Origin of the sequence: Hyalangium sp. (genome assembly GCF_035629615.1) — a bacterium.
Lineage (GTDB): Bacteria > Myxococcota > Myxococcia > Myxococcales > Myxococcaceae > Hyalangium.
On record NZ_DASPHO010000139.1, the window covers coordinates 1 to 44,405 of the forward strand.

36 protein-coding genes and 2 pseudogenes are annotated in these 44,405 nt (G+C 69.0%); 21 read left to right on the forward strand and 17 right to left on the reverse strand.

Annotated elements, in window-relative coordinates; translation table 11 throughout:
- Window positions 1-74 precede the first annotated feature (74 nt).
- From atpG to VD972_RS06965, 8 genes are all read left to right on the forward strand, one after another.
- Window positions 75-992, forward strand: coding sequence for an ATP synthase F1 subunit gamma (gene atpG / locus VD972_RS06930; RefSeq protein ID WP_324982583.1), 918 nt, complete (start codon window positions 75-77; stop codon window positions 990-992).
- 133 nt (window positions 993-1,125) lie between these two features.
- Entirely contained in the window at window positions 1,126-2,571 is a 1,446-nt protein-coding gene (gene atpD, locus VD972_RS06935) for a F0F1 ATP synthase subunit beta (RefSeq protein WP_324982586.1), read from the forward strand.
- Between the two features lie 29 nt (window positions 2,572-2,600).
- Window positions 2,601-3,155: a hypothetical protein gene (locus tag VD972_RS06940; protein ID WP_324982589.1), complete on the forward strand. Its 555-nt coding sequence runs from the start codon at window positions 2,601-2,603 to the stop codon at window positions 3,153-3,155.
- A gap of 22 nt (window positions 3,156-3,177) precedes the next feature.
- Complete coding sequence (locus tag VD972_RS06945) at window positions 3,178-3,588, forward strand: F0F1 ATP synthase subunit epsilon (RefSeq protein WP_324982592.1); 411 nt, start codon at window positions 3,178-3,180, stop codon at window positions 3,586-3,588.
- Window positions 3,589-3,740: 152 nt separating this feature from the next.
- Window positions 3,741-4,106: a group 1 truncated hemoglobin gene (locus VD972_RS06950; protein WP_324982594.1), complete on the forward strand. Its 366-nt coding sequence runs from the start codon at window positions 3,741-3,743 to the stop codon at window positions 4,104-4,106.
- 13 nt (window positions 4,107-4,119) lie between these two features.
- Window positions 4,120-5,139 (forward strand): FAD-binding oxidoreductase, encoded by a 1,020-nt coding sequence (locus VD972_RS06955; protein WP_324982597.1) that lies wholly within the window; start codon window positions 4,120-4,122, stop codon window positions 5,137-5,139.
- Complete coding sequence (locus tag VD972_RS06960) at window positions 5,117-5,572, forward strand: Rrf2 family transcriptional regulator (protein WP_324982599.1); 456 nt, start codon at window positions 5,117-5,119, stop codon at window positions 5,570-5,572. Before VD972_RS06955 ends, VD972_RS06960 begins: the two co-directional genes overlap by 23 nt.
- Before the next feature lie 152 nt (window positions 5,573-5,724).
- On the forward strand, window positions 5,725-6,753 hold the full coding sequence (locus tag VD972_RS06965; RefSeq protein WP_324982601.1) for an ADP-ribosylglycohydrolase family protein: 1,029 nt from the start codon (window positions 5,725-5,727) through the stop codon (window positions 6,751-6,753).
- A 23-nt stretch (window positions 6,754-6,776) separates the two neighbouring features.
- On the opposite strand, the gene VD972_RS06970 is transcribed toward VD972_RS06965, so the two are convergent.
- Together VD972_RS06970 and VD972_RS06975 are read right to left on the reverse strand one after the other, a co-directional pair.
- Window positions 6,777-9,344 (reverse strand): RCC1 repeat-containing protein, encoded by a 2,568-nt coding sequence (locus tag VD972_RS06970; RefSeq protein WP_324982603.1) that lies wholly within the window; start codon window positions 9,342-9,344, stop codon window positions 6,777-6,779.
- On the reverse strand, window positions 9,341-10,129 hold the full coding sequence (locus VD972_RS06975) for a hypothetical protein (RefSeq protein ID WP_324982606.1): 789 nt from the start codon (window positions 10,127-10,129) through the stop codon (window positions 9,341-9,343). Before VD972_RS06975 ends, VD972_RS06970 begins: the two co-directional genes overlap by 4 nt.
- Before the next feature lie 291 nt (window positions 10,130-10,420).
- Between VD972_RS06975 and VD972_RS06980 the strand changes: the two genes are divergently transcribed.
- From VD972_RS06980 to VD972_RS07000, 5 genes are all read left to right on the forward strand, one after another.
- Window positions 10,421-10,825 carry a phage holin family protein gene (locus VD972_RS06980; protein WP_324982608.1) on the forward strand — a complete coding sequence of 135 codons (405 nt, stop codon included), beginning with the start codon at window positions 10,421-10,423 and terminating at the stop codon, window positions 10,823-10,825.
- Entirely contained in the window at window positions 10,822-11,346 is a 525-nt protein-coding gene (locus tag VD972_RS06985; RefSeq protein WP_324982611.1) for a hypothetical protein, read from the forward strand. The genes VD972_RS06980 and VD972_RS06985 overlap by 4 nt, the downstream gene beginning before the upstream one ends.
- Window positions 11,347-11,395: 49 nt before the next feature.
- Window positions 11,396-12,679 carry a cytochrome ubiquinol oxidase subunit I gene (locus VD972_RS06990; RefSeq protein ID WP_324982615.1) on the forward strand — a complete coding sequence of 428 codons (1,284 nt, stop codon included), beginning with the start codon at window positions 11,396-11,398 and terminating at the stop codon, window positions 12,677-12,679.
- Window positions 12,669-13,673: a cytochrome d ubiquinol oxidase subunit II gene (locus tag VD972_RS06995; RefSeq protein ID WP_324982618.1), complete on the forward strand. Its 1,005-nt coding sequence runs from the start codon at window positions 12,669-12,671 to the stop codon at window positions 13,671-13,673. Before VD972_RS06990 ends, VD972_RS06995 begins: the two co-directional genes overlap by 11 nt.
- Before the next feature lie 137 nt (window positions 13,674-13,810).
- Window positions 13,811-17,818, forward strand: a complete 4,008-nt coding sequence (locus VD972_RS07000; RefSeq protein ID WP_324982621.1) for a TOMM system kinase/cyclase fusion protein — start codon at window positions 13,811-13,813, stop codon at window positions 17,816-17,818.
- Between the two features lie 12 nt (window positions 17,819-17,830).
- On the opposite strand, the gene VD972_RS07005 is transcribed toward VD972_RS07000, so the two are convergent.
- From VD972_RS07005 to VD972_RS07020, 4 genes are all read right to left on the reverse strand, one after another.
- Window positions 17,831-19,420, reverse strand: a complete 1,590-nt coding sequence (locus VD972_RS07005; RefSeq protein WP_324982623.1) for a glucose-6-phosphate isomerase — start codon at window positions 19,418-19,420, stop codon at window positions 17,831-17,833.
- A 136-nt stretch (window positions 19,421-19,556) separates the two neighbouring features.
- Entirely contained in the window at window positions 19,557-20,978 is a 1,422-nt protein-coding gene (locus tag VD972_RS07010; RefSeq protein ID WP_324982625.1) for an amidohydrolase family protein, read from the reverse strand.
- An 87-nt stretch (window positions 20,979-21,065) separates the two neighbouring features.
- Window positions 21,066-21,965, reverse strand: a complete 900-nt coding sequence (locus VD972_RS07015; RefSeq protein WP_324982628.1) for a sterol desaturase family protein — start codon at window positions 21,963-21,965, stop codon at window positions 21,066-21,068.
- An 11-nt stretch (window positions 21,966-21,976) separates the two neighbouring features.
- Window positions 21,977-22,633: a TetR/AcrR family transcriptional regulator gene (locus VD972_RS07020; RefSeq protein ID WP_324982632.1), complete on the reverse strand. Its 657-nt coding sequence runs from the start codon at window positions 22,631-22,633 to the stop codon at window positions 21,977-21,979.
- 338 nt (window positions 22,634-22,971) lie between these two features.
- Here VD972_RS07020 and VD972_RS45420 point away from each other — a divergent pair.
- Window positions 22,972-23,184: pseudogene (locus VD972_RS45420) on the forward strand (M23 family metallopeptidase); the annotation flags it as partial.
- Between the two features lie 222 nt (window positions 23,185-23,406).
- Here VD972_RS45420 and VD972_RS07030 read toward each other — a convergent pair.
- A complete protein-coding gene (locus tag VD972_RS07030) occupies window positions 23,407-25,113 on the reverse strand; it encodes a GTPase (RefSeq protein ID WP_324982635.1) in 1,707 nt (568 codons plus the stop codon).
- Between the two features lie 381 nt (window positions 25,114-25,494).
- On the opposite strand from VD972_RS07030, the gene VD972_RS07035 reads away from it, so the two are divergent.
- Together VD972_RS07035 and VD972_RS07040 are read left to right on the forward strand one after the other, a co-directional pair.
- Window positions 25,495-26,394 (forward strand): amidinotransferase, encoded by a 900-nt coding sequence (locus VD972_RS07035; protein ID WP_324982638.1) that lies wholly within the window; start codon window positions 25,495-25,497, stop codon window positions 26,392-26,394.
- A 1-nt stretch (window position 26,395) separates the two neighbouring features.
- On the forward strand, window positions 26,396-27,199 hold the full coding sequence (locus tag VD972_RS07040; protein ID WP_324982639.1) for a hypothetical protein: 804 nt from the start codon (window positions 26,396-26,398) through the stop codon (window positions 27,197-27,199).
- Window positions 27,200-27,206: 7 nt separating this feature from the next.
- Here VD972_RS07040 and VD972_RS07045 read toward each other — a convergent pair whose 3' ends face one another.
- Together VD972_RS07045 and VD972_RS07050 are read right to left on the reverse strand one after the other, a co-directional pair.
- Complete coding sequence (locus tag VD972_RS07045) at window positions 27,207-27,863, reverse strand: hypothetical protein (protein ID WP_324982642.1); 657 nt, start codon at window positions 27,861-27,863, stop codon at window positions 27,207-27,209.
- A gap of 35 nt (window positions 27,864-27,898) precedes the next feature.
- Window positions 27,899-28,552 (reverse strand): MBL fold metallo-hydrolase, encoded by a 654-nt coding sequence (locus tag VD972_RS07050; protein ID WP_324982646.1) that lies wholly within the window; start codon window positions 28,550-28,552, stop codon window positions 27,899-27,901.
- Between the two features lie 142 nt (window positions 28,553-28,694).
- Between VD972_RS07050 and VD972_RS07055 the strand changes: the two genes are divergently transcribed.
- On the forward strand, window positions 28,695-30,581 hold the full coding sequence (locus VD972_RS07055) for a lipase maturation factor family protein (protein ID WP_324982649.1): 1,887 nt from the start codon (window positions 28,695-28,697) through the stop codon (window positions 30,579-30,581).
- 309 nt (window positions 30,582-30,890) lie between these two features.
- On the forward strand, window positions 30,891-32,027 hold the full coding sequence (locus tag VD972_RS07060) for a hypothetical protein (RefSeq protein ID WP_324982652.1): 1,137 nt from the start codon (window positions 30,891-30,893) through the stop codon (window positions 32,025-32,027).
- A gap of 8 nt (window positions 32,028-32,035) precedes the next feature.
- Here the strand turns inward: VD972_RS07060 and traB are convergent, their stop codons facing one another.
- The 6 genes from traB to VD972_RS07090 all read right to left on the reverse strand — a co-directional run bounded on the left by traB (window position 32,036) and on the right by VD972_RS07090 (window position 39,660).
- The gene (traB, locus tag VD972_RS07065; RefSeq protein ID WP_324982654.1) at window positions 32,036-33,670 is read right to left on the reverse strand and encodes an outer membrane exchange protein TraB; all 1,635 of its coding nucleotides are present in this window, start codon (window positions 33,668-33,670) and stop codon (window positions 32,036-32,038) included.
- Window positions 33,667-35,790 (reverse strand): outer membrane exchange protein TraA, encoded by a 2,124-nt coding sequence (gene traA, locus VD972_RS07070; RefSeq protein WP_414653997.1) that lies wholly within the window; start codon window positions 35,788-35,790, stop codon window positions 33,667-33,669. Before traA ends, traB begins: the two co-directional genes overlap by 4 nt.
- Window positions 35,791-36,043: 253 nt before the next feature.
- The gene (locus tag VD972_RS07075; RefSeq protein WP_324982657.1) at window positions 36,044-36,544 is read right to left on the reverse strand and encodes a helix-turn-helix transcriptional regulator; all 501 of its coding nucleotides are present in this window, start codon (window positions 36,542-36,544) and stop codon (window positions 36,044-36,046) included.
- Window positions 36,545-36,654: 110 nt separating this feature from the next.
- Window positions 36,655-37,092, reverse strand: a complete 438-nt coding sequence (locus VD972_RS07080) for a helix-turn-helix transcriptional regulator (protein ID WP_324982660.1) — start codon at window positions 37,090-37,092, stop codon at window positions 36,655-36,657.
- Window positions 37,093-37,244: 152 nt separating this feature from the next.
- Window positions 37,245-37,703 (reverse strand): helix-turn-helix transcriptional regulator, encoded by a 459-nt coding sequence (locus VD972_RS07085; protein WP_324982662.1) that lies wholly within the window; start codon window positions 37,701-37,703, stop codon window positions 37,245-37,247.
- Between the two features lie 217 nt (window positions 37,704-37,920).
- Complete coding sequence (locus tag VD972_RS07090; RefSeq protein ID WP_324982680.1) at window positions 37,921-39,660, reverse strand: GTPase; 1,740 nt, start codon at window positions 39,658-39,660, stop codon at window positions 37,921-37,923.
- A 106-nt stretch (window positions 39,661-39,766) separates the two neighbouring features.
- On the opposite strand from VD972_RS07090, the gene VD972_RS07095 reads away from it, so the two are divergent.
- Window positions 39,767-39,967, forward strand: coding sequence for a hypothetical protein (locus VD972_RS07095; protein ID WP_324982665.1), 201 nt, complete (start codon window positions 39,767-39,769; stop codon window positions 39,965-39,967).
- A gap of 15 nt (window positions 39,968-39,982) precedes the next feature.
- Window positions 39,983-41,122, forward strand: coding sequence for a thiol reductase thioredoxin (locus VD972_RS07100; RefSeq protein ID WP_324982668.1), 1,140 nt, complete (start codon window positions 39,983-39,985; stop codon window positions 41,120-41,122).
- Between the two features lie 48 nt (window positions 41,123-41,170).
- Here the strand turns inward: VD972_RS07100 and VD972_RS07105 are convergent, their stop codons facing one another.
- A complete protein-coding gene (locus VD972_RS07105; RefSeq protein WP_324982671.1) occupies window positions 41,171-42,325 on the reverse strand; it encodes a metallophosphoesterase in 1,155 nt (384 codons plus the stop codon).
- 59 nt (window positions 42,326-42,384) lie between these two features.
- Entirely contained in the window at window positions 42,385-43,506 is a 1,122-nt protein-coding gene (locus VD972_RS07110) for a helix-turn-helix transcriptional regulator (RefSeq protein WP_324982674.1), read from the reverse strand.
- A 311-nt stretch (window positions 43,507-43,817) separates the two neighbouring features.
- On the opposite strand from VD972_RS07110, the pseudogene VD972_RS07115 reads away from it, so the two are divergent.
- Window positions 43,818-44,405: pseudogene (locus VD972_RS07115) on the forward strand (hypothetical protein); the annotation flags it as partial.

A 44,405-nucleotide genomic window follows, 5' to 3' on the forward strand; every position in this document is an offset into this window, starting at 1 on the left:
GGGGGCGCCGCTCGGTGCCTGCTTGCCTGGAAAGGCTGGCTCAGGCCCGCGACCCGACAGGAGCAACAGGCCCCATGGCGTCTCTTCGCGACATCCGCAAGCGCATCCGCTCGGTGAAGAACACGCGGCAGATCACCAAGGCGATGAAGATGATGTCCGCCGCCAAGCTGCGCAAGGCCCAGGACGCCATCATCGCGGCCCGCCCCTACGCGCAGATGCTGGACCAGATCATCTCCGATCTGGCGGCCCGCTCCGCGGAGCAGGAGGTGGCGCACCCGCTGCTGACGGCCCGCCCCATCAAGCGCGCGGAGCTGGTGCTGCTCACCTCGGATCGCGGCCTGGCCGGTGGCTTCAACTCGAACGTCATCCGCCGCGCCAGCCGCTTCCTCTACGAGAACGGCGCCCTGGAGCGCATCCAGTTCTCCACGGTGGGCCGCAAGGGCCACGACTTCTTCCGCAACCGCCGCCAGAACATCCGCAAGGACTTCGGCTACCTCTACCAGAAGCTGAACTACCTCTCCGCCAAGGGCGTCGCCGAGGAGCTCACCGCCAGCTTCCTCAATGGCGAAGTGGACGTCGTCTACATCATCTACAACGAGTTCGTCTCCGCGATGACCCAGAAGGTCGTCGTCTCGCAGATGCTGCCGCTGCAGACCTTCGGGCCCACCGCGGCCGAGCCCGCCGCGGCCACCCCGGGCACGCTGGCCGCCCGCCCGGCCTCGAGCCTGGCGATGGTGGACTTCAAGTACGAGCCGGGCCGCCAGGAGGTGCTGGATCGGCTGGTGCCGCAGGCCGTCTCCATCAAGCTGTACCGCGCCCTGCTGGAGAGCGTGGCCAGCGAGCACAGCGCCCGCATGGCCGCCATGGAGAACGCCACCAGCAACGCCACGGACATGATCTCCAGCCTGTCGCTCACCTACAACCGCACGCGCCAGGCCGTCATCACCAAGGAGCTCATGGAGATCGTCTCCGGCGCCGAGGCCCTCAAGTAGCGAAGCGACCCGGCCGCCACGAGGCTTGACCCGGGCGGGGCCCCCCGGTAAAGGGGGCGCGCCCTCCCACCCTCGGGCCGATTTCGACGCGAGGCGGCTCCCCAGCCGGCCTCCGCAAGAGGCAGACGAACTCATGAGCGCTCAAGCTGCGACGGTAGGCAAGATCACCCAGGTTCTGGGACCCGTGGTCGACGTGGAGTTCCCGCCCGGCGGGCTCCCCGAGGTGTACACCGCCCTCAAGGTCACCAACGCCACGATCAGCTCGCTGGCGGACAACCTCACCGTCGAGGTTGCGCAGCACCTGGGCGAGAACATGGTGCGCTGCATCGCCATGGACTCCACCGAGGGCCTGGCGCGCGGCACCTCGGTGAGGAACACGGGCGCCCCCATCCAGGTGCCGGTGGGCAAGGCCACCCTGGGCCGCATCCTCAACGTCACCGGCGATCCGGTGGACGAGATCGGCCCCGTGAAGGCCACGGAATCCTGGCCCATCCACCGGCCGGCCCCGCTCTTCGTGGACCAGGACGTGCGCGTCCAGGCCTTCGAGACGGGCATCAAGGTCATTGACCTGCTGGCGCCCTACACCCGTGGTGGGAAGATCGGCCTGTTCGGCGGCGCCGGCGTGGGCAAGACGGTGCTCCTGCAGGAGCTCATCCGCAACGTCGCCAAGGAGCGCGGCGGCTTCTCGGTGTTCGCCGGCGTGGGCGAGCGCACGCGCGAGGGCAACGACCTGTATCACGAGATGAGGGACTCCAAGGTCATCAACATGGACAAGCTGGAGGACAGCCAGTGCGTGCTGGTGTACGGGCAGATGAACGAGCCGCCCGGCGCCCGCGCTCGCGTGGCCCTCACGGCGCTCACCATCGCGGAGTACTTCCGGGACGTGGAGGGGCGCGACGTGCTCCTCTTCGCGGACAACATCTTCCGCTTCACGCAGGCCGGCTCCGAGGTGTCCGCGCTCCTGGGCCGCATCCCCAGCGCGGTGGGTTACCAGCCCACGCTGTCCACGGAGATGGGCGCGCTGCAGGAGCGCATCACCTCCACCAACAAGGGCTCCATCACCTCGGTGCAGGCCATCTACGTGCCCGCCGACGACCTGACGGACCCGGCGCCCGCCACCACGTTCGCCCACCTGGACGCGACGACGGTGCTCAACCGCGCCATCTCCGAGCTGGGCATCTACCCCGCGGTGGATCCGCTCGACTCCACCAGCCGCATCCTGGATCCGAACGTCGTGGGCCAGGAGCACTACGCGGTGGCGCGCAAGGTCCAGGGCATCCTCCAGCGCTACAAGGAGCTGCAGGACATCATCGCCATCCTCGGCATGGACGAGCTCTCCGAGGAGGACAAGCTCACGGTGGCGCGGGCGCGGAAGATCCAGCGCTTCCTGTCGCAGCCCTTCTTCGTGGCCGAGGTCTTCACCGGCAAGCCAGGCAAGTACGTGAAGCTGCAGGACACCATCCAGGGCTTCAAGGAGGTCGCCGAGGGCAAGCACGATGAGATCCCCGAGGCTGCCTTCTACATGGCGGGCGGCATTGAAGAGGTGCTCGACAACGCCCGGAAGATGGCGGCCGCGTAAGGCCGTCCCGCCCGTCCCGGAGGTGCACCATGTGCCGCACCCTCCTTACCCTGGCCTTGTTGCTGGCGCTCCCGGGGGCGGCCCAGGAGCGCAAGAGCAAGTCCCACGTCAGCGCCAACGGGCAGTTCATCGTGCGTCTGGTGGAGGAGGGGCCAGGGAAGTGTCGGGTGGAGATGCTCACGGAGAGCAAGGCCTCCTGGCAGTTCTCCGGGTGTATCGGCACGGTGGACGACATCTACTTCGCCTCCAATGACGGGGAGCGCTTCTGGCTGTTGCGCCCCTTGGCGGAGAAGGGCAGCAGGCCGGGGGTGGAGAAGCGGGGGAAGAAGAAGGTCCGGGTGCCGGCCTGGGCCAACACGGTGGTGGCGGAGCTGTACGACCGCAACGGGCAGAGGTTGCAGGAGAGGCGCCTGCAAGACTTCCTGCTGGGCTCGAAGGAGCTGGGCGAGGTGCGGCAGATGAAGGGCCACTTCAAGTGGCTGGAGGGGACGCTGGGGATTCCCGGCAAGGGCCCGCGCCTGACGGACGACGCGAAGGTGGAGTTCGAGGCGGTGGGGAGGAAGACCTACCGGCTCTCATTCTGAAGCAGCAGTCCCCGAGGAACACATGGCCAAGCTGAGCGTGGAGATTGTCACCCCTGAGAAGCGCATCCTCTCCGTGCAGGCGGACGAGGCCATCGTCCCGGGTGGCCATGGCCTCTTCGGCGTGCGGCCGGGCCACACGCCCTTCCTGTCGCTGATGGAGCCGGGGGCGCTCACGCTGATCGACGGCGGCCGCCGCGAGTCCTTCTTCGTGGCGGGCGGCTTCGTCGAGGTGGGCAATGACAAGGTGCTGGTGCTGGCAGATGGCGCCGAGCCCGTGTCCGGCATCGACGTGGAGGCTGCTCGCCGGCGGATGATGGATGCGCAGCAGCGCCTGAAGGACCTCAAGCCCGAGGACGCCCGGTATGAAGTCGAGCAGGCCTCGGTGCGTCGCGAGACGGCGCGGATGGCCGCCGCCGGCATCCGCACGCCCTAGCCGCCGCACTCGGACGGCCCGGGCTCACCCGAGCCACTCCCTCCCCTGACTCGACACCCTCGCTCGACTCTGACTTTCGGGTATTTGACGCCGCGCCCTGAAAGATGCATCTTAAATGCATCTTTTAAGCCCCATGGGGCCAGGAGGCGCGCATGAGCACCTTGTTCGAGCAGATCGGCGGAGCGAAGGCGATGGACGCGGCGGTGGAGCTCTTCTACCGGAGAGTGCTCTCGGATGACCGCATCAGCCGCTTCTTCGATGGAGTGGACATGGAGCGCCAGTCCGCGAAGCAGAAGGCGTTCCTCACCATGGTCTGCGGTGGACCCAACAGCTACACCGGGCTGGACATGCGTAAGGGCCATGCGCACCTGGTGAAGAGCGGGCTGAACGACACGCACTTCAACGCGGTGGCAGAGCACCTGGGCGGCACACTGGAGGAGCTGGGAGTCGCCAAGCCCCTCATCCAGCAGGTGCTCCAGGCGGCGGAGAGCATGCGCGCGGACATCCTGAACCGGTAGGCAGGAGCGGCCCATGTCCCGGGTGAGCTACCAGGCGCAGTGGTACCCGTTGGAGCCGGAGGAGTCTGTCTTGGACGGACTGCTGCGGCAGGGCATCCCCGTGCCGCATGCGTGCAAGGCGGGGGTGTGCCAGTCCTGCCTCATGCGTGCGGCGCGCGGCGCGGTGCCGGAGAAGGCCCAGGCGGGGCTCAAGGAGACGCTCAAGGCGCGCAACTACTTCCTGGCGTGCTCGTGCCGGCCGGAGCCGGGTGCCGAGCTCGAGCTCGCGGGCGACGCGGACGAGCTGCGCGTGCCCGCGCGCCTCGAGTCGCTGGAGCGCTTGAGCCAGGATGTGCTGCGGGTCCGGCTGCGGCCGGAGATGCCCTTCGAGTATCGGACGGGCCAGTACCTCACCCTGCTGCGTGCGGACGGGCTGGCCCGCAGTTACTCGGTGGCGAGCCTTCCCCGTGAGGGAGTGCTCGAGCTGCACGTGCGCCTGCTTCCGGGCGGGGCGATGAGCGGCTGGCTCCACGCGGAGGCCCGGCCCGGGGACGCGGTGCGAGTCCAGGGCCCGGCGGGCGAGTGCTTCTATGTCCCAGGCCGCCCGGAGCAGCCGCTGTTGCTTGCGGGCACGGGAACGGGGCTGGCCCCGCTCTACGGCATCGTCCGGGACGCGCTGGAGGCCGGGCACACCGGCCCGCTCTGGCTCTTCCACGGCGCCCGGGATCCGCGGGGGCTCTACCTGGTGGAGGAGCTGCGCGAGCTGGCCGCGCGCCACTCGAACCTGCACTACCGGCCGAGCGTGCTGGAGGGCCGCTTGGGCGAGGGGATCCACGTGGGCGCGCTCGACGCGCTCATCCGCGAAGTGTGTCCGAAGCCCGTCGGCTGGCGCGCATTCCTCTGCGGGAATCCGGACCTGGTGCTATCCCTCCGGAAGAAGCTCTTCCTGGCGGGGCTCTCGCTGAAGGACATCCACGCGGATGCCTTCCTGCCGAGCGCCAGCCGGCCAGAAGGAGCGGGAGCGACGACTCGTGCATCTGACGCTTCACGCTGACTACTCGCTGCGAGTCCTGCTGTACCTGGCCGCGCACCCGGAGCGTCTCGTCTCCACGCAGGAGGTGAGCGAGGCCTATGGCATCTCCAAGAACCACCTCGTGCGCGTGATGCAGGCGCTGGGTCGCCATGGCTTCATCGAGGTGCGCCCCGGGCGCTCGGGCGGAGTCATGCTGGCACGCGCGCCCTCGGAGATCTCCCTGGGTCAGGTGTTCCGAGTCACCGAGCCGGACTTCCACCTGGTGGAGTGCTTCGATCGGGAGAAGAACACCTGCCCCATCGCACCTGCGTGTGGCCTCAAGGGTGTGCTCTCCGAGGCGCGCGACGCCTTCCTCTCGGTGCTCGACAAGTACACCCTGGTGGACTTGACGAAGCGCTCGCGCAAGGACCTGACGGACTTCTTCCTCCCCGTCGCCGCTGCGCGCAGTCCATGAGCCCTTCCTGTGGGATGGGACACACCTGCACGAGGGAGCAGAGGCCGTGGTCGCGCGCTTGCAGGCAGTGGTGAATCTGGGACGGGACTGAGCCGCTCGGCCGATTTCTGCTCTGGTCCTGGCCGGACGCTCGGCTAATCTGCGCGCCTCCGATGCCGCTGACTCCCGCTGAGCGCCAGGACAGGTTCCATGCGGCATTCCTGGGCCTTGCCATCGGGGATGCCCTCGGCTTCCCGCTCCGAGGCATTCCCCCGGCGAGCCTCACGCGGCTCACGCACCTGGCGGACGACTTCGCCCCGCGTCCGCGCGGCAAGTTCGCCAAGGGACAGTTCTCCGACGACACGCAGCTGATGCTGGCCGCCAGCGAGAGCGTCATCCGCGAGGGCAAGGTGGATGGGCGCAGCGCGGCGGCGCACTTCGCGTGGCTGTGGCAGGAGGGCGTCATCCTCCAGCCGCCGCGAGGGCTCTCGGAGTCGCTGCAGCGGCTGGCCGGTGGCGCACCGTGGATGAGTGCGGGCGCACCACTGGGAGTGAAGTGTCCCTCGGTGCTCAGCCGGGCCATGGTGGTGGGCCTCTTCGAGACCAGCGGCCACAAGCGCCTGCCGCACGACGCGGGGGTGCTCACCATCGTCACGCACAAGGATCCGACGTGCTCGGCGGCGGCGGCGGCCTTCGCGCAGGCGGTGTCACTGGGCATGGAGGAGGAGCCGCTGACGGCGGCGGCCTTCTGCGAGAAGCTGGCGCTCTCCGCGGCCGAGCACGACAAGGTGCTCGCGGAGGAGCTGCGCCACCTGCCGCGGCTGCTCACGTGGGACACGGCGAGGGCGCTGACGGCGCTGCGCAAGGTGGGAGTGCCCCGGGCGGAGCTGCAGGGCGTGGATGGGCTGCCGGCGCACGTGGTGCCGGTGCTGCTCACCTCTCTCTACGCGGCGCTGAAGGTGCCGCACGACTTCCGCGAGGCGGTGGCGCTGGTGCTGCGGTGCGGAGGCGAGGTGGACGTGGCGGCGGCGGTGACAGGGGCGTTGCTGGGCGCGCACCTGGGCACGCGGGCGCTGCCGCCGCGGCTGCGCAAGCAGGTGCTGTACCTGGACAACCTGGTGGACACGGCGAACCGGCTCTTCCAGGCGCGGCAGGTGCGCGAGACGCTGGCCACGGCGCTCGCGCTGCACCGCAAGCGCTGAGCCAGCACCTCGCGGCAGGAGCCTCAGGGCAAGGGGGTCTGCACGGGCGTCAGGCGGGCCGGGGGCGTGTTGTCTCCGAGCTGCCCATACTCACCGAAGCCCCAGACCCAGACGGTGGCGTCGTTGCGCAGGGCCAGCACGTGGTAGTCACCCGCGGCCAGGGCCGTGAAGTTGGAGAGGCCAGACAGCTGCACCGGAGCGGTGCGGCTCTCAATCGTCCCATCTCCGAGCTGACCGGAGCTGTTGTCACCCCAGACCCAGATGATGCCACCCGTGCCGATGGCCAGGGTGCTGGACCGGCCAGCGGCCACGGAGATCGCGCCGGTCAGCCCCGTGGCCTGCACGGGCGTGAGGCGATCGATGGTCGTCCCGTTCCCGAGCTGACCGTCATTGTTGTCACCCCAGGTCCAGACGGTGCCATCCTTCCTGCGGGCCACGCAGTGGTAGGCCCCGCAGGCAATGGGGGAGGCATTGGAGGCGACGACATCGGGGCCGACATTGGAGAGCCCGGACACCTGCACGGGAGCACTGCGGTTCATGGTCGTCCCGTCCCCGAGCTGGCCGTAGGCGTTATAGCCCCAGGCCCAGACGGTGCCATCGTCCTTCAGGGCCAGCGAGTGGTACTGGCCAACGGCGATGGCGATGATTCCCGTCAGGCCGGGCACCTGCACGGGGGTGAGGCGGTTCATGGTCGTCCCGTCCCCGAGCTGGCCATAGATGTTGTAGCCCCAGGCCCAGACGGTGCCATCCTTCAGGGCCAGCGAGTGTGCAGAGCCAGCGGCGAGAGCGTAGAGGGAGGAGGCTCCCGTCAGTCCGCTCACCGAAACGCTCGTGGCCTTGTCGGTGGTCGTGCCATCCCCCAGCTGGCCTGCGAAGTTCTGTCCCCACGCGCGCACCGTGCCTGTGCTGAGCATGGCCAGAGAGTGGGAGTTGCCGCCAGCAACGGACACGATATTGCTCAACCCGGGCACCTGAGCGGGCGCGTTGCGCTGGAGCATCGTCCCGTCTCCAAGCTGGCCGGAGCTGTTCTGGCCCCAGGTCCAGACGGTGCCATCATTGCGCGCGGCCAGGGAGTGGTAGCTGCCTGCGGCGATGGAGAGGATGTTGGACGGCACGGCTGCCTGCACGGCCGAGACGCGGATGCTGGAGCTGCCGTCTCCCAGCTGCCCCAAGGTCGTCCCACCCCAGGCATGCACGGTGCCATCGCCATGAAGGGCCAGGGAGTGGCTGTTGCCGGCGGCGATCACGGTCACGTTGGACAGCCCGCTTACCTGCAGTGGCTGGGGGCGGCTGGTGGTCGTCCCATCCCCGAGCTGGCCGTTCTCGTTGTCTCCCCAACTCCAGACGGAGCCATCGCTGCGTCGGGCCAGGGAGTGGCCAGAGCTCGCGGCGAGCGCGGTGACATTGCTCAGGCCGACGAGCTGTACGGGAACGGTGCGGTCGACCGTCGTCCCATCTCCGAGCTGGCCGTTATAGTTGGCGCCCCAGGCCCAGGCGGTGCCATCGCTGCGCACGGCCAGGGAGTGCTCGCCACCCGCGGAGACCGCGGTCACATTGGAGAGGTTGAGCACCTGGATGGGGGTAGCGTGAGTGGCGGTCGTCCCCGTTCCCAGCTGGCCGCTCCGGTTGGTACCCCAGCCCCAGACGGTGCCATCTCTGCGCACGGCCAGGGAGTGATTCCTGCCCGCGGAGATGGCGATGACGTCGGACAGGCTGGACACCTGCACGGGAGTGGTGCGGTCGACGGTCGTCCCATCTCCGAGCTGGCTCTGGCCGTTCTCGCCCCAGGCCCAGACGGTGCCATCGCTCTTCAGGGCCAGCGAGTGGTTGCCGCCCGCGGCTACGGCCGTCACGGCCGTCAGTCCCGTCACAGGTGTCGGGGTGGCGACGGACTCGGTGTCTGCTCCCACGCCGAGCAGGCCGCCATTGTTGAGGCCCCAGGCCCAGACGGAGCCATCCGCGCGCACCGCCAGCGAGTGGTACTGGCCGATCGCTAGCGTGGACACGGCCGTCAGCGCCGTCACGGGCACGGGGGTGGCAGAGAGCACGGCCGAGGAGCCCGTCCCCAGCAGGCCGTACACATTGAGGCCCCACGCCAGGATCGTTCCATTGGCGCGCAGGGCCAGCGAGTGGCCACCGCCCGCGGCGATCGTCGGAGACGGGCAGGCGTTGACGGAGACGGTAAAGGACTTCTCAGCCGAGAACCCGCCATCATCCGTCACCGTCACCTTGAGCGTGATGGGCGTGCCGGAAGGCGTGCAATGCGGAGCCGTCCAGGACACCTGGCTCGTGGTGTCGGTGTGGGCCGGCTCCCCGAGGGTGCCGCCGCTCGCCGTCCAGACGAAGTGGAGCTTCTGGGTCTCCGCGTCCTGCGCCGTGACGTTGAAGGTGACGGCCTGGGGACCCAGGACGCTGGCGGCGGACTGTTCGCTCGCGGCGATGGTGGGGGGCGTCTTGTCCGGGTTGCAGCGGGCCGGGTTCCGCTGGCAGTAGGCATCTCCTTCCGTGTCGAAGTCAGCGCACCCCAGGACGCTGGCGAGAACGAGCCCTGCTGCGAACCGGACGCTCCAGAGCTTGCTTACCGTCGTCATGGCCACCTCCCGAACACGAAAGCGGATGTTCCATCCGTCCCCAGGCCCACCGCCACGGGCTCCGCGGACGTTCCCAGGAGGAAGCCTCCCGCCGCGGTGATCAGCCCGGCGGTCCCCACTCCCAGCAGGGTGACACCCGCCGTCTGCCAGGTGCGCCCCTTCGACACGGTCTGGTTCACGGCTTCCCGGCTGTTGAGGGCGATGTCATCGCTGCGCAGCCGATTCAACTCGCCCCGGGAGATGGCCCAGGAGATGCCCCCCGCCACGACGAGGCTGCCTCCCGCAATGGCCATGATTGGTGCGGCGCTGCGGAGGCTTGTCCGCAAGGAGCTCTGGCTCGCGACGGCCGCGGGCGGGGCCACAACGGTGGGAGCAGGCGGCGGTGGGGGCGCCGGTTCGACCTTGGGGGGCTCGGGCTTGGGCGCCAGGGCGGCCAGCTCTCGCTGGACCTGCTCCCGGACGGACTCGAAGAGGCTCTTCACCTTGGGAGAGACCTTCACGGGCAGCACCGCCTCGGGCTGCACGAGGAGCGCCGACTTGAAGGCGGCGGCGCTCGACTCCTGCTTGCCAGACTCGGCGAGGATGATGCCTTCATAGAGGGACAGCTCCACCTCCTGCTCCGAGCTGTGCGGCAGCTTCCGGGCGAGCTCGATCTGCGTGAGGGCTCGCTCGTACTCCAGGCTCTGATAGAGCCTCACGGCCGCGGTGAGGTGGCGCTCAAATTTTCCCTGGGCGTGAGCCGGAAGCGGCAGCACTCCCAGGGCCAGCAGTCCGGCAACCAGCATCGCCGGCAGAAGACGCCTTGGGTCGCTCATGGGGGCTGAGAATAGAGCGGAAAGCGCCTGCTCACACCTCACTTGGGCATGTTACAGTCCCGTTCGAATATGCGGTCCCTCGCCACCAGCCGGCTGCTCTTCCAGGCGCCGCGCCAGCCGTAGGGCAGGCAGGCGGCCGGGTGTTCCCTTCGCCGCAGGGACTTCACCCCGTGGGGAGTCCTGCCCACCTTGTGCCAGAGCAGGGGCACACGGTGCGTGCAGGGACGCACGACCGAGCCTCTCGAGTCCGGAGGCGGAGACGTGGATCTCGAATCGGAACGCCTGGAGCGAAGCCAACTGGAGTCTTTGAGCACCGCTGAGCTCGTGCGACATGCCCTCGCCGAGACGAAGCTGTTGGTGAAGGCCGAGCTGCTGCATGCCAAGAAGGAGCTGCGCGAGGAGGTCAAGGCCGCGCGTACCAGCGGCATCTTGCTGGGGGCGGGCTTCACGCTGGCTCTGTGCGGCCTGGCTGCCCTCTTCGTCGCGCTGGGACTGGCGCTGCCGCTGACCGCCTGGCTGGGCGTGTTGCTGGTGGGAGTGGCCATCCTGCTCATTGCCGGCGGGCTGGCCTGGTTCGGCGTGAAGCGGCTGCCGAAGAAGCCCCTGCCGCACACCCAGGAGCGGCTCAAGGCCGACTTCGACATGGCACGGGAGACACTGCAATGAACGAGTGGGGCCATCTCGAGCACAAGAACGAAGGTCAGCAGAAGATCGAGCGGCGCGACCCGAAGGCCGACGAGCAGAAGCGCATCACCAAGGGCCTGGACGATCGTGAGCAGGTGGAGCGCACGGCGGACCGCATCCGCGATGAGCTGCTCCTGACGCTGGAGGAGCTGGACCGGCGGCGGGACAGAGCGCTGGACGTGCGCTTCCAGGTCTCGCGGCACCAGGACCTGATCATCGCTGCGGCCATCACCGCCGCCGTGCTGACCGGTATCGGCGTGGGCGTGGCGATGTGGCGCGCGCGCCACCGGGAGCAGATCCTGACGAAGCAGCGCCTGAAGGCCATCCGGCGCGCGTGGGCCCACCCGGACCGCGTGGCCTCCTCCGCAGAGCAGCGGCCGCTGCCCATTGAGCTGGGCCGCAAGCTCATCATGATCTTCGGGACGGCCCTGGCGTCCAACATCGCGAAGAACTCCGTCCAGGCGCTCGTGCCCAGGCTGCGCACCCAGCCTGCGAAAGGCTAGAAGTAATTTTAATTGCCTAAAGATCGCGCATAACGCAGATTGATTCTCTGTGACCGATCTGCTCTATGCGCGGGCCCAGATGGGGCTGTCGCTGGCCTTTCACATCGTCTTCGCGGCTGCGGGCGTGGCGCTGCCGGTGCTGATGGTGATCAGCGACTTGAAGGCCCGGCGCACGGGCGACGCGGACTACCGGCTGCTCAGCCAGAAGCTGGCGAAGGGGACCGCCATCCTCTTCGCGGTGGGGGCGGTGAGCGGCACGGTGCTCTCGTTCGAGCTGGGGCTGCTGTGGCCCGAGTTCATGGGCCAGTACGGCGAAGTCATTGGACTGCCCTTCAGCCTGGAGGGCGTGGCCTTCTTCACCGAGGCGATCTTCCTGGGCATCTACCTGTACGGGAGGGAGCGGACGTCTCCGGGCCTGCACCTGTTCTCCGGGGTGATGGTGGCCGTGAGCGGCGCGGCGAGCGCCTTCTTCGTCACGCTGGTCAATGTCTTCATGAACGATCCGTCTGGCTTCACCCCGACGCCAGCGGGCCCGACGAACATCGAGCCGCTGGTGGCCATGTTCAGCCCGGGCTGGAAGTACCAGACGGCCCACGTGCTGCTGTCATGCTACCAGGCGAGCGCGTTCGCGATGGCAGGCATCCACGCCTTCGTGCTGCTCAGGCACCCGGGCTCGACGTTCCACCGCAAGGCGCTGGCCGTGGCGCTGCCGCTGGCGTGCCTCACCGCGCTCTTGCAGCCGCTGGTGGGAGACTTCCTGGCGAAGCATGCGGCGGAGGCGCAGCCGGTGAAGCTGGCCGCGATGGAGGGTCACTTCGAGACGGAGCGCGGCGCACCCCTGCGGTTGGGAGGGCTGGAGCTTCCCAAGGGCTTGTCCATCCTGGCCTTTGGAGATCCAGACGCGGAGGTGAAGGGCCTGAATGAGTTCCCTCGGGAGGACTGGCCACCCGTGGCGAAGGTGCACGTGGCCTTCCAGCTCATGGTAGGGGCCGGGAGCGCGATGGCGCTGCTGTCCGTGGTGACGCTGGTGCTGCGCTGGCGACGGCGCGAGTGGCCCGCGAGCCGGCGGATGATGCGGGCCTGGCTGCTGGCCTCGCCGCTGGGGGTGTTGGCGATGGAGGCAGGCTGGCTCGTCACCGAGTGGGGGCGTCAGCCCTGGATCATCCACGGGGTGATGCGCACCGCGGAGGCGGTGACGCCGGTGCCGCACCTGGCCGCTCCCTTCTGGACCTTCACGCTCGTGTACCTCTTCCTGGGTGTGGTGGTGGCCTTCCTCCTCGCGCGGCAGGTGGCCGGGACCCTGCCTGGACGGGAGAGGGACGATGCCCACTGAGCTCCTGCTGGGGGTCGCGGTGGCGGGGACGTTCGTCCTCTACTCGCTCTTTGGCGGAGCGGACTTCGGCGGGGGCGTGTGGGATCTGCTCGCCTCAGGTCCTCGCAAGGCGGAGCAGCGGGCGCTCATTGCTCGGGCCCTGGGCCCCGTGTGGGAGGTGAACCATGTCTGGCTCATCGTGGGCATGGTGCTGCTCTTCAGCTGCTTCCCCCGAGCCTTCGCAGCGCTCACCGTCGCGCTGCATGTCCCGCTGACACTGCTGCTGCTGGGCATCGTCTTCCGCGGCACGGCGTTCACCTTCCGCACATACGACGCGCGGGGGGACAAGGTGCAGGAGCGCTGGGGGCTCGTCTTCAGCGTGGCCAGTGTCATCTCCCCCCTGCTGCTCGGCATGTGCGTGGGCGCCGTGGTGAGCGGACAGATCCGTGTGGAGGGGCGCGCGGTGGTCAGCGGCTTCTTTGCCTCCTGGCTGACGCCGTTTGCCCTGGCAGTGGGAGTGCTGGCGCTGTGTCTCTTTGCCTTCCTCGCGGCGGTGTACCTCACGGCGGAGGCGGACACGGAGCCGCTGCGCGAGGACTTTCGGCAGCGGGCGCTGGGGGCAGGCGGGGCGGTGTTCATCGCGGGGCTCGGGGTGCTGCTGCTCGCGCGAGAGGGAGCGCCCCGCATCTGGGGAGGGCTCCTCCACGCGCCCTTCGCGCTGGCGCTGCACGGAGTCACGGCGGTGGCGGCGGTGGCGACGTTCGTCCTGCTGTGGCGGCGCAGATTCCGCCAGGCCCGCGTGACGGCGGCGGTGCAGGCGGGGTTCATCGTGCTCGGCTGGGCTGCGTCGCAGTACCCCTACCTGGTGGTGCCGGACATCACGCTTCAGTCCGCGGCGGCCAGCCCTGGCGTTCAGCGCGCGTTGGTGGTGGCGCTTGTCGTGGGACTGGTGACCGTGGTGCCCTCCCTCGTTCTGTTGTTGCGAGTCTTCCAGTCCCGGTCGCCCCGAGGCTGAGGGGCTCAAACCCAGACATTTCCATGAGGGATTTCCACAGGTCCCCGTAACCCCAGACTCCAAGGGGCTCGGCGGCTTGGAAGATCTGGGCTAAGCAGTGATCTCTCTCTTCAGGGTTTCACCCCAGGTCTCAGGCTTTGGATTCGATCGTCGCTGGCACGGTGTTCCAGGATCGCTACGAAATCCTCTCCAAGCTGGGAGAGGGTGGCTTTAGCGAGGTCTACCGTGCACGCCAGCGGGCCACGGGCCAGGAGGTGGCGGTCAAGGTCCTCCGCCACCTGCATACGAGCGATGAAGGGCTCGTCGCCCGCTTCCAACGGGAGATGCGGCTGTGCGCCCGGCTCTATCACCCGCACATCGTCCGGCTGATCGACTCCGGGCGGACCGACGAAGGCACGCTCTATACAGTTTTTGAGTATGTGCCGGGCCGGACTCTTGGTGATGTGCTGGCCACAGAGGGGGCCCTGCCGCCTTGGGAGGCCGCGCACCTGATGCTCCAGGTGCTGGACGCGCTGGGGTGCGCGCACAAGCTTGGCATCGTCCACCGGGACCTCAAGCCACAGAACATCATGCTCACCAGCACGGGGGTGCGGCGCAACGCCCTGGTGCTCGACTTCGGGCTCGGCACGCTCTCCGATGAGGACCGGCGGGAGGAGCTGTCGCGCATCACCCGGACGCGCGACACGCTGGGAACTCCTGCCTATGCCGCGCCCGAGCAGCTCCGCGGCGAGCCGGTGACGGCGCGCACGGATCTCTACGCATGGGGGCTCATCTTCGTGGAGTGCCTCACGGGCAAGCGCGTGGTGGAGGGCAACCGTCTGCAGGAGCTCATCTTCAAGCAGCTGGGCCCGGAACCCGTCGCCCTCCCCGAGTGGCTTGCGGGCCATCGCCTCGGTCGGCTGCTGCGGCGCGCCACGGAGAAGGATCCCCAGGTGCGTGCTGTCACCGCGCAAGGCCTGCTGCTGGAGCTGGAGTCCTGCGCGACCCAAGGGTGGCCCACCGCGGAGGCCGGGGGGCTCTCCACCGTGTTGGACACGCCCCCGCTCCCAGCCGTCGGTGAGCGCCGGCAGGTCACCGCCGTCTGCTGCAGCCTGAAGCTGGTGGGGGAGGGCGCTGCCACCGCGGATGTCGAAGAGCTGGACGGGCTGCTGTGGACGCAGCAGGAGGCCTGCATCGAGCTGGCACGCCAGCGGGAAGCCTGGCTGGGCGGTGTGCTGGGAGAGCGGGTGCTGCTCTACTTCGGCTATCCGCGGGCGCGGGAGGACGACGCCCAGCGCGCCGCTCACCTGGCGCTGGAGCTGTTGACGCAGGTGGAGCAGCGCGGCGCGGAGCTGGCTCGCACCCAGAGGATCCAGCTGGAGCTCCAGATCGGCATCCACACCGGACTCGCCGTCAGCCACGAGCTGCGCGGGCAGGGTCTCGCGGTACTGCCAGTGCTGGTGGGGAGCACGCCCGGGATGGCGGAGCGGCTGGAGTCGCTCGCCCAGCCAGGGGAGATCCTCGTCAGCGCGGTGAGCGCGCAGCTGCTCCGAGAGTCCTTCGTCTTGGAACCCTCGGGAGTGCACCGCATCGCGGCCGGCATGCGCTCCGCTTCGGTGTTCCGCCTCACCGGCCGGCAGCGCTCCACCACCACCGGGCTGGAGGGGACACCCGCTGGGCCGTTGTTTGGCCGGGCGCTGGAGCTGGAGCTGCTGCAGCAGCGCTGGAAGCAGGTGCAGGTGGGCATGGGGCAGGGCATCCTGATCACGGGCGAGCCCGGCATCGGCAAGTCCCGGCTGGTGCAGGAGCTGACGCAGCAGGCGCGCCAGACGCCGCACACCTTCCTGGAGTGCCGCTGCTCTCCCGAGTGGCGCCACAGCACGCTGCGGCCGTGGGTGGACATGCTGGAGCGGATGCTGGGGCTGGGCCGCGACTCGACAGCGGAGCAGGCCACGGCCGCGCTCGAGGCCTTGCTCTCGCGGCACGGCTTCAACCTTGCCGAGCATCTGCCGCTGTTCGCCTCGCTGCTCGCTCTCAAGGGCACCTCGGGCCTCTATCCCCTGCAGGCCATGTCCCCGCAGCGCCAGAAGGAGCAGACCCTGCATGTGCTGCTCGCGCTGCTCTTCGAGATGGCCCAGCAGCAGCCCGTGCTCCTGGTCGTGGAGGATCTGCACTGGGCCGATCCAACGACCCTGGAGCTGTTGACCCTGCTGGTGAAGGACGCCGCCAGCACGCCTCTGTGCGCGGTGCTCACCGCACGCCCCGAGTTCTCTCCACCCTGGTCTGTGGCCCACGTGCTCCAGGTGCAGCTGGGCCGGCTGGAGCGTCACCAGGTGGAGGAGATGGTGAAGCGGCTCACCCGGGAGGCGCCTCTGCCTGGCGAGGTGATGGAGCAGGTGGTGGGTCGCACGGACGGGGTGCCGCTCTTCGTCGAAGAGCTGACCCGCATGGTGGTGGAGTCCCTCACCCAGAGAGGAGAGGTCCGAGGCAGAGCGCCTGGCTCCCTGGCGATCCCCAGCACCCTGAGGGACTCGCTGATGGCACGGCTGGACCGGCTCGGAACGGCCAAGGCCACCGCGCAGCTCGCCGCGGCGCTGGGGCGCGAGTTCAGCTACGAGGTGCTCGTGGCCAGCTCCGTCTCCGATGAGGAGGCGCTGAAGAAGGACCTGAGCACGCTCATCGATGCGGACCTCATCCACCGCCGGCACGCGGCGCACGGCCCCGTCTATGCCTTCAAGCATGCGCTCATCCGGGACACGGCCTACGAGTCCATGATCAAGCCGCTCCGCCGCCAGGTGCATGGCCGCATCGCGGTGGCGCTGGAGCTGCGCTTCCCGGAGCTCGTCCAGCAGCGCCCGGATCTGCTCGCCCGCCACCACGCCGCCGCGGAGCAGAGGCGTGAGGCGCTCGGCTATGCCCACAAGGCGGCATTGGCGGCGCTGCTGCGCTCGGCGGACCATGAAGCGCTCGGCCACGCCACCGAGGCGCTCGGCTGGCTCGAGACCCTCCCAGACGAGAGAGAGCGCGCGCGGCTCGAGCTGGAGCTCAACGGCATCATCACCCCGGCGCTGATGTCCACCCGGGGCTGGTCGGACGCGGCGGTCAAGGCTCGGGTGGAGCGGAGCCAGGCGCTGATCGATCGGCAGGGGGACAGCCCGCACGCCGTCCCCACCTTGTGGGCGCTGGCGAACTACCACCACGTGCGCGGCCAGCATGCTCAGGCGCGGGGGCTGGCAGAGCGGCTCGTCTCCATGGAAGGGCTGAAGCAGGACGCCAGCCACCAGCTCGTGGCGCTCGCGATGCTGGGAGAGTGTCACCTTGTCGAGGGGGGGTTCACGCAGGCGCGCGAGCACACCACCCGGGCCTTGTCGCTGCCCGAGGTCCCCACTCCCAGGTCCATCTCGATGTATGGGATCGAGCCGCGCGTCCACGCGATGATGGGCTTGGGGCTGGCGCAGTGGCATCTGGGCCTCCCGGATGAAGCCGCCAGGGTGATGGAGTCCGCGATCGACAGAGCTCGTGGCCTGAACCATGCGAGCACGCTGGCCGTGGCCAGCCTCTTCGCCCTCGTGCTGCACCACCTGCGGGAAGAGCACGCCCGGCTCGATGCACTCTCAGCGCAGCTCCTGGAGCTGACGACCCGCCAGCGGCTCGTGTCCCAGGGAGCGTATGCGCAGCTGCTGCGCGGTCTGGCGACGAGGGACCTGGAGGCGATGAAGCGGAGCCTCAGCTTGCTGGATGAGCAGGGCAACACCCTGTACTGGGCCCTCTACGCCTCCATGGTGGCGGAGGTGGAGGCCTGGCTGGGGAGGCCTGAGGCCGCGCTCGAGCGGCTGGGCGAGGCGCAGCGCCGGGCCCGGCTCTTGGGTGAAGTCTTCCCGCTCCTGCACGTGCTGTATCGCCAGGGAGCCCTCCTGCTGGAGAGAGAGCCGGACTCCGCTCAGGGCGAAGCCCTCCTCCGGGAGGCGCTCTCCCTGGCCCGGGAGCGGAGCGCGAGGATGGTGGAGCTGCGGGCGGCCGTCCCACTGAGCCGGCTCCTGCTCCGGCAAGGCCAGCGCGCGGAGGCGCGAACGCTTCTCGCGCCCCTCTCCGCGGGCTTCACCGAGGGCTTCGACGCTCCGGACCTGGTGCGGGCCCGGGCGTTGCTCCAGGAACTCGGCTCCTGAAGCCTGGCGGCCCTACGGCACGCTGAAGCGCGCCTCGAGGGGTGTGGCACCCTCGGTGCGTGTCACCCCGTGGTCCGGGTTGGCGGCCAGGTGCTCCAGTACCTTGAACACCGTCTCCGCCTCGTCCGCGGCTCCCACGGCGGCGGCCAGCTGCTCCGCCGTGCCCGCTGTTCCCTTCTTTCCGTGCAGGTGGGCGAGCAGCTTGCGCTGGAGCTCCAGCACCATGCCGGCCGCCTTCTTCCCAGCCTCGACGCCGGGCTGGTGGTAGGCGTTGATGTTCACCAGGGAGGCGTAGAACCCGACGGCGCGCTCGTACAGCGCGATGAGGGCGCCCAGCGTGCGCGCGCTCACGTCCGGCACGGTGAGGGTGATGGACTCGCGGCCCTTCTCGAAGAGCGCCCGCCGCGTGCCCAGCAGGAAGCCCAGCAGGTAGTCCCCGCTGGTGGCGTTCTCCTCCACGGCCAGAGAGGGACCCTGGCGATCCTTGAGCACCTCGACGAAGGTGACGAAGAAGTTGTGGACGCCCTCGCGGAGCTGCTGCACGTAGGCGTGCTGATCCGTGGAGCCCTTGTTGCCGTAGACGGCGATGCCCTGGTGCACGGCCTTGCCGTCCAGGGCCCTCTCCTTGCCCAGCGACTCCATCACGAGCTGCTGGAGGTACCGGGACATCAGCAGCAGGCGGTCCTTGTACGGCAGGATGACCATGTCCTTGGCTCCGCGCGCGTCGGTGGCGTGGTACCACATCAACGCCAGCAGCGCCGCCGGGTTGCGGAGCTCGTCCCGCTGGCGCGTCTCCCGGTCCATGTCCCGCGCACCCGACAGCATCGCGTCGATGTCGAGCCCCTGCAGGCGCGCGGGCAGCAGGCCCACCGTGGACATCACCGAGGTGCGCCCGCCGACCCAGTCCCACATGGGGAAGGTGCGCAGCCAGCTGTTCTTCTTCGCGTACTGGTCCAGCTCGCTGTTCTCACCCGTGATGGCTACGGCGTGCGCGCCGAAGGTGAGGCTGCGAGCCAGGTACGCGCGCTCGGCCTCCAGCATGCCGTTGCGCGTCTCCTTGGTGCCGCCGGACTTGCTGACGACGAGGGTGAGCGTCTCCGGCAGCTTGTCGCCGATCTGCGCCAGGACTCGGTCCATTCCATCCGGATCCGTATTGTCGAAGAAGAAGATGCGCATCGCGTCCGTGGCGCCGCCCAGCGCGTCCGACACGAGCTGGGGGCCCAGCGCCGAGCCGCCAATGCCGATGACCAGGAGCTGGGTGAAGCGCTCCGCCGTCTGCGGGGCGATGCGGCCGGCGTGGACCTCCTCCGCGAACCAGTGCACGTCCGCGAGCGTGTCTCGGATGGCGCGGCCGATCCCCGCCTCGGGCGCCATCTCCGGAGCGCGCAGCCAGTAGTGGCCTACCCGGCGGTTCTCGTCCGGGTTGGCGATGGCGCCCTTCTCCAGGGCCTCCATGGCGACGAAGGCCAACCGCATGGGCTCGCGCATCTGGTCCAGGAAGGCGGGGGCGAAATTCATCCGCGAGACATCGAGCGTGAAGCCCAAGGATGGGCACACGCACAGGTATTTCTTGTACCGCTCCCACAGCTCACGTTGGCTCATTGCTCCCCCACGGCCTGGGTTTCCCCCGGTGTCCTAGCGCCTCGCCTCCATGGGGGGAAGCCATGAGAATGCCCGGGCTCCTCCGAGCGTGTACATCGCACGACATTGAACACAATGTCGGTGAGGGGCTTGCGTGTCAGCGCTGGGGCGCCTTTGCGGCCGTGGCCACCTGCTCCAGCTTCGCGTCCAGCTCGCTCCGAGGGAGCCACTGGCCACGCACCAGGACGCCCACGAGGGCACGGGTGAGCTTCACGTCCTGCAGCGGGTTGGCGTTGAGCAGGAGCAGGTCCGCGCGCTGGCCAGGCGCCACCGAGCCCCACTGGTCGCTCTCCCCGAAGTACGCCGCCGCGTTGCGAGTGGCAGCCTGGAGTACGGTGAGCGGAGGCAGGCCCGCGGCGGCCATCGCCTCCATCTCCTGGTGGAGCGCGAAGCCGGGCACCATGAAGAGCTGGGGTGAGTCCGAGCCCACCAGCAGGGGGGCCCCCGCGGCGTGCAGCCCTTGGAGCACCTGGCGGCGCAGCTCGAGGAAGCGGTGCTTGCCGGGCACGGAGGCCTCTGCCAGCGGGCCCGTGAGCAGCTCCTTCGTCCACTTGTCTACGGCGGTGGAGGGGACGTAGCGCAGCTCCCGGGAGGAGCGCAGCTCGGGGACCGCACCATCGCTGGCGACGATCTCGAAGAGGGCCAGGGTGGGAGCGTTGAAGATGCCGGCCTGCTTCGTGGCCTCGGCGAGCGTGGAGATGCGGGCCGGGCTCATTCGGGCGAGCGCCTCTCCGAACTCCACCTGCTCCACCTTCGTGGTGTCCTCGGGCGGCAGGAGCGCAGCGAGGTAGCCGTCGAGGTGCTCGATCTGCTGGCCCGACTCGAGCGCGTGCGTGAGGCCCACGTCCTGCGTGACATGGCCGCTGACGCGCAGGCCCTGGGCCTTCGCCTCGGCCACCATGGCGTCATACGTCTCTCGGCCGAGACCGCCATGGGTCTTGAGCAGATCGTACCCCGCGGCCTTCTGCTCGCGGACTTTGAGCCGGGCCTGCTCCGGGCTCTGCACGGACTTTCCGTGGAAGGAGGGCCCCGCCACTCGGAGCAGGGGGCCGAGCACCTCTCCCCGCGCCACGCGGTCCCGGAGGGCCAGCGCGCTCGGAGGGGCGACCAGGGCGCGAGCGGTGGTGATGCCATTGGCGAGCAGAAGGCTGAGCTGCTGTCCGGCGAGGTCCGAGGGGGCTCCCTCACCGGGGAGCAGGTGGATGTGCATGTCCACCAGACCCGGCATGAGGTAGCGGCCCTTGCCATCGATCCGTGCCGCACCCGGGGGCACAGGGGTGGAGGCAGCGGGGCCCACGGCCTCGATGCGTTCGCCGCGCACCACCACCGTCTGGTCCTCGAGCACCCGCTCGGAGTCCAGCGGGAGGACGGAGACGCCGACGAAGGCCACCCCCGGTGCCTCCGTGGTGGGCGTCGAGGCCGCAGGCACCGGCTGTGCGGTCTGCGCGGTCGCGCACCCCACGAGCCCGAGGATCAACCCGAGCCAGCCCCACGAACCCCTCCCGGCTTGCGACATCATGTGCAGGTGCCTCCCGTGCGCCATCACAGCGCGGCGCGCCAACAGGGAAGGAAGTCTGCCTCTTCCCGAGCCAGGGAGGGGGCTCGTTCAAGCCGGGAGCGTCGAGGAGGGCGAGGCCTTTCCTCCAGAGGCCGAGGCGCTCTCTCCGGGAGGCTTCCACGCGGGGTTGCGGAAGACGCGGGCGAGCCGGAGGCGCAGCGGCTCGGGGCGTCGCAGGTCCCTCAGGATGGCAGCGAACTCATGGGCGACGATGCGCAGGGGGTTGAAGGTGCGGATGTTCGTCGTCAGCCCGTAGAGGGGGCGCTCCTGCTCGGGCTCGAAGGTGCCGAAGAGCCGGTCCCAGATGATGAGGATGCCGCCGTGGTTCCTGTCGAGGTACTGCGGGTTGGACGCGTGGTGGACGCGGTGGTGCGAGGGCGTGTTGAGCACCCACTCCAGGGGGCCGAGCTTGCCAATGGCCTCGGTGTGGATCCAGTACTGGTAGAGGAGGCTGATGGACTGCATGGCGACGATCATCGCCGGGTGGAACCCGAGCAGCGCCAGGGGGGCCCAGAAGGGAGCGCCTGTGATGGGCGTCGTCCAGGGCTGCCGCAGCGCCGTGGAGAGGTTGTAGTGCTGGCTCGAGTGGTGGACCACGTGCCCGGCCCAGAAGAACCGGCACTCGTGATGGACGCGGTGGAACCAGTAGTAGCAGAGGTCATCGCCGAAGAAGATCAGCACCCAGGCCAGCGCGCCCGTGCCCATCCGGAGCGGCGTGAGCTCGTAGAGCGCCACGTAGAAGGCGAAGGCGATGCCCTTCCAGACGAGGCCGATGACGAGGTTGCCGAGCCCCATGGAGAGGCTGGCGGTGGTGTCCTTGACGGTGTGGCCGGCGACATCGCGGCCCTCGTCCTTCAGCCGCTTCACCACGAACCCTTCGATGATGAGCGAGAGGACGAAGAAGGGGATGGCCGGGGTGATGAGGTCGGGAATGTGGGCTGTATCCATGGTGGACCTCGCTAGGCCCGCTTGAGCGGGCGGTTTCGGCCTCGGGAGAAGCTGCGGTGGACGAAGCGGGTGAGGACCTTGAGCATGCGGTGGATGGCGGGGTGATCGGGCCGCGCCACCCGGGCGATGGCGCCTCCCTGCACCGCGTCGATGACCAGCTCGATGACGGCCTCGAACTCTTTGTGCGCGGCGGCCTCGGGGAACAGCTCACGCGCCACGCGCACCAGGTTGTCGCGGTGGGGACCTTCCATCGCTGCCAGCGCGGCTTGCAGCTCGGGGTCCGTGCGAGCCGCCACGTAGAGCTCGATGGCCGCCTGGAGCTCCGGGCGCTGGAAGATGATCCACAGCCCTTGGATGGCCGCGCTGATCCGGTCCCGCCCGCTCGGCAGGCTCCCCAGGCCGGCGAGGTAGTCCTGGATGAGGCGGGGGAAGAGGTGCTCGACGGAGGCGCACAGCAGATCGGCCTTGGTGTCGAAGTGCGTGAAGATGGCGCCCTGGGAGGTGCCGGCCCGCTTCGCCACCTCCACGGTCGTCAGCCGGGCATAGCCCTGCTCCATCAGCACCGTGATGGTGGCATCGAGCAGCCGGCGGCGCGTCTCTTCGCGTCGCTGCTGCTGCGTGCGGCGGGGACGAGCGGCCGTCGCCGGGCGGGCCTTTCGCTGAGGCATGACCGTCTTTCTACCTCACCATTTAAAGAGTGACCAGTCAGTCAGGTGTAAGCGAGCAAGAGGGCAGGGGCTCTGCGCGCGGGCCAGGCGCCGGGCGGGCCAAGAGGTGAAATTCGTCACGGAATAGTCTGAGCGGGTCTCTCCGTTGAGAGGCGACCCTCACCATGATCATTCCCACCCTCCTGGTTCTTGCTTCGGTTCCAGTGGTCTCCCCCAACACCCTCAAGGACATGCCCGAAGTGGGCGTCCCGTTTGCCTGTGGCCGCATCCATCCAGTGAGCCAGGGCCATGACACGGGTAGTCACAAGTACAACGACACGTATGCCTGGGATTTCCGCATGCCCGAGGGCACGCCCATCGTCGCTGCTCGGGACGGTGTCGTGCGCCTCTCGCGCGGCGACAGCACCGAGGGCGGTTGTGACGAGAAGTTCGCGCCCAAGGCCAACTACGTCGTCATCTCCCACGGCGATGGGCTGGAGACGCAGTACCTCCACTTCAGCGCGGTGGTGGTGAAGCCTGGCGAGCGCGTGAAGCAGGGCCAGCTCGTGGGCTTCTCCGGCGCCACGGGTTGGTCTTGTGGCCCGCACCTGCACTTCAAGGTGGCGAAGGAGACGGGGCGTGGGTGGAACAACCCCTCCGTTCCGGCGCGGATTGTCGGCTACGGCGATCCGGTGCGCGACACGCGCGTGGCCGCGCCGCTGTGCCGCGACTCGCAGAACAGCATGGTGGCGGCACAGGAGCTGTCGCGGACGGGCGAGGCGGTGGTGTCGCTCTCAGCTGCCGCGGATGAGGCTCAGAAGGCGCCGAGCGGCATCCCGCCCGGAGCGAAGACTGTCCTCGACGGCTTCTCCGAGCCTCCCGCTCAGGGTGGCGAGGGCCTCCGTAAAGCGCGTCCGGCCCGCCCGGTGAGCGGCTCCGCCAGCGCCCGCGAGACTCGCTGAGGCCAGCAGCGCCCCCGCGCCCGCGAGCAGCACGAAGAGGGCGCCCGCGTTGACGAAGTACTCCACGGTCAACAGCGGGCCCTCGAGGTAGGCGCGGACCACGCGGTAGCCCACGTGCCCTAGCAGGACGAAGAGGGGCAGGTTGATGAGCGGGAGCACCAGCCAGCGCGCCACGCGCCACCAGCCCGATACCCCCTCCGCGATCGCCGTGGTGGCGGTATAGCGCCAGGTGCTCGCGCGCACGGACTGGAGCTCCGCGAGGAGCGTGTCCGTGTCAGGCACGCCAAGTGTCTCGGGAGGCAGGCCGCTCGCATGGGCGACGGCGCGGGCCTCGGTGAGCGCGGCGCGCGCGGCGGACTCCACGGCCAGGTCATCCTCGAAGGGCTCGACCACGGCGACCTCGGCGGCGCGAGCGCGGGTCTTGTCCCTCACCACGTCCAGCGCGGTAGAGGCGGCTGCCACCGCCAGTCCTACGGGGAGGCTGCGCCGAGCCAGGAGTGTGGCCGCGCCCATGCCGCCCGCGCCCCACATCGAGAGACGGAGCCCCCACGCCGCGGGTCCCCAGAAGCGGCCTGCTGCCTGCCTGCGTACCTCCGAGGCAAGGTGGCCATGAGCCAGCCCGAGGCGTGAGTCGAAGTCCTTGCGAAGCCCCTCGCTGGCGCGGCTGACGCCTGCTTCCAGGGCTGTACGGGTGCGAGCGAGCAGTCCCTCGGTCTCCTGAAGTGCGGCCTCGACGCGTCTGGCCAGCTCCTCCAGAGCGCCCAGCGCGTTGCCGCGGCGCACGCGAGCAGCCACGGCCTGAGTGGCCAGCTCGCGGAGGTGGAAGAGGAAGGAGCCGAACTCACCGGAGGGATCCTTGCCCTCGCGCGCGGCCCGGGCGCTGACAGCAAAGGTGGGGATGGAGTCCTGAGGCAGGCCGAGCTGCTCCGAGGCGAGCTTGCGGGCCTGGGCCTTCAGGGCCTCGCGAGAGTCGGCGGAGAGCTCATCCGCGAAGTTGATGAGGAAGACGAGGGAGCGGCGACGGGTGAACTCGGCGAGGAACTCGACCTGGGTGGCCTCGGCGACGCTCCCGCGGTGCATGACGACGAGGGCCACATCCGCCAGCTCCAGCGCGGCGCGAGCCACCTCGCGGTGGGTGGTGGCGACGCTGTTGAGGTCCGGCGTGTCGATGAAGATCTGCCCTCCCCAGAGCCCATGAGGGCTGGCGGTGTAGCGCACCACCGTGGCGCCCACGCGGGAGAGGGCGTCGAGGTCCGCGCCGACGGGAGCGAAGACGGTGGAGGCGGTGCTGGTGGGGCGGTTCTCTCCCTCGCGAGCCAGCTGCTGTCCTGCCAGTGCGTTGAGCAGGGTGGACTTGCCCGCGCCGGTGGCGCCTACGAGGGCAACGGTGAGGGGCGCATCCTTCTGGGCGACGCCTCGGGCGTAGTCCTGGCGCAGCCGCTCGAGGCGCGCGGCGTGCGGCTTCAGTGCCGGCAGCGTCAGAGCGGCGGCGAGCAGGGGCTGAAGATCCTCGGGGTCAGGCAGTTTCGTCTCGTCCACGCGCCCCCAGCCTCACCGAGACGCGCGCGAGAGGCCAGCGCTCAATGCAACGAGGGTCGTTCAGCATGCACTGCCACATTCAACGACCACGCGAACTCAGGGGCCGCGGAGTGGAGGCCTTTTCCGCGGACGGCACTCCAGATGGCGATGATGGGCCGGGGATCTCCTGGGCGGAGTATCGTCGCCCTGCGCCGGGCGCATCCGCCAGCAAGCCCAGGGCGGCGGTCAGCTCGTCAGCGAAAAGACCCGGCGCCGCCGGACGGTGTTCACCGCCGCCCTGGGCCTGAGGAGGACGGCCTGAAGTCAGGCATGGGGTTGTGGTAGATGCTTGGAGTGGTCTTCCAGGGGTGAGCAGGACGTCATGTCGCAGGGGCAAGGGTGATGATCGATCTCTTCCTGATGTCACCGCCGGGACTGGGGTGGAGGCTGCGCAGCCGGTCCAACTTCCGCAGCAAGGACGCGCCGCCGGTGGATGCGCGCGCGGCCCGGCGCGAGTGGCTGGCCTTTGCGCGAGCCCTGGAGTCACGTGGCGGGGTGGTGGTGGCGTTGCCTTCGCCGACGGATGAGCTCACCGGCATGCCCTATGCCGCCGAGAGCGGTCACGTGCTGGCGCGAACGGGCGCCCCTCCGCTCTTCCTGTTGCCTCGCTTGATCAGCCCCCACCGCCGCGGTGAGCGTGAGCACTGGGCGCCGCTGGCTCGGCGGATGGGCTTCGAGGTGGTGGATCCGGGAGCGGGGATCTGGGAGGCCCAGGGCGACGTGGCTACCTTCGATGGAGTGACGCTCCTCTTCTATGGGGTTCGCACGGACCGGGATGGAATGGAGGCTGTCGCGCGCTACTTCCCAGGTGAGGTGATGCGGGTGGAACTCCTCGCGCCCGCATTTCACGGCAACATGGCCGTGCTGCCCTTGCCGGCGGTGGACCGGATGGTGGTGTGCCCAGAGGTCATCCCAGCGCCGTCGTATGCGCTGCTGGAGCGGCGCTTCGGACGCGAGCGGCTGTTGCCGGTGACGAAGGAAGAGATCCGCAACTACGCCACCAATGGACTGCCGCTCGGGAAGGAGCTGCTGGCTCCCAGCGTAGTGCCGGAGCGGGTGCGTGCACTCGTGGAGGCCCTGGGGATGCGAGTGACGACCTTCGGGCTGGGCGAGCTGTGCGAGAAGGGTGGAGGCGCCTGCCGCTGTCTGGTGTCTCATGCGCGCCTGGAGCCGGGTTCCATCCAGATCCCGGAGGAGAACCGCCTGGCGGCCGTGGCGGCGCGAATGGAGGCAGAAGGCTGAGATGCATGTCCTGGCAGCCAGCTTCTTCGCGCGTCACCCGGAGCTGTCGCTCGCGGCGCTGGGAGCCTCCGCCAACGAGGAGGCGCTGGACCTGAAGCCGGTGGGAGTCCCCGTGAAGTTCCTCCCGGCCGAGCACCACGCAGAGGTGGTGCGGCAGTACCGGGAGCTGAACCAGCTGGCGTTCGGCTCCATTGGAGTGCCGAACTGGGTGCTGTCGGATCTCTACCTGCTCCCAGGAGCCATTGGCCTGCTGCGCTGTCCGGCGAGGATGCTCGAGGACGAGGCGCGCCAGCGGCTGGGGCTCTCGGATGAGGCGCTGGCCATTGGCGCGGCCTACTACGCGGCGCCCTCGGTGGTGCCGGGCCTCGTCATCGGTGTGTCGCTGCTGAGCTTCGTGCACGGCATCCGGGCGGGCTCGTGGGTGAAGATGCTGACGCTGAGGATGCTGCGCGCGCGGCGCATGCGAGGCGTGGCGCAGTGGAACAACCCGAGCCTACGGGTCCACACTCGCCTGGGACCGCTCCGGCTGGTGGGGAGCGTGCCAGGCGATCACGAGTACGCGGATCGCAGCTTCCTCTATGAGACGGAGCTCGTGGACGAGGTGCGCCAGGTCGCCGCCATGGAGCGCAAGCTCGTCCTGCCCCCGACGCTCCGGGTGCTCGTGGCGGACACGGCCGCGCTGGCCACGCTCCTGCGCCGCGCTCAGGAGGGCGAGGTGCTGCACCTCGTCCCGCCTGGAGCGGAGGCGGGGCGCATCCTGGTGCACGAGGGACCGCTACAAGAGGGGAGCGGACCGGCGGTGTGAGCGCAGCTCAGTCGGGCACGTCGAGGCGGTAGGTGAACTGCAGAGAGAGGGACACTGCCTCGAGGGAGATGGGAGCCTGGATGACGGGGCCAGGCGCGGTGCAGTCCACCACGCGCAGGGGGGCTCCCTGGGCGCTGGCGGCGGCGCTGAACTCCTGCACCCGGGAGACGAAGCGGCGGAGCAGCTCCCCCCGGTGATGCTCAGGCTCGGCGATGAGCGCCGAAGCACTCCCGAAGCCGAAGGCCGGACGCCCTCGCTCCTTGCGCTCATCCGCCGCGAGGTCGTGGCAGGCGCGCTGGAGCGCCGCCATTCGCGCGCTGCGGGCCCAGAAGTCCATGGACGTGGGCAGGGGCAGCTCCAGCGTACCCTCCACCCCCGTGCGCGCGTCGTCATCATCCTCGGGAATCCGCAGCTTCTTCGAGGGGGAGCTCGCGAGCAGGACGCCCGTAGGCTTCAGCGTCGCCTCGGCGCCCGTGGCCTCGCGGAGCTGCCTTCGCAGCCGCTCGCACTCCTGCTGCAGGCGGGACAGCGCCTCCTGGGAGGCGAAGGTCCCCACGATCTGCACCTGGAAGGTGGTTCGGAGGAGGTCGGGCCGGACAACGAGGTCATCCTTGGTCGCCGGCGGAAGGTTCACGTCCGAGTAGTAGGAGCTGGATCTCTTCATGGACCCGGAGCCTAGCGCCCCTGGAGGGCTCCACGTCACGGCGCAGGGGCGGAGGGGTGTTCGTCGTCCAGCTCGAGCGCGAGCTTGAGCGCGGCCTTGCCTGCGCCGACGATGGGCTCGCCGTGGGCGAAGCAGATCGTGTCCACGGGCAGGTGATCGAGCACCCGCTGCACGCTCACACGGGTGCGTCGCGGATCATCCTGGTATTCACTCGGGACGAACTGCGGGCGGCCCCGGCCCTCGTGGGTGAGCAGATCCGAGATGAAGACGATGCCTCTCGGGTGCTGCTGCAGCCACAGCGTGTACATGGCCTCGGCGGGGCCGGGCGTGTGGAATGCGGTCAGTCCGGCGGAGAGGGAGTCGCCGCTGGTGTAGAAGTTGTCCGGTTCCTCTTCGAGCCCATGCGCATTCTCGGGGGCCCACACGGGGACGTTGAAGAGCTTGCGGAAGTGCCAGGCCGAGCGCTGATGGTTCCCTGCGGTGAGGACAATGGCCGTGATGCTGCCGAGCGGGCGCAGGAGCTTCTCGTCGATGGGAAGGGGATCGATGAGGACGACGGCGCCATCCCGGTCGACCACGGCATAGGCATCGCTGCGTGCGCCCCCGATCCGGTCATCCCGGACATGCCAGTTGTAGACGCCCGGGACCACTTCCTCGAGGTTCTTCGCTCTCGCTTTCGGCTCGCTCATGCGACCAAAGCTAGGCACCGTCCATGGGAGCAAAGTTCGAGCCTGCCGGGTCCCCCGCCCAGCGGACGAGCAGGCATGGAGATGTGAGAGGCACCAGCGCTGGGGGTTCCCATCTTCTCCGTTGGGCAACCAGGAGAGTGACATGCGTTGGAGCCCGACCATGCGGCCGCTCGTGCTCTATGACGGGGACTGTGGCTTCTGCAGGCGATGGGTGGCGAGGTGGCAGGCTCGTACCCAAGGCCGAGTTCTCTTCCTACCGGCCAGGCTCTTGCCTCGATGGGTGCTGGGCATCCGGCGCGGAGCGGCCCGGCGAGCTATGCAGCTCATCGAGCCTTCTGGAGCGATCTCCCAGGGCGCGGAGGCCGTCTTCCGCATGCTCCGCTTCTCGCCCCGGCGGAGGACGAGGGCCCTTGCGTGGCTCGGGCTGCTGCCAGGAGTGCGGACTCTGGCAGGGGGCCTCTATCGGCTCATCGCAAGCCAGCGATCCATGGCGGCTCGAGTCGATGGGCTCCTCTTGGGACGGCGCTACCGGGGACCTCCCGAGTATCGCCTGGCGCGCTGGTTGTTCCTGCGACTGCTGGGAGGCACCTTCTTCATCGCGTTCACGTCCTTGGGAAGGCAGGTGCTGGGGCTCTACGGCTCGCGTGGCATCAGCCCGATGCGGGGGCTGATGGAGTCGGAGCGGCTGCAGGACATGGGGCCCGAGCGCTTTCGCCTCATCCCCTCTGTGTTCTGGCTGGGTGCGTCCGACAAGGCGTTGGTGCGCGGCTGCCGGGCCGGTCAGGTGCTCTCACTGGCGCTGATGTTCAACGTGGCCCCGAGGCTCTCTACAGGCCTGCTCTGGGGCCTGTACCTCTCCTATGTCTCGGCGGGCCGGGAGTTCCTCTCCTTCCAGTGGGACGCACTGCTGCTGGAGATGGGGCTGCTCGCGACGCTGACGGCGCCTCCGGGGCTGCGGCCTGGGCCGGGCCGCGAGGCTCCCTCTGCGGTAGAGGTGGCGCTCTTCCGCGCGCTCGTCTTCCGGCTCTACCTGGGCTCTGGGGTGAGCAAGCTCAAGTCCGGCGATCGCACCTGGCGCGAGCTCACCGCGTGCACTCACTACTACGAGACCGCGCCGCTCCCCACCCGAGGAGGGTGGTACGCGCACCAGCAGCCCCTGCGCCTGCAGAAGGCCTCCACGGCCGCGACGCTGGTGATGGAGACGGTGGTGCCGTTCCTGGTCTTCGCACCCAGGAGACTGCGGCAGCTCGCCTTCGTGCTCTTCGGTCTGCTGCAAGGGGCCATCGCCGCCACCGGCAACTACGGCTTCTTCAATCTGCAGTCGCTGGTGTTGGGGCTCTGGCTGCTGGATGACGAGGCGCTCGCGCGAGTGCTGCCCCTCGTGCCCGCGGAGCCGGCCCGCTCCCAGTCGCTGTGGCGCACGCTGGCGGCGAGCGCAGCCGCGGCGCCCATCCTCGTGCTCGGAGCACTCGAGCTGGTGAGCCGCTTCGAGCTCTCACGGTGGAGACCTGCACTCCTGGAGCGCGTGGAGCCGTGGGCTCGCCCGCTCCGCTCCGTGAATTCCTATGGACTCTTCAGTGTGATGACCGTGCGCCGGCCCGAGATTGCCATCGAGGGCTCGGACGACGGGGAGCACTGGCGCGAGTACGGGTTCCGCTACAAGGTGTCCCGGCTGGACAGGGCACCGAGGCAGGTGGCGCCGCACCAGCCGCGCTTGGACTGGCAGATGTGGTTCGCCGCGCTGGGCTCGCCACCGGGGTGGTTCGTATCGCTGCTGGTGGGGCTGTTGGAGGGCTCGACGGACGTGCTCGCTCTCTTCGCGGAGAATCCCTTTCCAGAGCACCCGCCGCGCTACGTGCGCGCGGTGCTGTACGAGTACCGGATGACGGACCCGGCCACGCGGCAGAGCACCGGAGCGTGGTGGACGCGCGAGCGGCTGGGGCTCTACGTGCCCCCCGTAGCGCTGGGGCCTGGAGCTCGCCCACGTCTCCGCCCGTCCTCACCGAGAGATGGACTGAGAACCCACTAGGTTGAGCGTGCGGACCTGTGCGGTATGCAACGACCCCCTACTTCCCGGGTCATATCGCGCTGCACCGCTTCCTTGGCCTATACCCCGCCGCCACTCGCTGGGGGGATTTCCATGGAAAAGACGAAGCGGTGGGGCATTCGCTGGATGTTGGTCATCGCCGTGAGCGGCACATTCTTGGGAGGGACAGTGGCCTATGCGCGGCAGGCCGAGTGTTGGGAATGCCGCCCTTGTGGGTGCTCGCCGGATGGTGGCGCCATCCTGTGCTGTGATGTGAAGGGCTGCTAACCGGCGTCACGTCCTGCGAGGTGCATGGTGCAGAGCACTCCTCTTGAACGGGCCGCAGCACTCGTCATCGTCGCGCTGGCAGCTGCCGCAGGTGTGGCTGGGACGGTGATCCAGCCGGTCCAGGAGCAGCTGCTGGAGGCCCCCTCGGCGGCTGAGTCGGAGAGCGCACCCGTGATGGCTTCGGAGGTGCGCACACGCCAGTCTCTCACCCACCAGGCCTCTGCCTCCATGACGGCTCCTCCGAGGCTCGTGGTGAACGCGGCCAACTCCCCGGTGGGCGAACCCCGGGTTGTCCCGGAGGACACCACCGCCACTCCCGGACTGCACCCGAGCGCTGGCGTGAGCCTGCCTCCAGCGCACATGGAGACCGGAGCGGATGGACTTCCGGCCACCGGGCTGCGCTGCTCCAACGAAAGCGGCTTCTTCCAATGTGGTGCCTGTCGGACGGACAGCGATTGCCCGGCGGGTAGAGGGTGTGTCGTCAACAGGGAGACACGCCGGCTCGAGTGCATGGAGTCCGAGTGCGAGGAGGACGGCCACTGCTTCCCGGGCCTCGTCTGCCGCCGCGTCACGACGGGAGTCACCGGCTCCCTCATTCGCCGCTGTGTCGCCGAGGGGCAGCGCCGTCTGGGGGAGCCCTGTGACACCTTGTTCATCTCCAAGGAGGGCGCCTGCCAGGAAGGCCTGGTGTGCCACCGAGGCGTCTGCAGTGCCTCATGCCGGCTCGACGACGCGGCGAGCTGTGCGGAGGGCCTTTCCTGCGAGGAAGGGCCCAACGGGGCGGCCTGCTTTCCCGACTGTCGCGCACAGGGGTGTCCCACCGGGCAGCGCTGCAAGCGTCTCCATGACAAGGACTACCAGTGCCTCGAGCAGGTGCAGGGGGAATGTCCGGAGACACCCTGTGTGGAGGGGGAGCAGTGCAACATGCGTCTGTCTCGAGGCCGCGGCGTCTTCTGGTGCGCGCGCGTCTGCGAGCCGCTCCGCGCGGACAGCTGCCCCGCGGAAGAGATCTGCGGCGTGGGAGGAGGGACTGTCAGCACCTGCTACCGCCGGTGTGATCCGATGGCTCCCGACTCCTGTGGCGAGGGGGCGCTGTGCACGACGATCACCGAAGACATGACGCAGTGGGGCTGTAGGCCTGGCAATGCTGGCGGGATGTAGGCCCGGCCTTACGGTTTCCTGGGCGCTGGCTCCTTCGTTGCTGGAGCCGAGCGCTTGCCGCCGCTGCGCTTCTTGCCAGGCTTCTCCACGGGGCCTCCCGGGCAGCGCGGCTCGCCCTCGCTGGGCGGCGGGAGGAGGGTGAACTCGACGCGCCGGTTGCGGGCCATGCCTTCCTCGTTGTCGTTCTCCGCGAGAGGACGGCTCTGGCCAAAGCCCTGCGAGCACAGGCGCACGGGCTCTACGCCGCTCTCCTCCAGGTAGGTGCGCACACTGGCCGCGCGGCGCTTCGACAGATCCAGGTTGTAGACCTCGCCCGCTCGCGAGTCGGTGTGGCCTTCGATGAGGATGCGCTGGATCTCCGGGTGCGTCTTGAGCACCTGCGACACCTCCTCCAGGACGGGGAAGGACTCGGAGAGGATGACGTCCTGATCCGTGGCGAAGTTCACGTTCTCCAGGATGAGGATCTTGTTGCCCTGGATGCGGGCCATCGGACAGCCGTTCTTGCCACCAGGGCCGGGGGCGACGTCCGGGCAGCGGTCGATGCTGTCCTCCACGCCATCGCCATCGGCGTCGCGGATGGGGCAGCCGCCGCGGTCGGACAGGCCGGGCTCCTTGGGGCAGACGTCCTTGTCGTCGGTGACTCCGTCCCCGTCCAGATCGGGCGGTGGCGGGGGTGGAGGCTCGGGCGGCTTCTTGAACTTCTCGAGCGCTTCCCACTCGGAGGTCTTTGCGGGCACCCAGACGATGGAGCTGAAGAAGCGCAGCGAGGGCGCCTGGAGCGAGCACCCACACCCGCCGCCTCCGCCGACGGTAAAGGTGAGGCCGGTGGAGCTGTACCAGCGCAGACCGAAGAGCAGCTCGGCAGGGACGTCGCGGGGCTGGCTCGGCAGCTTGTCCAGGCCTACGGCGCCGTGGACCATGCCGACGGCGGTGATGCCGCGTCCGCGGAGGATGGGGATCTCGGTCGCGAGACCGAAGGGCGCCATGTCGCCCACGAGCACGCCATTGAAGATGTGGTCCGGGCGGTTCCACAGCCCGCCCGCGGCGGAGACCAGGATGCCGTTGGAGAAGCGGTAGTCCACCACGAGGCCGGGCGTGTAGGTGAACTCACCATCGCTGGCGAAGCCCTGCTGCTCTCCGGTGGGGAGGCTGAGGCCCAGGGTGAGCGCGGCGCCCAGTCCCGAGTCCTCGGCGCGGCGCCGCAGGCCGGGGATGGCGACCTTGCCGGTGAGGCGCAGATCGCCGAGCACATAGCCTTGGATGGGGCCCTCGGTGCCGATGGCCTCCAGGTTGTCCCCGGCCTGGGCGAGCACCAGGGGCATGTCGACGCCCACCTCGGCCCAGTCGAGGATGCCGACCGAGGCGATGGCGTCGAGCTGGAGGCGGCTGCCGACGATGCTGAGGATCTTGTTGGAGGAGCCGCCCTCCTTGTTCACGAGCACCAGCGGGTCCAGCGAGAAGTTGAAGAAGAAGCCACCCGAGGCGGACAGGTGCGCGAGGGGCCGGGACTGGCCGACCATCACCAGGTCCTGGGGAGCGCCGGACGGACGGAAGAGCTGGACGTCGAAGCGAGCGTCCTGAGCGGCGGCGGAGGTGGCGAGGCCCAGTGCCAGGGCGAGGGCCGTCAGGAGCAACCGCTTCATAAGGCCCGGCGGGAGTACAGGAAGAGGAAGCCCACCAGCAGCAGGGCGAGGAAGGCGCCGGTGCCAGTGGAGGGGAGGTCAGCGGTTGTCGTCTCGCAGCAGAACGAGCCCCCTTGAGGGGCGGTGCCGGGCTTGCGGCGGCCCCGTTCGCATTCCTGGGTTGTGGTGGAGCAGTACTCGACGCCCAGGCAGTCACCGCTGTCTTCGCAGGTGGTGGTGCAGATGCCGTTGTCGACGTCACAGGTGCCGCCGCAGGGGCAGTGCGCATCGGCGAAGCACTCGACGCAGGCGGAGCCGTTGCAGACCTTGCCCTGCTCGGCGCAGTTCTCTTCGCACGAGGTGGTGGTGACGCAGGTGAAGGTGGTGGGGTTGCACTCGCCTCCGGGGCAGTCGGAGTTGTTGCGGCAGGCGACACAGGCGCTGCCTGCGGTGGTGCCATCGGTGAGACAGAAGGGCTTGTCCTGGTCACAGGCGCCACAGCGGGAGCCGCAGTGACGGTCCGTGGTGCAGGAGGTGCACTCACCGCTGAGGCAGAACTGGCCGCTGTCGCACTCGAGGTCATTGCGGCAGGAGACGCAGACCTGGCCATCGAGGCAGAAGGGGCGCTCGGTGGGGCACTTGACGCACTGGGTGCCGCAGCGGTCGGAGGTGTTGCACTCGGGGATGGCGTCGAAGCAGCGGCCGTTGATGGAGTCGCACTTCTGGCCGTCTGCGCACTGGCTGTCGGTGGTGCACTCGACGCAGGAGGGCGTGGCGCCTGGGGTTGGGGCGGCGCACTGGGTCCCGGAGGGGCAGCAGTTGCAGGAGCTACCGGCGCAGCTGTCGTTGGTGGAGCAGGTGACGCACTGGTGGTTCTCGCAGCTCTTGCCGCGCTCGCATTCGGAGTCCTCGTTGCACTCGCGGCACTGCTTGATCTCGGGGGCGCAGACCTCGTCGGGAGGGCAGTCCTCGTCGCGGTTGCACTCGACGCAGGTGTAGTTGAGCTTGTCGCAGACCTGGCCGGCGGCGCAGGCGCGATCCTCGAGGCAGCCGGTGCAGGTGTTGGTGGTCAGGTCACAGCGACGGCCACCGCACTGGGCGTCATCGGTGCACTCGACGCAGGCGTAGGTGCCGTTGACATTGACGCAGTTGGGAGTGCTCTGGCCGCAGGGCGAGCAGCTCGGGCCACAGACGCGGGAGGTGTCACAGGGGGCGCACAGCGCGGCGCCATTGCAGTAGTAGCCCGAGTTGAGGCCGCAGCCGCCGTTGCCCGGAGCGTTCGCGTTGGCGCGGTTGCACTGCTGGCACTGGCTGAGCTCATCCTGAGGGGTGGAGGGGTTGTCCGGGAAGGACGGGCGCCCGGTCTCAGTCTGGAAGAACCTGTCGGGCGGGACGAGCAGGAAGCCAGCTTCGTTCAGCTTGACGATGGGGGACTGACTCGGCGCGCGCTCGAAATCCGTGAAGGTGCCATCGAGAATGGCGAACTCCAGTGCCGCGTGTTCGGTGACCTCCGCATAGAGGACCTCCACGGGATAGAGGCCTGACTTCTGGAAGGTGACGCCGTTGGTTGTGCGCCATGTAGGAGCGCCGAGTTGTGGTGGCCGGTTGATGACCTGATATTGGACGTTGTTCCGGTCGAAGATCACGAGGCTCACCGCATCGTCGGTGTAGAGACCGAAATGCAGAGGCCTATTCAGCATGTCGGGGGTGATGTTCAGGTATCCCCGGAAGCGCGAACCAAAGGACGTAAACGGATCGTTGATGAAGAAGCTACATCCGTAGCTGGCGCACTCAGGGACCGCATCCACGAAGTCACCGCGGCTCGCCTGGGTGCCGCCTGTGTTGTTGTTGGACAGGTCGAACGGTGAGCGGAGGACGTAGGTGATACGGTTGCCTGCCGTCCGCTCCATGAAATCGTTCATGCCCCCGATGTAGGACGACGTGCTCTGGGGGAAGTCCGCAGCCACGTCTTCCGAGACGCTGTTGGCGACGCACAGACCGGTGCCGGGCTGCGCCGGCGCCGGCGCCACTGGATCCCCAGTGACGACGACGTCGGGCAACTTGGCGGCCCACGCGGGACCCGCGAGGCACACCAACACCAAGGGCAGCGCCAGGGCGCATCGAAACGGTAGCGAGAACAAGGGGTTGCATCATCTGCTATCCCCCAGGACCGATCAACGTTCTGGGCGAAGCAGATCCTTCAGGTAGCCAGGGTTGGTGGGCCCCCACCCAGGCGGCCCGTTTCCACAGTGCGAGATGACCGACGGCAGAGGTTGGGTACACCGCTCTCATCCTCTCGGGAGGATGCCTCCCGAGAGCACAAGACCTGGATACTACCTCCTCCGTCCTGTCAGGTCGAACACATCGGACGCCCTGGCAGGTCTGGAGCCCCTCTCAGCGCCGTTTCTTCCGTCGGCGAGGCTTCAGCCCCAACAAACGGTCCGACATCCCCCCGAGCACGCGGCAGATGGCCACGAACGCTTCCAGGTCGGGGAGCATCACGCCCCGCTCGATGCGTCCATACGCGTCGACGGACAGACGGACCCGTGCCGCCATCTCCGCCTGGGTCAAGCCGATCTCCTTCCGGGCCTCGCGCACGTTGGCGGCCAGGGCGACCGTGAGGGTATCCATGGAAGTCCCTCCCTGGGGGGCTGGAGCCTCCCCCTCCGCCTCTGTCCCGACTGGCGGGAAGATCAGCCGGTCCGGTGACTCACCCAGGACCCGGCAGATGGCCACGAAGCGTTCGAGCCTGGGCACCAGGTGCCCACGCTCCAGCCGCCCGTAGACCTCGGGCGCCATGTCAATCCGCTCGGCCATCTGTTCCTGCGTGAGCCCCAGCCGACAGCGGGCCTGACGGATGTTCCTACCCAGCTTTCTCTTATCGAGGCCGTCCATACGTCTTCACCTCCGGGAGCAACCCAACATGATGGGTTGTGCGCATGGCATACAACGTCATGGGTTGGAGGCACAGAATATGTCAGGTAGGCAAGATAGCAGGTAACCTATCAGGTTGGAAGCCGCTCGGGCCGCTCGGGCTTCACCTCCTGCGCCTGCTCCGGCTCCAGGAAGCTCACGAGCAGCCGCTGGAAGTCCGTCACGTGCCGCCGCACGGCCTGACGCTGGAACTGCGTCAGCCGCGGCATCATCGGCGTGAAGCGGTGCAGCACCGTCAGCCACTCGTCCTGCCGGGCCGCGGCCGCCGTGGAGACGTCCGGCGAAGAGAGCCCCAGCAGCTGATCCGAAGACACGCCGAGCTTCTCGCAGATGTCCAACAACCGCTCCACCCGCGGGAAGATGAGCCCGCGCTCCATGCGCCCGTACACCTCGGGCGACATCTCGAGCAGCTCAGCCATCTGCTCCTGCGTGATGCCCTGCCGTGTCCGGGCCTTCCGGATGTTCGCGCCCAGGGTCTTCTTGAGAACCTTCACGCGCTCGTCGTTCATGACCTTCGCCCGCCTTGTGAAGTTGGGCCCATAAGTAAGACGTAATGAGTTGGATTCGCAAGGACACCGAGGGTCCTTATGGGTAGAGGACCACTCAGGTTAGAACTTTGAAGGTTCCTTGCGCCCTGCCTACCTGTGAGGGAAGATCGGGCCTAGCCCCGCCTGAGGCTCCGCGCCTTGGATGTGCGGCGGGGGAGGCCCGTGGCTGGCTTCTTCCTCTTCGTGAGCGCGATGAGCCGCTGGAGATGGGACAACGTCTGCATCAGCTCTCTGCGCTCCTCTTCCGACAGACGGGACTCCATCTGCGTGAAGAAGTGACGCATCACCGTCATCATCTCCTCATAGGCCCGGGAGACCTTCGGAGCCGCGGGAGCGCTCGTGCCCGAGGCGAAGCCGAGCATCTGGTCCGGAGTCACACCCAGGATCTTGCACAGGAGCACGAGCCGCTCCAACCGGGGCAGCACCTTCTTGCGCTCCATGCGCCCCAGCACCTCGGTCGACATCTCGACCATCTCGGCGAGCCGTGCTTGCGAGAGCCCCTGGCGCTGGCGCGCCTTGCGGATGTTTGGCCCGACGACCTTCTTGAGCGTCTCGGTTAGCTCCTTGTCCATGATTGTCCCGTGCCCACCGCGAATGGTCGGAGGGATACATAGGACTTGTAGCGTTGGGCTCCAAGGACACCCGGGGTAGTGATTTGAAAGTGACCGGTCAGGTCATAACCCCTCTGGTCTTGCTGTCACTTCCTACCTAACAAGAATGATCTCGCACTCGGCCAGAGGCGCTGCACAGGCCTTCTCCGCCTCTGCGCTCGCGTGTCCTGCGGGCTTCCTACTCCGCGAGCCTGCGGGCACTGTCCTCCAGGACTTGGGTCACGCGGACCCAGCCGGTGGCCTCGGTGTCCAGGTGCGACAGCACCTCGGGGAAGAAGCGTTCCTCCAGCGCTCGGGCCAGGGTGGCGCCGTGGGCGTCCGCCCACTTCTGCGTGACTCGGGCACGGACGTCCGCCCCCAGGAGATCCACGAAGCGCTCCAACAGCGGCGTGGACAGCAGGGTGCCCGCCCAGATGACGGCGTCATGCCCCACGCCGCCCGTCGCCACCGTCACCACCGCCGCAGCCCCCGAGGGGACGGAGTAGACCAGGGTGGTGAGCGTCTGGAGCATCTCCTCGCGCATGCCGCCCTGCAGCTCCGTGCCTACGAGGCTCCGGCAGAAGGTGTAGAGGCCCTCCCGGTCCGCCGCGTGCGCGTGGAGCGGCTCGAAGCCCAGAGGCTCCTCCAGGCGCTTCAGCGTCGCCGGGCCGAACGACTCCGCCAACTGGGCCCGCGTCCCCGCGTCTCCGTGCCAGGCGGCCACCTCTGGAGAGAGCACGTCCACCAGCCGCCGCACCCCGTCACGCAGCGTCTCGTCCGTGGCATGGATCACAGGCGCCGCGACGGGCTGCGGGCCCGTGAAGGACTGGCGCACCTTCCGCGAGACGAACGTCAGTGCCGTGGCGAGCGCTCGGAAAGGCAGCCGCACATAGCGGTGGAAGGAGCTTCGCGCGTCCAGCTCGTCCCGGAATGCATCCACCAGGACATCCGCGGGCACCCCTTTGAGCGCCGCGCTCTTACCCACCGCAAACAGCTCGTGGCGCAGCCTCTGGCGCAACCGCTCCGGCTCGTGGGAGGCCTCTCGTGCTGCCCGCCCCAGCGCCTCCAACTCCGCGCGCGCGTCCGCCAGCGAGGCGGCCAGGGCTCGGGCCTTGAGCTCCCGGGCGTGCTCGGCCTCTCCCAGGAGCGCACCCAGGGAGGGACCTCCGTCCAGCGGCTGCGTGGCCAGCGGGCGCTGCCCAGCCTCCACTTCCGGCTGGTGGGGCGCAAGGTAGCGCGCCAGCGGCGGGTGCCCTACGTCCGAGGCCAGCTTCTCCACGTGTCCGCGAGCGACCTCCTCGCGCGTGGCCTCGTTGTAGACGAGCAGGTAGGGCCGGCCCCGCCCCACCGCCGCGCGCAAGAAGTCCACCAGCGCGGCGTTCTGGTACGTCTGCCGGCTCACCACGAAGACGAGCACGTCCACCGTGACGAGCAGTGCCTCGGCGCGCTCGCGGTTGTCGCGGTACACGCTGTCGAAGTCCGGCGTGTCCATCACCAGCAGCCCGCGGGGTACGGCCTCCGCCAGCGTGAGGTAGAGGCGCCCCGCAGGGCCTGGCTGGTCCACGGGAGCGTCCGCTCCCGGAGGCACGGGGATGACGTCGTAGCGGCGAGTGAGGAATTCCTTCAGCTCGCCCGTCCACGTCTCCGGGTGCGCCGCGGCGAGGCACTGCTTCGTCAGGCCCCCCTCCGGGCGCGCCGGGGACAGGGGCGCGCCGACCAGCGCGTTGAACAGGGTGGACTTGCCCACGTTGTTGGGCCCCGCGATGGCCACCAGCAACAGCGGTGCGTCTCCGCCCAGCCGGGGCAGCAGATCTCTGCGCAGGCGCTCGGCGAGGCGGCGCGCGGTATCCGCATCCTCGCCCCGAGGGAACCGCTCGGGCGAGGGCAGGGTGGCGAGGGCGGACTCCAGGACGGCGCGCAGCGCGGGCAGGGCAATCATCTCGGCGGCCCTGACAACACCACGCGCCGCGCCCCGCGCCCAGGCCTTCCTCACGGCTGTGTCGATAAGGGACAGAGCCGGCGGATGGCGTTATGGTGCCCCCCATATGCGAACCCACGTTGCCAGCCTGTTCGTCGTGGGGCTCCTGGCCTGCACCGCCTCGCGCACCTCCGCGCCCGAGGCGCCGGCCGCCGCTCATGAGGGAGCTCCCCCCCTGCCGTTCATCGCGGACGACTACGACCGAGCGCTCGCGGAGGCCAAGGCGAAGGGGGTGCCCCTCTTCGTCGATACCTGGGCCCCGTGGTGACACACCTGCCGCTCGATGCGGGCCTACGTCTTCACGGACAAGGCCCTCGCGCGGCACGCCGGACGGTTCGTCTGGCTCGATCTCAACACTGACCTTCCGCAGAGCGCTGTCTTCCAGGAGAAGTACCCGGTCGAGAACTGGCCCACCTTCTTCATCATCGATCCGAGGGAGGAGAAGGCCCTCGTGCGCTTCGCGGGCAGCGCCACCGTGGCGCAGCTCGAGAAGCTCTTCGAGGATGGAGAGCGCGCCTACCGAGGTGAGGCTCGGGGCGCCGAGGTGGCCCTGGCCCGGGGGGATGCGCTCTATGGAGCCGGCAAGCCGGCCGAGGCTGCCGAGGCCTTTGCCCAGGCGCTCGCCGAGGCGCCGGCCGACTGGTCCCGCCAGGGCCGCACGCTGGAGTCCCTGCTCGTCGCCTTGTGGGGCGCGAAGCAGTACGAGGTGTGTGCGCGCAAGGCGGTCCAGGAGCTGCCACGCCTGCCTCGCTCTCCGTCCCTGGCGAATGCGACGACCCTGGCCATTGGCTGCGCCGCCTCGATGCCTCCTGAGCATCCGCAGCGCAAGGAGCTGCTGAGCGCGCTCGATGCCAAGGGACGGGAGGTGATGGCGCCTCCGCCCATCGACATGCCTGCGGATGACCGCTCTGGCCTCTATGAGGCGATGGTGGAGGGCCGCGGCGAGCTGGGTGACGAGGCCGGCATGAAGGCGCTGGCCGCGGAATGGCTCGCGTTCCTCGAGGCCGAGGCCACCAAGGCTCCCAACCCCGAGGCGCGGACCGTCTTCGACTCACACCGCATGTCGGCTTCGATCGCGCTGGAGGATCCTCAGCGCGCTGTCCCCGCTCTCGAGCAGAGCGAGAAGGACTTGCCCGGCGACTACAACCCTCCCGCCCGGCTGGCCGTCCTCTACCGGATGCTGGGGCAACTGGATGACGCGCTCGCCGCCAACGATCGAGCCTTAACGAAGGTACAGGGCGCCCGGCGGTTGCGGGTCCTCTCCGATCGATCGGCCATCCAGGCCGCGCGTGGCGAGAAGGACGCCGCCGTGAAGACGCTGGAGGAGGCGCTCGCCTACGCCAAGGGGCTGTCCGAGGCACAGGTGTCCAAGCGCCAGCTCGAGGCCCTCGAGAAGAAGCTCGCGGAGCTGAAGACGAAGTAGGCGCGGCGGGTGGAGCTTCGTGCTCCCGGGCTCCACCCGTCGTCCTGGCTATCGCGGCCGGGCGGCCCTGCGCGTGTCGAGGTCCAACAGCTCGTAGGCCTCGACCGGCGAATGGCCCATCCCTCCATCGGTGAAGATGAGCGCGGCCTCGCGAGGGCCGAGCTTCGCGGGAGTGCCGTGCGCGTAGGTCACGCGCTCACCGTCCGTCACCAGGTGGCGCAGCACTCCGTCACGCACCTCCCCTGGCAGGCACAGCAGCTCACGGCTGCGCTTGTCCCGTGTGTGCCCTATCACCTGCGTCAACCCGGCCGGCAGGCGCCGCGGATCGAAGCGGCGGCGTGGCGTGACGCGGGTGCGCTCGGCCTCCTCGGGGCGGAGGCTTGGGCGATGGTAGAAGATGCCCCGGCCCTCGCCGTAGTCCGCGCTGCCTGGGTGGTGCAGCCGCGGGACGATGAGCCGGCCTCCCTGCCAGGAGTTCACCGCGGCATCGAGCGCCCGATTGAGCGCGTCCGCCACCACGCGGGCCTCCGCGGAGTGCTCCTCGGCAACGCCCGCGACCTCCAGATCCTCCCGCGTCACCCCCGCGTGCAGGACGAGCAGCTCCGGCCCGGCCGCATAGGCTACACGCAGGCGCCGCTCACGCAGCAGGTGGGTGACCCAGGCGCGCTGGTCTTCGCGGAACCCACTGAAGTCGCGCGAGACGAGCTCCACGGTGGGCACCTGCGGGAACCGTTCGAGGAAGATGCGCTCCCGTGCTTCGTCAGTGTCATCCCCGGCGTAGATGCGGTCCGCCTCTACCTGGGCCTCTGCGAAGGTCGCATCGGTGAAGTCCGCCAGCTCTCCCACGCGCCCGAGGTCATGGTTCCCTGCCAGGATCACCACCTGGTCCGCTGGGTGCGCGGCGAGCCACGCGACGAGCTGCACGGCGCTCCGGGCTACCGCATCCCGCTCGTGGGCCTTGCCCCAGTCGAAGTGGTCCCCCACCGACACGAGCAGCACCTCTGGGTGCAGCCACCCTCGCTCCGTCAGCACCCCATGGTGGTCCAGGATGGCCAGGAACCGGGGCAGGTCCGCCTGAGGATCACCGATGGCGACCCGCAGTCGGCGCTCAGGAGCAGAGGAATCCGCTGGCGCGGAGCTAGGAGCACCGGCCGCACGCGCGGCGGCATGGTCCAGCGCGGCCTGGATGCGAGGAGAAGTCACGCGTGCATCCTAAGCCCGAGGCTCCCCGCCCGCCTGCTCCTCTCTTCGAGGCGAGGAGCTCATGAGGCCTGGAAGAACTTCGCGATGAGCGCCGAGCGGCTCTCCACCTGGGCCTTGCTCAGCACGTGGGTGACGTGCACCTCCACCGTCCGCTCCGCGCAGCCCAGCCGCGCCGCGATGGCCTTGTTGCTCGTGCCCTGGATGATGTGCTCCAGCACCTCGGCCTCGCGCCCCGTCAGCCCCCAGCGGGTAGACAGCAAGTGCACCCGGGTGCTGGCCCGCGCCTCCGCGCTGCGATCCACCACCAGGTAGTGGGGAGAGAGCCCCCGCACCTGCAGCGCGGTGATGGAAGCGCCCGCGGGCAGCGGCTCTCCCTGGGCATGCCGCCGGACCGCCTGCACCAGGTACTGCGAGACGCGCTCTGCCCGCGCCCGCCCCGCGCTGTTGGCGTACACCACGCGCCCCGTGGAGCTGAGCACATAGGCCGGCTGCCCAAGCGCCTCTAGCGCCGCCTCCAGCGCCGAGCCCAGCAGCCCGGCCTCTCGCAGCCGCGTCTCCAGCTCCAGCCGACGCTGCAAGAGAGGCACCAGCTCCTGGAGCAGCCGCTGCTCCTGGGGCGTGAACGGCTCCGAGCGCAGCGCGCCCACCCAGGCCAGCAGTGTGGAGCCCTCGCACACGAGCGTGCGGATCTGGAACATGTGCTCCATCTTCAGCTGGCGGTAGAGCGTCACCGTCCCTTCGTTGACTCGCTCCCGTACCTGCACCAGCTCCTGGGGACCGATCCCCAGCCGCCGCCAGGCGCCCGCCCGGGCGTCATGCAGCGGCGTCTCCTGGGGCTTGCTCTCCGCATGCGGGCGGAAGTGCAGCGCCCGGTTGCGCTGCGCCGGCGCCGGACGTGCCGGATCGAAGTAACCCCAGGGGTTGGGTTGCTGGTGCAGGAATCCATTCAGGGTACCCAGCAGGTCCCCAGAGGACTGCGGGAAGCCCGAGCCATGGCAGAAGCTGGCCGCGTAGTGGTCCGGCGCCAGCTCCACGCCATAGGCGACGGTCCGCTCCGCCCGCAGCCCCTCCCGGAGCCTGTCCATCAGCGAGGAGAAGACATCCGCTCCCGGCTCGATGATGTCCAACTGCCCCTGGATGTCTGCCAGGAAGGCCTTGTCCCTGGAATCAAGTGGATTCACGATTTACAAGTATAACGAGGTTGGCGACAACCGGCTGCCTGGGGCGTCCCGGAAACGATCAAAAGTGCGCAGTTTCTTGACTTCTTGGAAGGTGATAAAAGTTCGGGTCAAACCCCACCTACGGGGTTTCCCTCATGGAAACTAATCGGTCACTCGCGAGATGCTACTGATAGGCCCGCGGGGGGGTGGGCCGCTATCAAAGGTCTGCTGTCCCATCCAAACGCGCGCCAGGTACCCACCGTGCCTGACGCGCGTTGCCTTTTTCAGCGTCCCGGTGAGTCTCCCCCGTCCTTGTATGCTGAGCAGGCGCCATGACGATCGACATCGCCTTCAAGACGCCGGATGCGCTCGTGTTCGCCACGGACGGGCTGGCGACGGTGATGGAGGTGGATGGCCGGGGGCAGGAGCGCTTCCTCTCGAACATGGCGAACGTGGAGAAGCTGGTGCCCCTGTCCGGGGGGCGGCTGCTCGCCATGTTCAACGGAGTGGGCTCGATCGGCGGGGGGACGGTGGCCACCTCGCTGCGCGCCTTCGACGATCGCTCGCCCCTGCGCGAGGGCGAGTCCGTGGGTGAGTACGCGCGGCGGCTCCACGCGGAGCTGGAGGCCCAGGCCTTGCGCCGGCTGGGGACCCTGCCTCGGCCCTTCCACCTCATCCTCGGGGGCTTCGCGCCGCAGCCGAAGGACGGCGTGGATCCGCCCACCCTCTGGTCCATCCAGTGGAGCGTGGACCTGAGCGTCCCCACCATGCCTGTGCCCATCCTCCACACCGAGGAGGAGGGCGAGCCGGCCCGGCACCGCTTCGGCGTCCACTACGCCGGCGTCACCGAGGCGGTGGCTCGCTTCGTCGAGGGGTTCGATCCGGCGCTGCCCGAGCGGCTGGCGGTGCTGCTGGCTGGG

What these genes read in the sequence shown, in the direction of transcription:
- VD972_RS07035 (WP_324982638.1), top strand. Translation starts at nt 25,495, where the DNA reads ATGATCGATCTCTTCCTGATGTCACCGCCGGGACTGGGGTGGAGGCTG.
- VD972_RS06950 (WP_324982594.1), top strand. Translation starts at nt 3,741, where the DNA reads ATGAGCACCTTGTTCGAGCAGATCGGCGGAGCGAAGGCGATGGACGCG.
- VD972_RS07010 (WP_324982625.1), bottom strand. Translation starts at nt 20,978, where the DNA reads ATGATGTCGCAAGCCGGGAGGGGTTCGTGGGGCTGGCTCGGGTTGATC.
- VD972_RS07090 (WP_324982680.1), bottom strand. Translation starts at nt 39,660, where the DNA reads ATGATTGCCCTGCCCGCGCTGCGCGCCGTCCTGGAGTCCGCCCTCGCC.
- VD972_RS07005 (WP_324982623.1), bottom strand. Translation starts at nt 19,420, where the DNA reads ATGAGCCAACGTGAGCTGTGGGAGCGGTACAAGAAATACCTGTGCGTG.
- VD972_RS06970 (WP_324982603.1), bottom strand. Translation starts at nt 9,344, where the DNA reads ATGACGACGGTAAGCAAGCTCTGGAGCGTCCGGTTCGCAGCAGGGCTC.
- VD972_RS06965 (WP_324982601.1), top strand. Translation starts at nt 5,725, where the DNA reads ATGCCGCTGACTCCCGCTGAGCGCCAGGACAGGTTCCATGCGGCATTC.
- VD972_RS07055 (WP_324982649.1), top strand. Translation starts at nt 28,695, where the DNA reads ATGCGTTGGAGCCCGACCATGCGGCCGCTCGTGCTCTATGACGGGGAC.
- atpG (WP_324982583.1), top strand. Translation starts at nt 75, where the DNA reads ATGGCGTCTCTTCGCGACATCCGCAAGCGCATCCGCTCGGTGAAGAAC.
- VD972_RS07050 (WP_324982646.1), bottom strand. Translation starts at nt 28,552, where the DNA reads ATGAGCGAGCCGAAAGCGAGAGCGAAGAACCTCGAGGAAGTGGTCCCG.
- atpD (WP_324982586.1), top strand. Translation starts at nt 1,126, where the DNA reads ATGAGCGCTCAAGCTGCGACGGTAGGCAAGATCACCCAGGTTCTGGGA.
- traB (WP_324982654.1), bottom strand. Translation starts at nt 33,670, where the DNA reads ATGAAGCGGTTGCTCCTGACGGCCCTCGCCCTGGCACTGGGCCTCGCC.
- VD972_RS07080 (WP_324982660.1), bottom strand. Translation starts at nt 37,092, where the DNA reads ATGAACGACGAGCGCGTGAAGGTTCTCAAGAAGACCCTGGGCGCGAAC.
- VD972_RS07095 (WP_324982665.1), top strand. Translation starts at nt 39,767, where the DNA reads ATGCGAACCCACGTTGCCAGCCTGTTCGTCGTGGGGCTCCTGGCCTGC.
- VD972_RS07100 (WP_324982668.1), top strand. Translation starts at nt 39,983, where the DNA reads ATGCGGGCCTACGTCTTCACGGACAAGGCCCTCGCGCGGCACGCCGGA.
- VD972_RS07015 (WP_324982628.1), bottom strand. Translation starts at nt 21,965, where the DNA reads ATGGATACAGCCCACATTCCCGACCTCATCACCCCGGCCATCCCCTTC.
- VD972_RS06940 (WP_324982589.1), top strand. Translation starts at nt 2,601, where the DNA reads ATGTGCCGCACCCTCCTTACCCTGGCCTTGTTGCTGGCGCTCCCGGGG.
- VD972_RS07060 (WP_324982652.1), top strand. Translation starts at nt 30,891, where the DNA reads ATGGTGCAGAGCACTCCTCTTGAACGGGCCGCAGCACTCGTCATCGTC.
- VD972_RS06975 (WP_324982606.1), bottom strand. Translation starts at nt 10,129, where the DNA reads ATGCTGGTTGCCGGACTGCTGGCCCTGGGAGTGCTGCCGCTTCCGGCT.
- VD972_RS07075 (WP_324982657.1), bottom strand. Translation starts at nt 36,544, where the DNA reads ATGGACGGCCTCGATAAGAGAAAGCTGGGTAGGAACATCCGTCAGGCC.
- VD972_RS07045 (WP_324982642.1), bottom strand. Translation starts at nt 27,863, where the DNA reads ATGAAGAGATCCAGCTCCTACTACTCGGACGTGAACCTTCCGCCGGCG.
- VD972_RS06945 (WP_324982592.1), top strand. Translation starts at nt 3,178, where the DNA reads ATGGCCAAGCTGAGCGTGGAGATTGTCACCCCTGAGAAGCGCATCCTC.
- VD972_RS06995 (WP_324982618.1), top strand. Translation starts at nt 12,669, where the DNA reads ATGCCCACTGAGCTCCTGCTGGGGGTCGCGGTGGCGGGGACGTTCGTC.
- VD972_RS07020 (WP_324982632.1), bottom strand. Translation starts at nt 22,633, where the DNA reads ATGCCTCAGCGAAAGGCCCGCCCGGCGACGGCCGCTCGTCCCCGCCGC.
- VD972_RS07085 (WP_324982662.1), bottom strand. Translation starts at nt 37,703, where the DNA reads ATGGACAAGGAGCTAACCGAGACGCTCAAGAAGGTCGTCGGGCCAAAC.
- VD972_RS06955 (WP_324982597.1), top strand. Translation starts at nt 4,120, where the DNA reads ATGTCCCGGGTGAGCTACCAGGCGCAGTGGTACCCGTTGGAGCCGGAG.
- VD972_RS06985 (WP_324982611.1), top strand. Translation starts at nt 10,822, where the DNA reads ATGAACGAGTGGGGCCATCTCGAGCACAAGAACGAAGGTCAGCAGAAG.
- VD972_RS07040 (WP_324982639.1), top strand. Translation starts at nt 26,396, where the DNA reads ATGCATGTCCTGGCAGCCAGCTTCTTCGCGCGTCACCCGGAGCTGTCG.